This is a genomic window from Clostridium sp. 16K-1-R1 (assembly GCF_023921145.1).
Lineage (GTDB): Bacteria > Bacillota > Clostridia > Clostridiales > Clostridiaceae > Sarcina > Sarcina perfringens.
The window spans coordinates 3,191,199-3,247,529 of record NZ_CP046515.1 but is presented as its reverse complement, the minus strand read 5'-3'; the positions used below and the strand labels follow the sequence as shown (position 1 = coordinate 3,247,529).

Here is a 56,331-nt window from a genome sequence, read left to right as displayed (position 1 = left end):
ATATTCAACTTATATAACAATAGGATTAATAGTATTAGTTTTAATACAGTTCATACTATTAATAGTAGCTTTCAGAAGTTTAAGTAAAGTAGAAAATAAATTTAGAAAAATCATGAGAGGGGTTAATAATAAGAATTTAGAAGAACTTATTAACTCTTACTTAGATAAAGTTGAAGAAGTTAAAAAAGATTCTGAAGAAACATTAGAAACTAATAAAATATTAAAAGCTCAAGTTGAAAAATGTACTCAAAAGGTATCTGTTATAAGATATAAAGCTTTCGAAGATGTTGGAAGTGATTTAAGCTTTTCAGTTGCTTTATTAGATGGAGAAAATAATGGAGTTATTTTAACTGGAATATATGGTAGAGATTATAGTACAACATATGCAAAGCCAATAGATAAAGGAATATCTAGATATGATTTATCAGAAGAAGAACTACATGTTCTAAATGCTGCAATGAATAAATAGGTTTAAGAATAAAAATAGGTTATATTAAAACAACGATTTCTTGTTGATTTTAATATAACCTATTTTTGTGTTAAACAAAATGTTTCACGTGAAACATTTCAATAAATAGGGGGAGTATATAAAAAACTATATGAGTATTTATGGCGAATTTTATAAAATATTTTCTAAAGTTGAATCTAATATATTCTTTTTAAATCCTACGGATTTTAATATGCAATGATGAATTCCGTTAGATATAGCATTTGCAAGTAACATTACAGTGTATAATCTAGTATTTTGTAAAACCATAAATTCTAAGGAACCAGAAATATTTACTATTCCAAGTATGCTTAAGTCTCCTACTTCAGGCAAATCCTTATTTAATGCTATTCCAGGTTTAAGAGGTCTCTTTTCAATAAGTACGTGTCCTACATTATCAACAGCTCCTAAACAAGCATCAATGGCTATAATAAAAGGTTTTTTATGTTTTGATTTAATTATTTTTACTGTCTCTTTTAAGTTTCCAGCATGGACAGTTTCTTCTAATGTTCCATATATGAAAATATTATTTTTACTTAAAAATTTAATCTTCTCACCAATTAATGGGCCAAGAGCATCTCCTGTGGAGCGATCAGATCCAATGCATATAAAAACAATTGGTCTATTTTCTTTTATAACTGGAGAAAGTTCTCTGCAAAGATAATCTCTAATTTTAAAAGAAGCTTTAGGATCTAAAGAATTTATATAAAAACTTGTACACATTATACCAACCTCCTTACTTGAAATTATTACCAAAAACAAAAAATCTATACTATAAAACATTAACTTTTTTAAATATATTGAAAAAAATAATTAGAAAGATGCAAAATACTATTCCTAAAAGTCCATTTAATTCTAATCCTATAAAAATACAAATTAATATTAATAAAGGGTGTATTCCTAAAGTGGATGCCATTAATTTAGGTTCTAAAAATTGGCGTAATAAAAAAATAAATATATACAATATAAATAATGAAATAGCTGAAAAAATATTTCCTGAGTTATATGAAATAAAAATAAGAGGAAAATAAATTAAGGGCATACCTAGTACAGGGAGTAAGTCTAATAAGGCAGCAAGTACACTAAGTAATAGGGCATATTTAATATTTAAAAAGGAAAATCCTAAAAAGGTTAATACAAAAGAAATAAAAATTAAAAATAAATAAGAGAAACAGTATGTCAAAAACATTTTTTTTATTTCATATAAAATGGTTAAAATTCTATTGCTGTAATTAGAGTTAAGATAATTAGACAAAGTTTTACTAAAGTTAATAGTGTTTAATTCCTTTGATAAAAAATAAGTTGATAGTACAGTAAAAATAAGAAGCATAAAGGTATAAGGTAAATAACTTATTAATAAAAAAACTTTTTGAATTAATTCAGTTCCAAAAGAAAGAATAAGCACAGTGATTTCTTTAAATGAAGATATTAAAGTATTTTTTATTAAGTTTAAAACTGCATTATCAATAAAGTTTACTTCAATCCAATTTTGTAGTGATATAAAATAATTTTGAAATTCCTTAGAGTTAGTATTTATTATTTCTTGAATATAGTTTGTTAAGGATGAAGATTCATAAGCTAAAGATGTAATAAATAATGTAAATAAAATTATTATTATTAAGAAAAAAATAAATGTACTTATAAAGGAAGCAAGTCCAACATTTAATTTGAATTTTTTTATTAAAAATTGAGTGGGTGTCTTTAGTAGCAATGAAAATATGAATGCTAGTAGAAAGGGCAAAGTATATTTTAATGTATTAAAAAACGTAAAAAATATAAGTGTGTATAAAATAAAAAACACACTTATTTTTTCACTTTTGATTATTAAATTTTTCATAGGTCAGAAGTCTACCTCCTTGAAATTAATTCTTTTATAACCTCAACAAATCTATAGACTTCTTCTATTGTATTAAAGTACCCTAAGCTTATTCTTATGCTTCCAGCTGGATATGAACCAACTGTTTTGTGAGCAAGAGGAGTACAATGAATTCCAGTCCTACATGTTATGTTAAATTCACTATCTAACAAGAATCCTGTAAATTCAGGATCCATACCTTCTATATTGAAAGATATTGTTGAAGTTTTCTTTTTGGCATCCATAGGACCATAAATCTTAACTTCTGGAATTTCAGATAATAAATCCATAGCTTTTTGGCCTAATACTTCTTCTTTTGCTTTTATATTTTCAATACCTTCTTTTTCTATGAATTTTATTCCCTCTAGAAGCCCTATTATTCCTGGAGTGTTTAAAGTTCCATATTCAAATTTATCAGGTAATTCTTGAGGATGTTCTATTAGTGAGGAATTACTTCCTGTTCCGCCAGAAAAGATATTTTTACATATAGAATTTAATTTATCATCTATAATAAAACCACCTATTCCTTGAGGCCCTAAAAGAGACTTATGACCTGTAAAGGCTAATGCATTTAAATTAAGTTCAGTCATATCAATTGGAATAACCCCTGCTGTTTGAGCAGAATCTAAAATAAAAAAGATATCATTTTCTTTGCAAAGCTTCCCTATTTCTTTAATTGGTTGAATTGTTCCAACTAGGTTTGATGCATGAGATAAAATTATAAGCTTTGTGTTACTCTTTAATTTCTCTTTTATTTTTTCAACTGATACTAGACCTTCATTATTACATTGAACTATATCTAGTTCTACATTAGGAAGCTCCTCGCTAATTTTTACTAAAGGTCTTAAGACAGAATTATGTTCCATAGATGTAGTAATTATATGCCAATCAGATTTAATTATTCCTAAAAGTAACATATTTAATGATGTTGTAATATTATTGGTGAAAATAACATTTTCACTTTTAGGAAAATTAAAAAATTTAGCTATTTCATATCTACATTCATAGACAGCTCTACTACTTTGTAGAGCTGTAGATGAGGATCCTCTATTAGCACTTCCACCTTCAAAACTCATGTAATCAAACATTGCTTTTATTACAGAGTCAGGTTTAGGGAAAGTAGTTGCTGCATTATCAAAATATATTTTATTCATAAGCAAAAACCTCACATGAAAATTTTAAATATTCCGTATATAGTAAATCCTAATCCAAGTAAAATCATAAAATATTTTACACTTTTATCAGCCTTACCAGTAAGTTCTTTTTTTACTAGACTTCCACCTTTGGCAGCCATAAAATTTAATAATATAAACCAAGCTAAAGTTGTTATAAACATAGCACTTATGGCTACTAAAAAGAAATGTCTACCTGAAAGTTTCCATATACTCATTATTCCAGCACTTACAGCCATCCATACTGATAAAGTCATAGGGTTTACAAAGGTTATTAAAAAACCATTTATAAAACCATTACCAGTTTTATGACTATCTATAGTTTCAACACATTTTTCGTCTAAACTTTTTTGAGAAGATTTAAATATTAAATTAACTATTATAAGAACTAATCCTGAAATAATCCAAAAGGCACATTCTACATACCTATTTAAATTTAATAATTGGGCTACTCCGAAGTTTATTAATAATATGTACAAATAGTCAGCAGCTATTGCGCCTAATGAAACTTCAAAGCCTTTTTTAAATCCTTTATCTAGAGATTGTGTTGCAGCCTCTATTGCAGCTGGACCTAATGGTATAGAAACTAATAGGCCTGTTACAATTCCAGATAAAATAGCCTTTAAATAGAAAAAAGACATACTCAAACTCCTTTTACAGTTGTTTTTATAAATTTACATAATTATATTATAGTTCAAAATAGAAAAGCTTTCACCCTTATTTTGAAAGTGTTAACTTTTATGATATATACTTATAATATATACTAATAAAACGATATACTTTTTAGGAGGAAAAATAGTATGAAAGACTTTATCATGGTTTTTAATAATACACACGAGGCTATGGAAGGAGAAAGAATACTTAAAGAAAATGGAATATCATTTATAATAATGCCAACTCCAACTTACATAACAAAAAGTTGTGGAATAAGTTCAGCCTTTAATAAAGATCAATTAGAAAAGATAGAAACTTTAGAAATTAAATTTAAAAATATATATTCAATAACCAATAAAGGATTTGAAATATATAAATAATTATTTATTTCAAAATCATAAGGGGTGGTTTAATGTTATTAGATAGTTTGCTTGGAATTAATTTTGAATTTGATCACATTAAGCTTGGGAAAATAAAGATATCTTTATCTACTATTGATTTTCTATTAAAAAAATTTATAACAATATGTGTCATAGTTATTTTTATGATTTTGGTAATTAAAATAGGAAGTAAATTAATAGATAAAGCTGTACAAAAACAAATAGATACAAACTTTAAGTTCTCCTTAGACACAAGAAAGGCAAATACATTGGGAACTTTATTAAAAAGTATTTTGATGTATTCAGTATATTTTATAGGTATAACAACTATATTATCTATTATATTTGGAAATATATCTTGGGCCTTTGCCTCTGTAGGAGGAGTAGCCGTAGGTTTAGGAGCTCAAAGTTTTGTTAAAGATGTAATAAATGGGATATTTATCCTTTTCGATAACCAATACAATGTTGGGGATTATGTAACTATAGAAGGTGTAAGTGGAATTGTAGAGGTAATAGGTCTTAGGACAACTGAGCTTAGGGATCAAGATGGTTCTCTTCATATTATTCCAAATGGAATGATAAGAATAGTAACAAATAATTGTAGAGGTGATATGAGAGTTCAGATTGATATTGGAATTTCATATAGCGATGATATAAATAAAGTAATAAATACTATAAACTCAGTTTGTGATACATATAATAAAGAAAATAATGATATAACAGAACCATTAAAAGTTTGGGGAGTTACAGATCTAACAAGTTCTAGTGTTAATCTTAGAATTTGTGGAAAAGTAAAATCCATGAAACTTTGGGAAACAGAAGTAGAGTTAAGAAAGAGAATAAAAATGACTCTTGATAAAAAGAAATATATGAAAGAAATAATTACAGGTTAATTTATATAAATTTTATTTTAGAGGAGGTTATTTAATTTGATAAACAAATTTTATATTGGTGATATAGTTAAAATGAGGAAAGTACATCCTTGTGGAAGTGATGAGTGGGAAGTTATAAGAGTTGGAGCTGATATTAAAATAAAATGTTTAGGATGCTCAAGAATTGTAATGATTCCTAGATCTAAATTCCAAAAGGGAGTAAAAAAGATTATAAAATCAAATGCTCCAGAGGAAGAAATTAATGAATAAAATTTTTAAAAAATAAATTTATAAAAGTTATGTTTACATTAATAAAGAGGGTTGCAATAACCCTCTTTTAATGTTAGAATATTTAATTGTAATCCCTGCTATGCTAGAGCATAGCCGTAGTCCAGAGGGAGGAGGTGTAAATGATGAGAAAATATGAAACTATATTCGTAGCTCACCCATCATTAGACGAGGAAGCTGTTAAAGCTTTAATCGAAAAATTCAAGGGTGTTATAGAAAACGGAAATGGTACAGTTGACAACGTTGATTTCTGGGGTAAGAGAAAATTAGCTTACGAAATCGCTAAAGTTAACGAAGGTTACTATACTTTAATCAACTTCACTGCTAACCCAGAATTACCAAAAGAGTTAGACAGAGTATTCGGAATAACTGACGGAATAATCAGACACATCATCGTTAAAGAAGAGCAATAAGAGGTGGTCGTAAATGAATAAAGTAGTTTTAATTGGTAGACTTACTAAAGATCCAGAGCTTAGATTTGCAGCAGGAAGCGGTACAGCAGTTGCAAGATTTACACTAGCTGTAAATAGACAATTCAAAAAAGATGAAGCTGATTTTATCAGTTGCATAGCTTTTGGAAAAACTGGTGAGACCATAGCTCAATATATTACTAAAGGCAGACAATTGGCTGTTTCAGGAAATATAAGAACTGGAAGTTATGAAGCTCAAGATGGAACTAGAAGATATACTACTGACGTAGTTGTTGAAAGTTTTGACTTTATCGATTCAGGAAATGGCGGAGCAAGAGGAAACTCAGGCTTTGGTTCAGGAAATGATTTCGGTGGTTCTTTCGGTATGCCAGATAATTCATTTAGTGATTCATCATTCAATAGTAATGATGATATGACACCAATTGATGATGGAGACATTCCATTCTAATTCAGATTTTAGGTAAGGAGGGAAATAGTGATGAGTAACGTAAAAAGAGGCGGAAAATTCAGAAGAGCAAGAAAAAAAGTTTGCATATTCTGCGTTGATAAAGCTGAATCAATAGATTACAAAGATGTAGCTAAATTAAAGAAATACATCACAGAAAGAGGTAAAATATTACCAAGAAGAATTTCTGGAACTTGTGCTAAGCATCAAAGACAATTAACAGATGCTATCAAGAGATCAAGAAATATCGCATTATTACCATTCACAACTGAGTAATGGTTGCAAACCCCTGATATTTTCAGGGGTTTTTTTATTATATATTAAATTATTATAATCATTAAAGTTTTTAAATAGTCTTATTAAATGGTTTAAGAAAATTTTATTTGTGTGGTAAGTATATTAAAGTGTATACTTATTAAAATATGTACACTTTAATATAAATGCTACTATAATTTAGAGTTTTTAAGGATTCTCTGAATTAAGTCTCATTTATTGCATAAGACTAAAAAAATAAATAAAATAAAGGTATATAATAAAGGGTATAATTGGGAGGGAAATATGAAAAAAGATAACTTTAATATCATGGGAGATATAAAGATTATTGAAGAAATAAAGGCTCAAATTATCTGCATATTAGGAGAACTATTTACACTTTTAACAAAAGGAAGTAATGTAGCAAAGGATGCCATAGTAAACTGCATAGCATCTTTAATTATTTTATTATACATTTTAGCAGATAAGTTAGGTCATTCTGCAATAGAAGTAGATGAGACAATTAAAAAAAGTTTAAAGATTGGTATAGTTGAAGAAGATAATTTAGAAAAACAAGGAGGTAACTTAACTAAATTATTTAATCATTTAAAAGAAAGAAGATAATTTATTTGGAGGAACATATGGAAGAAAAGAATAAGAGTAAATCTATAGTTGAAGCTGGAATAATGTCAGCAATAACATTTGTACTTATGATGCTTACTAGCTTACCAGGAATAGGTACAATAATAAGCTTTGCTATTCCAATTCCTATAGCTTTATTGTATTTAAAGTATAATCTTAAAACCTCTATTTGTTCTATTGTTATTAGTGGAATTTTGATTGGATTTTTCATGGGGTCTATATATGGAATTCAATTAGCCATAACAAATGGAATTATAGGTTTGGTTTTAGGAACTTGTGTTAGAAAGAAATTTTCAGGAATAAAATCATTTATATATTTAATTGTAGCAAATACAATTGGTGTATTAATAGAAATAGCATTATTATTTTCAGCTTTTACAGGAATTACATTTAATCAATATATAAATGAATTAGTAAATGTTTTTAATGAAGCTGCTAAAATCAGTGAACAAATGATGGGAAGTTCACAGGCTAACACTCAAATGATAGAGCTTATGAAATCTATGGATGCAAGTTTTATAATTAATATGATACCTATGGTATTAGTTATGGTTATAATAATGAGAGCATTTTTAAGTTATACCGTTGGAAAGTACATTATTAATAAATTAGGATTTAAATTAAACAGCTTACCACCTTTTTCAAAGTGGTTTTTTAACCCAATATTAATTGCAGCAGTTGTATTAATAAATCTTTTTGTTATGCTTTTAGTAAGCAAGGGAGTAATAAGTAATAAGGGTATATACATGCTTACACTAAATTTATTATTTGCTATGCTTATAATTCAAGGATTAGCTGTAGTCTCAAATTTATTAAAGTATAGATATAGATTTAGCAATTTTTTAATAGTTTTTATTAGTATATTAATGATTACTTCAATACCACAATTATTTGGAATATTAGGATTGATTGATGTATTAATTGATATAAGAGGTGTAGATCCAAATAGTTTAGGAAGTTACATTAAGGAGAAACTAAAAAAGAAAGTGCAATAACTAATATTTATATTTAGTAAGGGGCTGTTAAAATGAAATCAATATTGGAAGATTATAATAAATTTTTAGCTTACTTTGCATTTGTAGTTTTAGCATGCTTAGTATTTTGGAAATTAAACTTTAAAATAGTATCTTTAGTAATAGCTTTTATATATATAATATATTTAATCTATAAAATATCTGACTTTTTAAGAGAAGAAAAGGATGAGGAAGAAAAGATAGATAAATTATATAAAAATATAGATGAGAAAGTTAAAGACAATATTTTTAATTTGATTTTCCCATTAACTATATTAAATTCTACTGGTGAAATAATATGGTATAATCATAAGTTTAGTAAGCTTATAAATAGTGAAGATTTACTAGAAACAAATTTAGTCTCTGTTATAAAAGGTGTTGCTTTAGATAAGATCATTAGAACAGGAAAAGAAAATTCTCAAAATATAAAAATAAAAAGTAATATCTATGAAGTTTATAGTGAGGGTTTAAAATTAGATGAATCAGATAAAAAGTATTTCTTGGTATTTTTTAATGATGTTACTTATTTAAAGAAGGCCACAAAAGAAAGTATAATGCTTTTAGAAGTTGATAATTTTAGTGAAGTTTTAAAAACAATAGATGATGACAAAAAACCGCTACTTATAGCAGAAATAGAAAGAACAATAAATAACTATGGGAATTCACTAAATGCCATGATAAAAAAGTATGATAATAGTAAATATATTTTATCAGTAGATGATGCTATTATTGGCAAGGAAATTTCTAAAAAGTTTGATATACTAGATACTATAAGAGAAATTAACTTAGGGAATGAAATAGAAGTAACCTTAAGCATAGGTGTTGGAAGAGGTGGAGAAACTCCTGCACAAAATCAAGATGATGCCACAAAGGCTAAGGAATTAGCTTTAGGTAGAGGTGGAGATCAAGCAGTTATTAAATCAGGTAAAAATATTGAGTTCTTTGGAGGAAATGCTAAGGAACTTGAAAAAAGAACAAGAGTTAGAGCTAGGGTTGTAGCCCATGTATTAAAAGAACTTGTTTATGAAAGTAGTACCGTTTATATAATGGGACATAAAAATCCTGATATGGATTGTTTTGGTGCTTCATTTGGTTTAGCTTCAGTAGTGAAGAAGTTAGGAAAAAATGTTAATATAGTATTAGAAAAAGATACTAATGCTATAGAATTTTTCTTAGATAGAGTTAAAGAAAAAGAAGAATATAGTAAACTATTTATATCTACTGAAGAAGCTAAAAAGAATATAGATGACAATACTTTATTAATAATAGTAGATGTTAATAGTGCAAACTATGTATTAGATAGAGAGTTAACAGAACTTATTGAAAGGGTGGTTGTAATAGACCATCATAGAAGAAGTCCTGAGGATATAAAGGGAGCACTATTAAATTATATTGAGGTATATGCTTCATCTACATCAGAACTTGTTACTGAAATGGTTCAGTATATGTTAGATAAACCTAAATTAAATAGAATTGAAGCAGAAGGTCTTTTAGCTGGAATTTATATAGACACTAAGAATTTCTCTTTTAAAACCGGTGTAAGAACCTTTGAAGCAGCTTCATTTTTAAGAAGATTAGGTGCAGACACAGTAGAGATTAAAAAAATATTTAGTAATAACTTAGAAAATTATATAGCAAAAGCAGAAATAATAAAATCTGCAAAGGTAGAAAATAAAATAGCAATAGCAGTTTGCCCAGAAAATATTACTGATACTGTTGTGGCAGCTCAGGCTGCTGATGAACTTTTAAATATTACTGGAATACAAGCTTCATTTGTATTAATAAAATTAGGTGAAGATGTTGCTATAAGTGCAAGATCTTTAGGGGATATTAATGTTCAAGTGATTCTTGAAGAACTTGGTGGCGGAGGTCATATGACTATGGCTGGCGCTAAGATTAAGGATGCCACTATTGACGAGGCTATAGAAAAAATAAAAGAAGCTATTGCAAAAAACTCAAGGGAAGGTGAATAAAATGAAAGTAATATTACTTCAAGACGTTAAAAAATTAGGTAAAAAAGGCGATGTTATAAATGCATCAGATGGATATGCTAGAAACTTTTTATTTCCAAAGAAATTAGCTCAAGAAGCTACTGATAATAATCTTCATATATTAAACAATAAAAAAGAGAACGAAAGAAGACAAAAGTTAGCTGAATTAGAAGCTGCTCAAGCTTTAGCTGCTGATTTAAAAGATAAAGTAATAAAAATAGATGGTAAGGCTGGAGATAATGGAAAATTATTCGGAGCTATAACTAGCAAAGATGTAGCAGGACTTATCAAAAAACAATTTAATGTAGAAGTTGATAAAAAGAAAATTGTTATGGATACAATAAAAATTGCAGGAACTTATAACATAGAAGTTAAACTATATCCAGAAGTTTCAACAAAAATGAAGGTTATGGTTGTTCCTGTTCAATAAGAGGAGGATTCTATTTTGAAATCAATTAAAGAATTAGAGGTTCTACAAGATGTTATGAATAGTGAACTTGGAGTAGAATCTCAAGTTGAAGCACTAAAAGATATAATAAATAATATATTAGACGAAGGTGCATTTAGAGCGAGAGTTATAAGATTTAAAGTACAAAATTATATAAATTCAACTGATCCTTATGAAAGACTTTATGGATTAAGTAAAATTGTTTCTGAAGGAAAGGGTTTAAGTGAAGTTCCAACTGAAGAAACTATAAATGAAGCTTTAGAAGATGTTTGTGCTATGATATCAGATGCTATTGCTAGAAGATATGTTCAAAATAAAATAGAAAAAGAAGTTGAACAATTCTTAATGGAAAAGCAAGAAAAGTATGTTGATGAACTTAGAGTAAACATAATGAAAAAGAAAAAAGGTCCAGAAAATGCTAAGACAGAGAAAAAGCTTGAGGAGCTTGAAGAGTTAGATGAAAGAGTTCCAAATAAGAATATAATGTCTTTATTAAGACCTGATTCATTTGATGAGGTAGTTGGTCAAGAGAGAGCTGTTAAGTCACTTCTTTCAAAACTAGCTTCACCATATCCTCAACATATAATACTTTATGGACCTCCAGGGGTTGGTAAAACAACAGCTGCTAGAATTGCTCTAGAAACAGCTAAGAAATTAAAATCAACTCCATTTGATGATAGATCAAAATTCATAGAGGTTAATGGTACAACTTTAAGATGGGATCCAAGAGAAATTACAAACCCACTTTTAGGTTCAGTACATGATCCAATATATCAAGGTAGCAAAAGAGACTTAGCTGAAATAGGAGTTCCAGAACCAAAACCAGGTTTAGTTACTGAAGCTCACGGTGGTATATTATTTATAGATGAAATTGGAGAATTAGATGAAATACTTCAAAATAAACTTTTAAAAGTTTTAGAAGATAAGAGAGTTGAATTCTCATCATCTTACTATGATCCAGACGATGAAAATACACCTAAATATATAAAATATCTTTTTGATAAAGGAGCTCCAGCAGATTTTGTTTTAATAGGAGCAACTACTAGAGAACCAGGAGAAATCAATCCTGCTTTACGTTCAAGATGTACAGAGGTTTATTTTGAACCACTATCATCAAGAGATATTGAAAAGATAGTATTAAATGCAGCTAAGAAGCTTAATGTTAAGCTTGAAGAAGGTTTAGAAAAGAAAATAGCTTCTTATACTATAGAAGGTAGAAGAGCTGTAAATATATTAGCAGATGCTTATGGTCATGCCATTTATGGCTTAGAGGGAGAAGTTCCAGAAGACTTAGAAATAACTTCAAAGGATTTAAATGAAGTTGTAAGCATAGGAAGATTTACTCCGTATGAAATACTAGAAAATTTAGAGGAAAAAGAAGTAGGTCATGTTTATGGACTTGGAGTTTCAGGATTCTTAGGCTCAACAATAGAGATTGAAGCCACTGCTTTTAAAGCTAAGAAAAAGGGTGCTGGAAAAATAAGATTCAATGATACTGCTGGTTCAATGGCTAAGGATTCTGTATTTAATGCTGCATCTGTAATAAAAAGGCTAACTGATAAGGATATAAATGACTATGATATACATGTTAACGTAATTGGTGGAGGAAAGATAGATGGACCATCTGCTGGAGCTGCCATTACCATATGTATAATGAGTGCTTTATTAGAAAAGCCAATAAGACAAGACTTAGCTATAACTGGAGAGATTTCTTTAAGAGGAAAGATTAAACCAGTTGGAGGTATATTTGAAAAAATATACGGGGCTAGAAGAAAGGGAATTAAGTTAGTAACTGTTCCTAAAGATAATGAAAATGAAATCCCTAAAGGATTAGAAGATATAGAAGTTAAAGCTATAAGTTCTATAGAAGAGCTTATGGAAATTGCTTTTAATTAAAAATAAAGAACCTAGATTTATTTCTAGGTTTTTTATTTTGTCTTTTAAATTTACCTAGTATAAATAAAACTATAGGTTTTTTACAAGATTTCATGTATTATATATATTGTGATAAAGCATTTTTTCTTGTTATTTTTCTATATATATTGATAAATTTTAATGTATTATATATAGTGGAGTAGTATTTTATTAATTAGTTTTTATAATTAAAAAATTAATTATGTATTATGTCACTAAATTATATTTTTTTGTATAAAGTAATTTATTTGGGATATATTGGATAATAACTGATGAAATTATAATAGAATATTTAATTATAAAAAGTTTAAGAAAAGTTTATAAGGTTTAAAATATCTTATAAACTTTTAATGATATTAGAAAATTATTTTAAGGGAAAGGAGGAAAATTAGGAATAATGGAAGCACCAGTAATGAAGAGTTTGCCACAAAGTATAGAAGCGGAACAATCTGTTTTAGGGGCAATGATAATAGATAGAACAACCATAGCTCAAGCCGCTGAGGTTTTAAACAAGGATTCATTTTATAGAGATGCTCATAAGGTAATATTTCAAAGTATAATAGAAATGTACCAAAGAGATCAAGCTGTAGACCAATTAACTCTTTTAGAGTATTTAAAATCTACTGATAGACTTGAAAAAGCCGGTGGTATAAGTTATGTAACAGAGATAAGTGCATCTGTACTTAGTACAGTTAACATAAAATCATACATAAAAATAGTTGATGAAAAAGCTATGCTTAGAAGACTTATAAAATCTTCTACAGAAATTATAGAGAATTGTTATAACAATCAAGAAGATGTTGAAAAAGTTATAGATTCAGCAGAGAAGAAAATATTTGATTTATCTGAAAAGAGATCATCAAATGATTTTGAACCTTTAAGTGTTGTTCTTGAAAGAGGTTTTGAGCAAATAGAGGCTATATTTAATAATGAAGGAGAACTTACAGGTGTTGGTTCTGGATTTAAAGACTTGGATGAGATGACCTCTGGATTCCAAAAGGGTGATATGGTGCTTATAGCAGCAAGACCATCTATGGGTAAAACAACCTTTGCTCTTAACATAGCAGAACATGCTGCCTTAAGAGAGGGAAAGAGTGTTGTTATATTCTCTTTGGAAATGTCAAAGGAACAGCTTGCATATAAGTTATTATGTTCAGAGGCTAATGTAGATATGTTAAGTCTTAGAACAGGTAAATTAACTCCTGAGGATTGGGACAATATAGCTAGAGCATCAGGCCCTTTAGCATCAGCTAAGATATACATAGATGATACTGCTGGGGTTTCTGTAATGGAAATGAGATCTAAGTGTAGAAGATTAAAAATGGAATATGGAATAGATCTTATACTTATAGACTACTTACAACTTATGAGTGGAAGTGGTGAAAGTAGACAACAAGAGGTTGCGGAGATTTCAAGAAATATAAAAGCTATAGCTAAGGAGATGGAATGTCCAGTTATAGCATTATCTCAGCTTTCTCGTGCTCCAGAGCAAAGAGCAGACCATAGACCTATGTTATCTGACCTTAGAGAATCTGGATCAATAGAGCAGGATGCTGACCTTGTTATGTTCTTATATAGAGATGAGTACTATAACAAGGAAACAGAAGATAAAAATGTTGGAGAATGTATAATAGCTAAGCAGAGAAACGGTCCAGTTGGAACAGTTAAGCTTGCATGGCTAGGTCAATACAGTAAATTTGCAGATTATGAAGCTATTCATAAGGATGTTTAATAAATTTAGGGTGTATCAGAATGCTGATATGCCCTTTAATTTTATTATTGGTAGCTACATATTAAAAGGTATATAATAATTAAAGTATTTATAATTAGATACTAAATAGTTAAAATGACTATTAAGAAATTAAGTTAATAAAATAATTACCATCTGTATTAAAAAGGAGAGGATAATATGAATAAAAAAATTGGATTCATAGGCTGCGGTAACATGGGAAGTGCTATGGTTTTAGGAATATTAAAGTCAGGTATTGTGTGCAAAGAAAATATTATTGCATCATGTTCAAGAGAATCAAGTGCAGAAAGAATAAAAAATGAATTAGGAATAAATACAACTCTTGATAACAAAGAAGTTTGTAATAACAGTGACATAATATTTCTTGCGGTAAAGCCATATATGTATGAAAAAGTTATAAAAGAAATAAGAGATTGTGTAGACTTAAATAAGACTATTGTTACTATAGCAGCAGGCATTAATTTAAGTGATGTTGAAAAATGGTTTAAGAAAGAAACAAAAATAGTTAAGACTATGCCAAATACTCCAGCTTTAGTAGGAGAAGCAATGAGCGCTATTTGTCCTAATGAATTAGTAAATGAAGAAGAATTAAAAGAAGTTATGGATATATTTAATGCTTTTGGAAAATCAGAGGTGTTAAGTGAGAAAGATTTCCATGGATTTATAGCACTTTGTGGATCATCACCAGCTTATGTTTATATGTTTATAGAAGCTATGGCAGATGCTGCTGTTAGAGAGGGAATAAGTAGAGATAAAGCCTATAAATTAGCTGCTCAATCAGTATTAGGATCAGCTAAGATGGTTTTAGAAACTGGAGAGCATCCAGCTAAGTTAAAAGACAATGTTTGCTCACCGGGAGGAACAACTATTGAAGCTGTTTTAGAGTTAGAAGAGACTGGATTTAGAAGCTCTGTAATGAGTGCCATGAAAAAATGTTCAAAAAAATCTAAAAAAATGTAATGTTTTTTATTGACAAAAAATAAAAAAACATATATACTTTAATCATGATAATCATTATCAATTAGAGATTGATTATTATTCATGAACTGGATAAAGACAAACAAACACAAACAAACATAATAAAACTCCTACAAGAACTCCTAGATTTTCTAGGAGTTTTTTTCGTTTAAAATAATAATTTAATTATAAAATTATTATAAAGATGTATTACTAGATTTTTAGAGTCATATAATAGTACAAACAATATTAAGGAGGATTTAAAATGCCAATAGTACATTTCAGAGTTGACGGAAGACTTATTCATGGACAAGTAGCCTTGGCTTGGTCTAAAATGACAAATCCAAATCATATCATAGTTGCCAATGATATGGTTGCTAGTGATCCAAATCAACAAGCAATACTAAAATTAGCTGCTCCAAAGCAAGTAAGAATATCAATGCAGCCAGTTGAGAAAGTTATTGCATACTTAAATAGAGGACTAGCTCCAAATGAGAGAGTTTTTCTATTAGTTAAGGATGTGGTAGATGCTAATAGGATTTATGAGGGTGGATTTAAATATATGGACCTTAATATAGGCAATATGACTCATAAACCAAATGCTAAAAAATTAAGTGAAAAACTATTTGTTACAGAAAAAGAGTTTGAAGCATTAAAAAGTTTGCTGGATAAAAATGTTAATTGCTACTTCCAAATGATTCCGACAGACTCAAAGCAAGATATTAGACCGTTAGTAGAGGCTTTTAAAAGTTAATTATTTTAAGGGGATTATACAATTTAATAATTAGGGGGATATGTTTATGCAAGAAATAGGAATTATACAAATTTTACTACTCTCTGTATGGGCTTTCCTAAGCATTAATGAGATGCTAGGTCCTTATCTAGGTTTATGGCATAGGCCGTTAATAGCTGGTTTTGGAGCAGGTCTTATCTTAGGAGATATTCAAACTGGTCTTTTTGTAGGGGCTACTTTAGAAATGATGTCTCTTGGAGTTCACTCATATGGTGGAGCTGTTGTTCCAGACTATACTACTGGTGCTATTTTAGGAGTTACTTTTGGTTATTTAACTGGAAGTTATGAAAGTGGTATTGCACTAGGAGTTCCAATAGCTTTATTAGGATCATACTTAGATGTATTAGCGAGATTATCTACTGGAATTTGTGCTCATAAAGCTGATTCACATGCTGCAAATGGAAACTTAAAAGGAATGTGGAGATGGCATTTATTTGGATCAATTCCATGGGGATTATCAAGAGCAATTCCTGTTTTCGTAGGTGCATTCTTTGGTTCAGAGGTTGCTACTGCATTTATAGAAAAGGTTCCTGTATGGTTAACTAATGGATTCGCTGCTGCAGGACGTGCAATGCCAGCATTAGGGGTTGCAATATTATTAAACTACCTACCAATAACTAAACAATGGTATTTTGCTATTATGGGATTCATATTAGTATGTTTCTTAAATTTACCAATGATCGCAGTTGGTTTAATAGGTCTTATAACTGCTGTTATTTACGTTGAGTTATATCATAAAAATGATGGAGCTAAAGTAAATAATGAGGAAGATTTTGAGCAGATAGGAGGCGAATTCTAATGGAATCTAAAATAACAAAAAAAGATTTATGGCAAGTCTTTTTAAACCATTTATTATTACAAATTTCTTGGTCATATGAAAGAATGCAGGCTTTAGGATTTGCAATTTCTATATCACCAATTTTAAAGAAGGTTTATAAAGATGACCCAGAGGGTATGAAAAAGGCTTTAACTAGACATATGGAATTCTTTAATACTTGTCCTAACTACGGTGCAACCGTTATCTTAGGTATAGTTGCTGCTTTAGAAGAACAAAAAGCTGATCCAGAGCTTATAAGAGGTATTAAAACTGGTATGATGGGGCCTTTAGCAGGTATCGGAGATAGTATGATGTTTGCAATCTTAGGACCATTATTAATATCTATACCAGCATCTATGGCTTTAACTGAAGATTTTACTGGTGCCTTAGTAGCTCTTATAATTACACAAATCATATTCATAAGCTGGAACTTATTTGTTAAGTGGAAACTTATAACTTTAGGTTATCAAAAGGGTGCAGATTTAGCTACAAGCTCAGCTGGCATGATGGATAAGGTTACTTTTGGAGCTGGAATCGTAGGATTAATAGTTGTTGGAGGTATGATTGGTTCAATAATCAATATTACAACTCCAATCCAAGCTAACTTTGGAGGATATGAATTTGTTCTTCAAACAACTTTAGATAGTTTATTCCCTAAACTACTTCCTGTTTTAGCTGTTTTAGGAGTATTCCACTTATTAAGAAATAAAAAGTGGAGCCCAGTCAAAATTGTTATATGTATGTTCATATTATTCACAACTTTAGGTGCTTTAGGAATAGTTGCATAATTTAAATAAGTATATTTTGTTTTGATTTAAGGTGGGCTGTATCAAAGGAGAGTAATAAAGCTTAAAAGAATATTATTAAAATTACTTATTAATATTGTTTATGAGTTTTATTAAAAAGTTATTTTGATACAGTCCATATATTAATAAATAGGTTTTTAGGAGGCAAAGAAGGATGATAGGTGTACTAGTAGCAACTCACGGTGAAATGGCAAAAGGGTTATTTGATGCAATAGATATGATTTGTGGAACCCAAGAGAAATTTAGCATAGTATCTTTAAAAAGAGGACAAGATGCAGAAAGTTTTGGTGAAGAGCTTGGAGAAAAAATAAATGAATTAAATAGTGGTGAGGGAGTGGTGGTTCTTGTAGATTTATTAGGAGCAACTCCAATGAATCAATCAGCCTTAAATTTATATAAATCAGATAAGGTAGAGGTAATAACAGGGGTAAACTTGCCTATGGTTGTTACTGCAACAATGGAGAGAGATTGTTTTAGTGATATAAAAGAATTAGTTGAAAAGATAAAAAATGATGGCAAAGATAGTGTTTGTAGTGTGAGAGAATTATTAAACATATAAGAAAGTGGGGAGACCAATGAAAACTTTTATGATTATTTTATTAGTTCTAGTAGCAGTATTTTTAGTTTGGTATATTGTTAGTTTTAAAGGTGTTAACAAAGATAAAGCTAGGATAATAGAGCAACAGATTAATTTAAAAGTAGGCTCAAATGTTGTTTTAAGTAGTGGTATACATGGAAAGGTTTCAAAGGTTAATAAAGAAACTGTAGAGATTATAATAGACAAAACAAAAAATATTACTATGACTGTAGAAAGGTATTGTGTCTCTAAGGTTTTATAAAATTGAAAATAATTATTTTTAAAGACTCACAGTTTGTATATACTGTGAGTTTATGCTTTATAGAGAAAAACATTGAAAAAAAATAGTAAATATGATAACACTATAAATAGTATTATTAGAATTTAGGGGTGGAAGAATGTTTAAGAGAAGCAGGGGCATAGCCCTGTATCATCAATTAGAAACAGAGCTAATTGATCTTATAAATAGCGGAGAACTTAAGGAAAATGATAAGTTACCATCTGAAAGAGAATTATGTGAGCAATATAATGTTAGTAGAACAACAGCTAGGCAAGCCATTGGAGAATTAGAAAGAAAAGAGTATGTATATAAGGTCCATGGAAAGGGAACTTTTATATCTCCTAAAGTGTATAAACAACAATTATTAAAATTTTATAGTTTTACTGAAGAAATGAAAAAGCTTGGGAAAAATCCATCTTCAAAAATATTATCCTTTGATTTAATAAGAGCTGACAATAAGATTTCTGAAAAATTAAAAGTGGAAGAAAACTCACTGGTATATAAGATAGTAAGACTAAGAATAGCAGATGAAGTTCCAATGATGGTAGAGTGTACTTATTTACCTGAATATAGATTTATTGATTTGAAAGAAAAGATGCTTAAAGAAAAGCCTATGTATGATATATTTAAAGAAGTCTATAATGTTAGTCTAACTAAGGCTAAGGAAAGTTTTAAACCAATATTAATTTCAAAGAGTGATTCAAAATTATTAAATGTGGAAGATGGTACAGCTGCAATGAGAATTGAAAGAGTTACCTTTGAAAATGAAAGAGTTATAGAGTATACAGTAAGTGTTTCAAGAGGAGATAAATTTGAATATACTGTAGTTTTAGAAGAAGATTAATAAAGTAAAGAGACATCAAAAAAATTGATGTCTCTTTTATATATAAAATTAAATAATTAAGCTTTACCATTACTACCACAAAGAAGAATCTTGTGTTCAACTATTTTCTTCATAGCCTCTTTACCTGGAGTCATATATTTTCTTGGGTCATTAGCCTTTGGATTAGCTATGAAATAATCTTTTACTGCATCTGAAAATGGAATCTTTAAGTCTGTAGCAACATTAACCTTGCATATTCCAAGTTCTATAGCTTTTTTAACTAATTCATCTGGAACATCAGATGCACCATGTAAAACTAAAGGTACAGATACCTTTTCTCTAATTTTAACTAATCTATCAAAGTCTAATTTAGGAGTTCCTTTATATAATCCATGAGCAGTTCCAATTGCTATAGCAAGTGAGTCTACACCTGTTCTTTCAACAAATTCTAAAGCTGCATCAGGGTCTGTATATGCTCCTTCATTTTCATCTACCACTAAGTCATCTTCAACTCCAACAAGTTTACCAAGTTCAGCTTCAACAGTAGCGTCATATCTATGAGCAAAGTCTACAACTTCTTTTACCATGTTTACATTGTCTTCAAAGGAAAGATGGGAAGCATCTATCATACAAGATTTAAATCCAGTTATTATATGACTTTTTATAAGCTTTGGATCTTCAAAGTGGTCAAGGTGAATTGCTATTGGAATATCATATTTTTGAGAGGCTACTTCAGCCATAGCTACTATATAATCTGGACCAGCATAATCAATAGTTCCAGGAGTACCTGCGATTATGACAGGAGAGTTAAGCTCAGCGGCAGTCTCAACAACTACTTGAAAAGTTTCTAGATTGTGTATGTTAAAAGCAGGAATAGCATATCCTCCTTTTTGAGCTCTTAAAAGCATATCTTTAGTAGATTTAATTTTATTCATAAAAAACACCTCTCATAAATTAATTATTATATTCGTGAATTATAACCCCTTGAACAACTCTATTAACTGTTCCATCAGGTCTTGGATTATCAGGAGAAATTCCAAGTCTTAAAGAGTTAAAGAAAGAAATCATTTGACCAAATATTATATAATTAAATGCTATAAATGTATCATCTAATTTAGATCCATTAGCTGTTATATATTTATGAGAAATTTCCTTAAGATTTTCTCTGTCAAAATAATTTAAAACAGCAACCTTTTGAGTACCTTCATCATTATAAACTTCTTTTATTAAGTCATAATCATAAAGAGCTGTATAATCATTTGTAGAGCATAAGAATATAACTAAAGTATTATTATTTATTATTGACTTAGGACCATGTCTAAAGCCTAAGATTGATTCACAAACAGTAACTTGTTTACCAGAAGTTAATTCTAAATTTTTAAGAGCCATTTCATGGCAAAGACCCTTTAAGGCGCCAGAACCTACATAAACAATTCTTTCTGCTCCTAAATCTGAAATTGCTTTTGCATCTTTCCATTGATTATCAAGAGAAGCTTGTCCTTTAGTAGCTAATTCTTCAACGATTTTTTTATTTTCTTCTAGATTAGCTATATCAAATAAAAGTAGAGTAGCTAATGTCATACAAGTAAAGGAACTTGTCATAGCAAAACTCTTATCATTTGATTTTTCTGGCATTAATAAAACTAAGTTTCCTTCTTTTTCTTGAGACTTCTTAGCAAGCTCACCCTCTTTATTACAAGTAACAACTATGTGTGCTAGATTTTTAACTTTCTTTTCAAATAAATCATAAGTTCCAACACTTTCTGGGCTATTACCAGAACGAGCATAAGAAACTAAGATGGTATTTGCATTTTCATCTATATATTCATCTGGATTTGAAACGAAGTCAGTAGTTGCTATAGCTTCAACTATTTTACCTAACTTTTTAGCTAAATAAAGATATATGGTATCTCCAACATAGGCAGATGTTCCTGCTCCAGTTAAGATTATTCTTACATTGTCTTTATTTAAATTTTTTTCTAAGAATTTATTTATAGCTTCTTTATTATTTTCTACTATGTTTAAAGTCTCTTTCCATAATTCTGGTTGTTGATATATTTCATTGGCTGTATAAGTGGCTTTTAAGCTGGATAATTCTTCTTGAGTAAATCCAAAAATTTTATTCATAAATCTCACCCCTATTATAATGTTGTCATTACCAGTTGGTAGAAATAAAAAAGCACCAAAGATAATGATGTTATTACAAGTTAATATTACAATATTATCATAATAAATGTCAATAATTTACTAGTAACTTTGAAGAAATACCAATATAAAATTAAAAAGCGTATATTAATATTGAATGCTAATTATTTAAAAATAAAATGAGCATATATAATTACATATGCTCATTAAAAAATAATTATTTATCTTTACCAAAAACTTTTTCTTTTAATTTAAGTCCTGTTTTAGTAATTGCTAAACCACCTAAGGCAGTTTCTCTTAGAGAAGCAGGTAAAGATTTTCCTACTCTATACATAGCTTCAACTGTATCATCAAAAGGTATCTTGCTATGTATGCCTGCCATAACTAAGTCGGCAGTTGTTAAGGCGCTAACTGCTCCTGCAAAATTTCTTTTAGCACAAGGTACTTCTACTAAGCCAGCTATTGGATCACAAACTAGACCAAGTATATTTTTAAATACTATTGCCCCAGCATCTAAAGCCATTTCTGGAGTTCCACCCATCATTTCTACAGTGGCAGCAGCTCCCATAGCAGCAGCAGACCCACATTCAGCTTGGCATCCACCTTTAGCACCGGCTAATGTTGCATTTTGCGCAATTATCATACCTACAGCAGAGGATGCTAATAAACCTTGAATAAGTTCTTCATCACTTAGATTTAATCTTTCTCCTACAGTCAATATTACAGCTGGTAATATTCCGCAAGAACCAGCTGTTGGGCATGCCACTATTCTTCCCATAGAAGCATTTACTTCTGAACAAGATAAGGCTCTTGCCATAGCGCCAACCATAACATTCCCAGTTAAAGTATCCCCTTTTTCTAAGTATTTTTTTAATTTATAAGCATCTCCGCCAATTAATCCACTTACAGAATAAACTTCTTTTTCTTGCCCTTCATTAGCTGCTTCTTTCATAACTTGAAGAACTTTTTCCATACCTTTTATTACATCTTCTCTAGTACAGTTTTTACTTTCCATTTCATATTGAATAGCGTATTCAGCTAAGGAGAAATTATTCTCTCTACATATTTCTAATAATTCAGCACCGCTTCTTGCAATCATCTAAATATCCTCCTTTACTGGGTTTATAACAACTAGTTTTTCAACAGCTTCAACTTTCTTAATTTCATCAATAATGTCCTTTGTAATAGGGCTATCCATTTCAAAGACCATTCTTGCAGCCTTTCCTCTTTCTGTTCTAAAGACTTTCATGAAAGCTATATTAATATTATGCTCATAAACTATGGCTGTTACTTTAGATACAGCTCCAGGAACATCTTTATGTGAGATTATTAGTGTTGGGTATTCACCAGTAAATTCAACAACGCTACCATTTACCTCAGTGATTTTAATACTTCCACCACCTATTGATGATCCTACTATTTCATGAAAAACACCATCAATATCTTCAATTATAAATTTAACTGTATTAGGATGTGCATCTCCTAAATCAACTTCTTTAAACTCTATTTCAATATTTTTTTCTTTTGCTATTTCTAAAGAATTTCTAAGGTGTGTATCAGAAGGTTCCATTCCAAGGATACCTGCTACTAAAGCTTTATCTGTACCATGACCTTTATAAGTTTTGCCAAAAGAACCGTGTAAAAGAAAAGTAACTTTTTTCATTGGTTTACCACAGATTGCTCTAGCTACTTTTCCAAGTCTAGCAGCCCCTGCAGTATGAGAGCTAGATGGTCCAATCATAATTGGTCCAAGGATATCGAAAACACCATATGTATTCATTTTTTATCCTCCTTTGTTATATTTAATAAAATAAGATTTTTAGTGTCTAATTAAGTAATTCTTTCGTTAAATATAGTATAACATTTTTAAAAATCAAGATTGAAATTTTATCTAAATTTAATGTTAATAATTTAATTAGTTTTAGAAGTAAAAATATTTAGTAAAAAATCAATTTATTGATAAGAATAAGTATAAGGAAAAGAGTAATATTAATGAGAATTTTGACGAAGAAATATTATTAAATTAAATATTATTTAATTGAATTAAATAAAATGAACTTTAGGACTAAAAATATGTTAAAATATTCGTTTTTATTGCCTTGACCTAAGAGTTTTACTCTGTTAATATGGTATAGGACAATGAAATTTATAGCAAAAATACCTATAAATACGAACGTTGTCTACTCGGAAAAAGTTAATCAACCGTTATGGTTTATAAAAAAAGAATGTTAATGTTCTTTTTATAAGGAGGAAATAAAAAATGTCAGCATTTGTTGTATTAGGAGCTCAATGGGGAGACGAAGGAAAAGGAAAGATGACAGATTACTTAGCAGAAGAGGCAGAAGTAGTTGTTAGATTCCAAGGAGGAAATAACGCTGGACATACAGTTGAAGTTGAAGACAAACAATACAAGTTACACTTAATACCTTCAGGAATATTACATGACGAGAAATTAAACGTAATAGGAAATGGTGTTGTAGTAGATCCTAAAGCACTATTTACAGAAATAGATTATTTAGAAGGCTTAGGAGTAAAAGTAACTCCAGAGAAATTAATAGTTAGTGATAGAGCACATCTTATAATGCCATACCACATAACTTTAGATAAGTTAAAAGAAAAAGCTAGAGGAAAAAATGATATAGGAACTACTTGCAAAGGAATAGGTCCTTGTTATACAGATAAATATGAAAGATCAGGAATAAGAGTTTGTGACCTTATGCACAAAGATTCTTTTGCTGAAAAATTAAGAATAAACATCGAAATGAAAAATGGATACATCAAATTATTAGGTGGAGAAGAGTTAAACTTCGATGAAATATACAATGAATATATGGCATTTGCTGAAAGATTAAGACCATATGTTAAAGATACTTCAGTTGAAATATACAACGCTATCCAAGCTGATAAAAATGTATTATTTGAAGGAGCTCAAGGAATGCTTCTTGATATAGACTATGGAACTTATCCATATGTTACATCATCAAACACAACTTCATGTGGAGTTGCTAGTGGAGCAGGTATAGGACCAAACATGGTAACTAATGCTGTTGGTATAGCTAAAGCTTATACTACAAGAGTTGGTAAAGGACCATTCCCAACAGAGCTTGAAAATGAAACTGGTGATTGGATAAGAGAAAAAGGTCATGAGTACGGAGTAACTACAGGAAGATCAAGAAGATGTGGTTGGTTAGACCTTGTTATCTTAAAAACTACTACAAGAGTTTGTGGATTAACTTCATTAGTAGTAACTAAAATAGATACATTAGCTGGATTAGATAAAATACAAATGTGTGTTGGATATGAATTAGATGGAAAAGTTATAGATTACTTCCCAGCTAGTTTAGAAGATTTAGCTAGATGTAAACCAGTATATGAAGAGTTCGAAGGATGGGGAGAAGAAGTTGCTGATGCAAGAAGCTACGAAGAGTTACCAGAGAACGCTAAAACTTACTTAAGAAGAATAGAAGAGTTCACAGGAACTAAAGTTTCTATAGTTGGTGTTGGACCAAAGAGAAACCAAACTATAAGAGTAAGAGAAGAACTTTAATAAGTAGTAAAGAATAATTACTTTAAAATAGCTTAAGATTATTTAATCTTAAGCTATTTTTTATTTTAGGGTATAATATTTTTAAATTAATTTAGAATAAAATTATGTAATTTAAGAGGAGAATTGTATGGGATATATAATGGATTTAAGAAAAGAACTTCCTAATCCACATAGACCACTTATAATGTGTTCAGCTGGAATAATAATAATTGATAAAAAGGGAAGGGTATTATTACAAAAAAGAACTGACAATAATAAATGGGGACTTCCTGGAGGAAGTTTAGAGCTTGGCGAAAGTTTTGAGGAAGCTGCTATTAGAGAGGCATACGAAGAAGTGGGGCTTAAGGTCAAGAGTTTAAGCTTATTTAATGTTTACTCTGGTAAAGAGTGTTACAATAAATATCCTAATGGGGATGAAATTTATAACGCATCTTCTATATTTATTTCAAATGATTATGAAGGAGAAGTAGTCTTAGATGGAGAAGAAAGTGCAGATGCTGTATTTTTTAAAAAGGTAGATATTCCTTCACTAGAAGAGGTTAATCCTCCAGATAGGATTGTGATAAAAGATATAATAGAAAAATTAAATATAGAAAAGTATATATAAGTTTTATTTTAAATATTATAATTCAGAGTGAAATACTTGTATTTGAAATTTATAGGGAGTATAATTAAGGATATAACTTTTAATTTAATTAAGAGAGGTGTAGTTTATTATGATAACTAAAGACATGACAATTGGAGAAGTAATAAGAAAAATGCCAACAGCTGCTGAGGTATTAATGAGCTTTGGTATGGGATGTGTTGGATGCCCATCAGCTCAAGCTGAAACTTTAGAAGAGGCTGCAATAGTTCATGGAATAAACTTAGACGATTTAATAGAAGCTATAAATAACATAGAATATTAATTTTAAGCTCTGTTTAAAATAAGAAGTGCTTTTTTAATAGGTGCTTCTTATTTTTATACTATTTACTTTAAAAGTTAATTATTAAGTTTAAATATAAGATTAATTTAAATACATTGTTTATAAATTATATATTTAAAAAATTTTTTTGAAAAAAATAAAAAATAACTATTGATAAATAATAATTATTATTATATAATAATGACATAAGGTTGATGAGGAAATACATCAACAAAAAAACACTTAAATAAAGACTTTTAAATTATGATATAAATTGAAATTAGATAAATTGTTTGTTTTGTAGGAGGAATAAGATTATGAAAAAATTTGTTTGTACAGTATGTGGATATGTTTATGAAGGAGAAAAAGCACCAGAAAAATGTCCAGTATGTGGAGTTGGAGCTGACAAGTTCATAGAGCAAGGAGAAGACCTAGCATTTGCAGATGAGCACAGAATCGGAGTTGCTAAAGGTGTAGATGAAAGAATAATCGAAGGATTACAAGCTAACTTTGTAGGAGAATGTACAGAAGTAGGAATGTACTTAGCTATGTCAAGACAAGCTGACAGAGAAGGATTCCCAGAAGTTGCTGAAGCTTATAAAAGAATAGCTTTCGAAGAAGCAGAACATGCTGCTAAATTCGCAGAAATGTTAGGAGAAGTTGTAGAAGCTGATACAAAAGCTAACTTACAAGCAAGAGTAAATGCAGAGCATGGAGCTTGCCAAGGTAAGAAAGATTTAGCTACTTTAGCTAAACAATTAAACTTAGATGCAATCCACGACACAGTTCACGAAATGTGTAAAGATGAAGCTAGACACGGAAAAGCTTTCGCTGGATTATTAAACAGATACTTTAAATAAGAATCCATCACAAATTGTTTGTATTGATATATTTATAAAGAAAACACCACTAAAACACCTAGTTTAGTGGTGTTTTTCTAGTTTGAAAGGTATTTTTTGATTTGATATACTTCCAAATGAGGAGTGATTAAAATGGGGAAAGCTTATGAAAAAGTTTATGAAGTTACTTATGGAGAAACAGATGGAAGAAAAGACTGTAGAATAACTTCAATGATGAACTTCTTTTCAGACTGTTGCTTAAGTCAAGAAGAAAAGAATTCAATGAACTATGCAGATAATAGCAGTGAAACTACTTGGGTATTTTTTGATTATGAAATAATAGTTAATAGATATCCAAGATATAGAGAGAAAATTAAGGTAAAAACTTATGTTGAATCTATAAGAAAGTTTTATTCTAACAGAGTATTTGAGGCTTATGATATGGATGGGGCCTTAGTAGCTAGGGCTGATGTATTAGCCTTCTTAATAAACAAAAAAACTAGAAGACCAGCTAGAATAAGCGATGAAGAATATGAGATTCATGGATTAAGTAAGGAGTCTTCAAAATTATTAAGAAAAAAATTAAACTTTGAGAAATTTGATAAAGAAGATTTAGAGATGAATTTTCACATAAGATATTTAGATATAGATCTAAATATGCATGTAAGTAATATTAAGTATGTAGAGTGGATTTTAGAAACAGTACCAGTTGATATTGTTCTAAATTACAAAATGAAAAAAATAAAAATAAAATTTGAAAAAGAAATTACATATGGTCATAATGTAATTATAAAGTCAAAAATAATTAAGGGTGAAGATGAAGTAAAGGTTCTTCATAAAGTAGAAAATGAAGAGGGAGAAAGCATTACTTTAGCAGAAACTTATTGGTATTAAAATTTTTCTAGGAGAATTAATTATGAGCGAAAATAAATTTATGAAAAAATATGATGTACTATATTATGATTCAGATGTTAATAAAAACATAAGAATGGTTCCACTTATGAAAATCTTTGGTGATGTATCTGCAATCCATGAGGAAGAGTTAGCTTATGAAGGAATTAAGTATTTAAAAGATCATGAATTAAGTTGGATTATTTATAGTTATTCAATAGATATAAAAAAGCCAATACCATATAAAAGTTCAATAAATGTGGAAACTTATCTAGAAGGAATAAAGAAATTTTATGCTTGTAGAGTATATAAAGTTTATAATGAAAAAAATGAACTTGTGGCTGAAGGAAAGATTATTTTCTTATTAATAGATTTAGAAAAGCGTAGAGCTGTTAGAATACCTAAAGAGTATTGTGAGTTAATAAACATGAGTGATACTGGAGAGGTAGAGTTAAAATCAACTAAAGTTGAAAAATTAATTAGAGAAGATTTAGAATCAAATATTTCTGTAAGAAGAAGTGATATAGATTTTAATAAGCATGTTAATAACACTAAATACTTAGAATGGACTATGGAAGCTACACCAGAGTGTATTTTAGATGAATATAGCCTTATATCAGCTAAAATAAAGTATGAGAAGGAAGTTAGACTTGGAGATGATGTAAATATTGTTTGCCAATGGGATGAGATTGAAGAAGGTTATAAGTGCCTTTACAAGATTGTAAACAATAGGTTAGGAGAAGTTTCAGCTTCAATAGAAACAATTTGGAAAAAAGAGTTTTAAAAGTAATAAAACCCTCGGTATGGCTAGGAGTTTTTAGCCTAGTTATACCAAGGGTTTTGTATTAAATAAAAATAAATTTTATTTAATTAAAAAATATATTATTCATAGAAAATATATTACTGAAGGGTACAAGAAAGTGCAGCAGTAAATCCAGAACTCCAAGCCCATTGAAGATTAAATCCACCACAATCTCCATCTACATCTAATAATTCACCACAAAAATAAAGGTTATCTACTAACTTTGACTGAAGAGTTTCAGAATCAACTTCCTTTGTATTTATTCCACCAGTAGTTACCTGAGCTGCTTGGAAGCCATTTGTTCCAATACATTTAAATTCCCAAGATTTCATAAGGTTTATTAAGGCTTTTTTCTCTTTCCAAGTAAGTTCATAACATGGTTTATGTAAATTATCTATACCTGCTTCTCTTAATAATATAGGTATCATTTTTTTGTTAACAACACCTATAAGTGAGTTTATAACTTCTCTACAAGAAAAAACAGCAAAATGTCCTTCTAAGAAATCTTCTAATTCCTTTAATGATTTATCAGGCATCATATCAACTAAGATTTTAACCTCTTTACCTTTAAAGCATCCTAAGGAAGCTTCTCTAGATATTTGTAATATTGGAGGGCCAGATATGCCGTAGTCTGTAAAAAGAATCTCTCCAAATTCTTTTCTAATACTTTTTCCATCACATAAAACTTCAGCATAACCATTAAACTTTATTCCTGATAAAGCTTTAAGTTTATTGTGAGATAGTTTTAATTGTACTATAGCTGGATTAGGTTCAATAATAGAGTGGCCTAAACTTTTAGCAAGAGTATATCCAGAGCCATCAGAACCAGTTTTAGGAGCAGATTTTCCTCCACAAGCCATTATTAACTTTTTACACTTAATCACAGGTGAATCCTCATTTCCTGTGGATAAAGTAAATTTACCCTTAGATTTGTGGATAGATTTTACTTTGTAAGAATTATAAACAGGAATTTCACGTTCTTCTAAGGCCATTTTTAAAATATCTACAACAGAAGAGGCCTGTAAAGATTGAGGATAATTTTTCCCTTTTTCAAGTTCTATTATTGGTAATCCTAGATTAAGAAAAAAGGCTTTTGTATCTTCTACAGAAAATTTATTTAAAGATTTAATAAAAAATCCATCATTTGCACTATGAAAGTTTTCAAATGGAAAACTTATTAATGAATTTGTTATATTACATCTACCGTTTCCTGTAGTAAGAATTTTTTTACCTATTCTGTCTGTTCCTTCAACTATGGCAACATCTAATCCAAAATTCTTTGCTGTAATTGCAGCTGTCATACCAGAAGCTCCGCCTCCTATAATAACTACATCATGGTATATCATAAGTTTAATTTCTCCCTTCTAAATTTGTATATATTAATAATCAAAATAATTTTCTAAAATTCTTATATGTTTAATCATAACATTTCTAAGTTTGAATTGTATCATATTTGACTAGTAATAGATACTTAAAGAGAAGAAATTATAAGGTTATATTATTTTATTTAAGGAGTAATACTAAATAATGAGGTGAATATTATGAAATTTAGGATTACCAATGAAAATATAGAGGGGTATAATACAGAATTAAAGATTAGAAGAATGAATTATGATCAAGTAGTGGTAAATTATCAAAATAATTCTGGAATAAAAACATTTAAAATTAATGAGGGAGAATTAGTTTCAGAAGGAGAAGTTGATGATATAATTAAAAAATACAATGACTTATTAAAAATAAAAATAAACAGAGGAACATCAGCTTTATTTTATAAAGGTATAATAGATTCAATTGAAGAATCTATTGAGGAAGTAAAATCCTTAAAAGTTTTAAATGATTTTACTAAATCAACAAGTAAAAGAGGAATTTGGGATAAAGAGATACTTATATACCTAAACGAAAGCTATCCAATAAAAATTGAAGCAAGTGGAAGAAATTTTAGGGAAGATAGTTATAAGTTCAATATTAAGGTTCTAGAAGAAGCAGAATTCATTGAAATGTGCCATTTTAATATAGGAAAATTAAAGAATCAAATAGGTTGGAGAGAAAGGCAGTTAAATGTCTATAAAAAAATAGTTGAAAAAATAGAAAAAGAGAGTAATTTTGAGTAAAATGGCGAATTGTAATTATAATTTTATTAAATAGCTATAAATGGCCTAAAATAACTAAAAAAAGTGTTGACATAACTTTAGTTTTTGGGTATTATATTCCTTGTCAGGTCGCCAAGTGCGAAAGACGAAAAACAAAATAAACAAATTTAGTTTAAAGCTAAAACTGGTCAAAAATGATGTGGTTTTAAGAGTTAATGTGGCCCCTTGGTCAAGCGGTTAAGACACCACCCTTTCACGGTGGTAACAGGGGTTCGATTCCCCTAGGGGTCACCAACATGGTCGCATAGCTCAGCTGGGAGAGCACCTGCCTTACAAGCAGGGGGTCACAGGTTCGATCCCTGTTGCGACCACCATAAAACTTTTAATGGCTCAGTAGCTCAGTTGGTTAGAGTGCCGGCCTGTCACGCCGGAGGTCGAGGGTTCGAGCCCCTTCTGAGTCGCCACATTTTTGGCCCCTTGGTCAAGCGGTTAAGACACCACCCTTTCACGGTGGTAACAGGGGTTCGATTCCCCTAGGGGTCACCATATTACGGTCGCATAGCTCAGCTGGGAGAGCACCTGCCTTACAAGCAGGGGGTCACAGGTTCGATCCCTGTTGCGACCACCATAAAAGTTTTTAATGGCTCAGTAGCTCAGTTGGTTAGAGTGCCGGCCTGTCACGCCGGAGGTCGAGGGTTCGAGCCCCTTCTGAGTCGCCAGTTTTGGCCCCTTGGTCAAGCGGTTAAGACACCACCCTTTCACGGTGGTAACAGGGGTTCGATTCCCCTAGGGGTCACCATATATACGGTCGCATAGCTCAGCTGGGAGAGCACCTGCCTTACAAGCAGGGGGTCACAGGTTCGATCCCTGTTGCGACCACCAAAACTTTTAATGGCTCAGTAGCTCAGTTGGTTAGAGTGCCGGCCTGTCACGCCGGAGGTCGAGGGTTCGAGCCCCTTCTGAGTCGCCACATGCTGGTGTGGCTCAATTGGCAGAGCAGCTGACTTGTAATCAGCAGGTTATCGGTTCAAGTCCGATCATCAGCTCCAAAGAACTTCAGTTAAACTGAAGTTTTTTTTTATTCTTTTAGAGAGTAATTCGCCATTTAATTTATTTATGCAAAAAAGTACACCTTATCTTTTAAGTAAGATAAGGTGTATTTTTTCTTTTTTGAAGATTTTTCTTTATTCTTATGTCATCTCCGTAAGTTTTAAATAGAAGAAAGTTTCCTAGCAATCTAGAAGTTATTCTTTCTGCATAAGCTTGCTTCAATTCAGGAAGATTTAAATTTGTAGATATAATCATCTTTTTATTTAATAATATTTTTTTGTTTAGAAGGGTAAATAACTCAGTTGTAGAGAAATCAGTTATTTGTTCTGCGCCTAAGTCATCTATAACAAGTAAGTCACAATTTATAAGCAAATCTTCTAATTCATGATCATTATTAAATCGTATTTCTCTAAGATTTCTAATAAGTTCATCTGATGTTCTATAAACTACAAGAAATCCATTATCTAATAATTCTTTAGCTATGCAATAAGTTAAAAATGTTTTTCCAGTTCCAGGACTACCATAGAAAAGTATATTTTCATTATGCTTATCAAATTTAGGGATATATCCATTAACCATTTTATCAATGATTATTTGCATATTTTCTCTTGGAGAATATTTTTCATTACCATTATTTAAAGGAGAAAAAACATTTATATCAAATTTTGAAAAATTATTTAGCTTTAAAGCATCAGCCATATGAGAATTTTCATAGTATATGTCTACAAGTTTTTTCTTATAACAAATACATTTTTTAGTGCCTATATATCCTGTATCTTTGCAAGATTGACAGGTATAATGCATATCTAAATAATCTTTTGGATATCCACTCATAGCAAGTAGTTGATCTTTTTCATCTCTAAGATTTTCAATTTCTTTTTTTAATTTTTCAAAACTTTCTTTTTCATGTTTTCTTAAAGCAAGCATTGAAAGTTTTAAAGAAAGCTTATTTATTTCTCTTTCATACTCAAAAACTTGAGGTAGCTTTTCTTTTAACTCTTTTTGTCTATTAGCTAGATTTGATTTTTCTTTTTGACGGATTTTTTCATACATATCCATCAATTGACTTTTATAACCTTTAATCATTCAATATCCCATCCTAACAATTGTTTTTCTAAGGAATCATAGTCATAATCTCTTTGGGTAAAGTTTGCTTCTCTAGCTGGTTTCTTTTGAATTGGAGCTGAATTATTTTTGTTAAATGGTTTTTTTATACTAGATGTCTTTTTAATATCTTTTTTTGCCACATCATCAAGCGTTTTTATACCATCTTTAAACCATTTACCTAAGATACCATCTATATATTTAAAATCAGCTCTGTTTAAACGTTCAAAGCATATATCACAAGCCTTAAGTATTAACTCAACAGAGAAGTTATAAGTTAAAAGCCACTTTTCCATCATAGTTTCCTGTGGCTTCATTATTTCGGTATTTTGAATTCCTAAATACTTAAGAATTTTTCTTATTTTAACCCATTTGTCTTCTGTTTTAGTTATATAAGCTTGAGCTTCCTCTATTGATTTTATTCCGGCATTATGCCATCCAAGAGCCACTGTCTCTATGTATCTAACATCTTTTTTACCCTTAGATACACAGTACTCTATTAGTATTAATATAAGCTCTGAGGAAAAATTAAGCTCTGTTTGCCAAGAAAGATAAGTTGTCATTTCCTTTGTGGATAAAGGACGACATATAAGCTTTTCTATATCTTTGAGCATATCCTTAGTGTTATTTTCATCAAGGGCTGATAATAAATCAACAGAGTTTTGACTTGATGAATGATTACCTTCTGATAAGTCTAAAAATTCTATTTTAAAGTTATTCATTTTATCTATAGGAACTAGTTTTATAACACCTTCGTCATGCCAATAATTAAGAGCATTCATTATATCTGATTCTAAAAGATTTAAGTTTGTTGCTAAAATTGAAGAGTTAACTCCAGGTTCTCCAGTGAAATTATATTTTAGCAATAATAAATAAACCTTAATAAATTCTCCACGAGCTTTAGGCATATATTCTTCTAGGAATACATTACTAACAGGAGTAAACTTAGTGGCTGAGTTTTTTAACATAAAAGTACTCAAAAAATAACCACCTTTCTAGATTTATAAATAGTCTAAATTTTAAAATGTATATAAATAAAAAATAGACTATGTTTAATTATATCAAAGTGTCTTTTCTATAACAATAAAGGAGGCTTCTATAAATTGCAAAAAATATTTTATTTACATGAATAATTTTTTGTTAAGTGGGAACATTAATTTACGTGTTTAAATTTATACTAAAATTTTTATTAAAAGGAGAATTATGAATATGAGTATTTCAGAGGGTGAGGGGAGAAACTTTATTAAAGTTTTTCTAATTACCTTAATTATTTTATTTTGTACAGTTAAAACTAATGTTTTTGCTAACTCTTTATATCAAAGATGGGGAAGTGAAAAACTTATTTTTGTAAATATGCCTTGTATGGCTAATGTTTATGTGGAGGCTTATGAATTATCTCTAAATAACAAAGGTATAGGGTATATAGGAAATCCTGATACAGTTGAAACTGTTTTAAATAAAATAAAACAAACATACATAGATAAGGCTTCTGAAAAGGGAGTTTTAGTTAAAGAAGTAAATTTTGATACAAAAATAGATTTAAAAAAGAAAATGATTCAATCTAAAGATTTAAGTTCAGTAGAGGATATAACTTCAAAGATAATGCTTGCTAATGATATTTTAGAAGAGTCATTACTAGATGTAACTATTGAAGCTGAAATTGATGAAGTGGCATCAATAGAGCCAGCAGTTGAAGTTATAAAACTAGAAGACAAGTATTTAGGAGAAAATACTATTAAAGAAGGAAAATGGGGAGAGAAAAAGGTTAAAAAGAAAGTAACATTTGTAAATGGAAAAGAATCAGAAAGTGAAATAATATCTGAATCAGTTTTGAAAGAAGCTGAGAGTACAAAAATATATAAGGGAATAAAAAATCCAATTAACTCTAATATGGCATTTTTAACTCATCCAACTAGAGGAGGAGTTATAACATCTGTCTTTGGAGAAAAGAGTAGAGGAGGCCATAGAGGGGTTGATATAGCGGTTCCTAGTGGAACACCAATAGGAGCTGCTTTTGATGGTGTAGTAAGTTTTGTTGGATATGACGACATATATGGCAATATGGTTAAGATAAAACACGATGATAATACAGAAACTCTCTACGCTCATGCTAGTTATATATTAACTGAGCTTGGAAAAGAAGTGAAAAAAGGTGAGACTATTGCCAAAGTTGGTAGTACTGGAAGAAGTACGGGGCCTCACCTGCATTTAGAACTTATATATAAGGGTAATCCTATTAATCCTGTAGATTATATAAGTTAGTTTTAAATATTTTCAAGTAAAAAAGATAAATCTATGACTCCTTCTCCAACAGAATCAGAAGGTAGTTCATATTTATTATTAGAAGCTATTTTTAATAAAGAACATAAATCTTTGTAATTTAGTTCTGGCTTGGCCTCTAAAAGTAGTGCACATACTCCAGATATGTAGGCACAGGCTAAGGAGGTTCCTTGAAAGACTGTGTAACTACTATCTAATTTATGAGGATATAGTTTTATTCCATTTCTTTCAGAAATATATTTTTTATCTGAGTTTAAGCACATTATATTAGCACAGGCTGCACAAAAATCTGGTTTTTTCACATTAGAATTTCCAGATGAAGAAAATTTAAAAGTTGTTGTTGGTGTCTTTGTAGAATCTATACCACCAACTGTTATACACCAAGGAGATAATGCTAAGCCTTGAATAGTGTTATCTCCTTCTATACTTCCAGAAGGGACAACAGGAATAATATTTTTACTAACTGCTAACTTAAAAAGTTCGTTAAAGTAATCTGATATTTTAATATTATGGCTAGTAAGTTCAAAAGGTAAACATAAAACTCTTATAGGATTATTCTCTTGATTTATAAGAGTTTCAATGGCGAAAAGTATATCTGAAACATAGCCCTTTCCATTAGCATCAAAGGCCTTTATACAAGATATTTTGGTGTTTTCTGCAATTCCTCTAAAAACAAGCTTTGATGAATATCCACTTCCACATATAATCCCACTTAAAGCAGTTCCATGTCCATTATCATCATAAGGATAAGAATAGTTGTTTAATAAATCTAAAAACATATCTATTTTGTTTGTAGGATTTGTTAGATCTTGATGAGGATAGACTCCACTATCAATTAAACCAATAGATACATTCTTGCCAGTAAAATTAAAAGATTTATTGGTGGCAATTCTATTAGCAGTACCTATACTAAGCCCACAAAGTATAGCATGGTCATCAAAAGAAATAAATTCTACCTCAGGATATTCAATTAACCTATTAATAGCTTTTGGTGTAAGAATAGCGCAAATCAAATTTAATGACTTAATTTCTCTTATAACAATACCTCTAAGCTTAGGTATTTTCTTTGTTATATCTTCCATAAATTTTTTGCATTTTATAAGAACTCTATAATTCGTATAATAAGAGCGATTTATATAAATTTTTAGATTGCTATCCAATTTTTGTTTTATTGAAAACATAATAAATACTCCCATATTATTTATTATTTTATAATATATGAATGGGAGTATGATTTTGACAATGTATTAACTTTTCCATTTAAAAATGATAATTCCAACTATCATTAATATTATTCCTAAATAATTATGGGCAGCAAATCTGATTTTTTCACTATCAAAAAGGGCAAAAGCATCTATTATTCCTGCTGTTAAGAGTTGGGATATTAAGATTATTGATATACCAAAGGTTGGTCCTAAGGTTCCTACAGCAGCCATAACAGTATAGGTTATAACAACACCAATTGCTCCTCCTAGTAGATATATTTTGTTTACAGAACGAAGTTCAGAGTAATTACCATTTCTTAGCATAAGCATAATAAGCAGTGCTAAAACAAAAGCAGAACCTTGAACTATGGTATTTGTTTCCCAAACACCTATCTTTTCTGAAACTCTTGTGTTAAAAACTCCTTGGATACTCATTGCTGCTCCAGAAATAATTGCTAAAATAATACCAAGCATAATAAATCACCTCAAGCTTAGTATTTCCACAAATAAAAAAATAACTCTCTAAATTTTAGAGAGCTATCTTACAACAATCATTTTTGAAAAAAATTTCTTCTATTTGATTTATTGAAAAACCTAAGCTTATTCCTAAGCTTATAAAATCTTCAAATAATGTTTTATAGTGATCAATAGATGGAGATATTATTAAGTCATTTACATCTATAAGTAAAGTTAAAAATTGATCGCTTAAACAATAATCATTTGGTTTAACTATTAATTTCTTTAAGCAAGTATAATTTTTATTTAAGCCTATAGTAAGGATTTGTTTTAAACAATCGATATATTTTTCTAAAACTAATTGTTTTGAAACTCTAGATTTATTGCTATCATTCCAATAAATAAAGCATTTTGTTTCATCAGCTAATTCGCTTATTTTAACTTGAAGCGCTAAGTACATTCTAGTTGCAACTTTATAGTCATTTAAATTACTATCGATAACAAGTTCCTTGTTAAACTTATCTTGTTGAATAAAAAAATTATCTAACTCCATGAGTATATCCCCCTATCTTCTTAAGCAAAAAATGCTTACTAGTTAATTTTACAGAATCTTTTCACAATTGAAAAGGAGCGAAAACGAATACAAATCTAAAAAGTTACGAAATGTTAATTTACAATTATTTTAACCTAAGTTAATTGAATATATGTCATATAAATATTAATATAAATAGACACAATATAAATTATTTAGTAATTTCTTAGATCGTATGATTTTACAGGGATTTCTCTTTTGTTATTTTGAAATCTCCAAAGTTCTATTTTAGAAATTTTTAATATGTTCTTTTGAGAAGATTCTCTTAAGTTAAAAACAGTAGGTTGCGTATTATTCTTTTTATGATTTTCTTTAAAGTTAGGGTTGTTTATAGGTATGTATAGAGGAGAGTCAACACGCTCCCTAACATTAAAACCATGTAACTTTAACATATCATTGAATAATCTATGAATTTTTTTAATATAACCTTTGTTTTCGATTTGTAAGTTTAGAGCTTTATTAGTACTTTCATTAAACTCAGCACTACCAGTTAACTCTATCTTAAATTTCTTATAAGGTTTAATTAATTTAAGGACCACTTCATCTAGTTTATCTAGATTGGGGTTATCAATTGTTTCAAGAGGAATGTGTAAACTTATATGATTTCTTGGTAATTTGTATTTTCTTAATAAACCTCTTTGAATTGATTCAAGGGATTTACAAGACTCCTCATCAAACAATGCTACTAAATAATATTTCATAACAAAACCTCTCTTGAATATTAGTTTGTTCCAAATAAATACAAACTTTGTTATAAATTATAACATATAGAATTTTTAAAAAAAATAATAAGAGAGAAATTTCAGAATAAAAAGTATTTTTAGACAATATAAATTGGGTAAATTTTAAAAGTAAACAATAAAAAAAATCTTTAAATATTAGCTTATTATGATATAATGAAAATTATGAGTAATACTTTAAATTTCACGGTTTAGCCAGTTTAAATATGGTTAATCGAAATAAAAATTTTAACTAAACAAGAATAAAAAAGAAGAAAATGGTAATTGTATACATATAAAAAATTAGCAAGGGTGAATTGTATGAATAGATTAATTATAAATGGCGGTAAAGCTTTAAAGGGATCTATAGAAATAAACGGAGCTAAAAATGCTGCCGTAGCTATATTACCGGCAGCTATACTAGCTAGCAAAGGTGAATGTATTATTGATAATGTACCAGATATAGCTGATGTACATTGCTTAGAGAGAATAATTAGATCATTAGGATGTAATGTTGAAAAATTGGATAATAACACATTAAAGATAAATGCTGAAGAAATAAAAACTGTAGAAGCTTGTGGAAATGATGTAAGAAAAATGAGAGCTTCTTATTATTTCATAGGAGCACTTTTAGCACGTTTTAAAGAGGCTAAAGTTGAACTTCCAGGAGGTTGTCCAATAGGAGTTAGACCTATTGACCAACATATAAAAGGATTTGAAGCACTAGGAGCTAAGGTTTCAATAGAGCATGGTGCTGTAAATATAATGGCAGAAAAATTAATAGGAACAAATATATTCTTTGACGTAGTAAGTGTTGGAGCTACTATAAACCTTATGATAGCGGCAACTTTAGCAGAAGGAACTACAGTGTTAGAAAATGCTGCAAGAGAGCCACACGTAGTAGACGTAGCAAACTTTTTAAATGCTATGGGAGCTAATGTTAAAGGGGCAGGGACGGATGTCATAAGAATCAAAGGTGTTAAGGAATTAAAAGGCTGTAATTATAGTGTTGTACCTGATCAAATAGAAGCAGGAACATTTATGATAGCAGCGGCAGCTACAAGAGGAGACGTAACAATTCAAAATGTTATACCAAAGCACTTAGAATCAATTTCAGCTAAGCTTTTAGAAATGGGAGCTAAAGTAGAAGAGGGAGACGATAGTGTTAGAGTTTATGTTGATGGAGATTTAAAAGGAGTAAATTTAAAAACTGCTCCATATCCAGGATTCCCAACAGACGTTCAACAACCAATGTGTACTCTACTATCTACAGCTAAAGGTAGAAGTATAATAGTTGAAACTATATGGGAAAATAGACATAAGCATGTAGATGAACTTAAAAAAATGGGAGCTACTATAAAAGTTGAAGGAAGATCAGCTATTATAGATGGTGTAGATAGACTTACAGGGGCTGTTGTTAAGGCTACTGACTTAAGAGCAGGAGCTGCAATGGTTATCGCAGGTTTAATTTCTGATGGAGTTACAGAAATAACAAGTATTGAACACATAGATAGAGGATACCCTCATATAGAAGAAAAGTTCAGAATGCTTGGTGCTGATATAGTCAGAAAATAAGAACAATAAATGGGGGAAATATATGATTTTTTGTTCACTATATAGTGGAAGCAGTGGTAATAGCATATTAGTAGGTTCAGAAAAAACTAAAATACTAATTGATGCAGGATTATCAGGCAAAAAAATAATAGATGGTTTACAAGAAGTAGGTCAAAATCCAAATGAGATTGATGGTATTTTCATAACCCATGAGCATAGTGACCATATAAAAGGAGCAGGTATATTATCAAGAAAATTTAATATACCTATATATGCAAATGAGCTTACTTGGAAAGCCATGGAGAAATCCCTAGGAAAAATAAAAGAAGAAAATATAAAAATTATGCCTAAGAGAAGCACCATGAGTTTAAATGATTTAGATATAACATCTTTTAATACTCCACACGATTCTGTGGCTTCAACAGGTTATACTATAAAGCACAAAGGAAAAAGTGCAAGTATTGCGACTGATATTGGAACATTTACAGAGGAAATATTAAGAAATATTAGAGAATCTGAAGTTATTTTATTAGAATCAAATCATGATGTACAGATGGTTAAGTTTGGACCATACCCTTATGAACTAAAAAGAAGGGTACTTAGTGAGGTTGGACATTTATCTAATGAAGATTGCGGAAAAGCTATCGTTGATATAATGAAGCATGATAAGCATAGAAAAATAATATTAGGTCATTTAAGCAATACTAATAATGTGCCAGAATTAGCTGAACAAGCTGTTATTAATGTATTAAATGCACATAAAATTAACATAGGGAAAGATTTAGAGCTTAAGTTAGCAGATAGACATAAACCAAGTAGTTATATAAGTTTTTAAGTAAGGGGAATTTATATGAAAAAAGGGATGATTTTATTAATTCTATCATCTTTTTTGTTAGTTGGATGTGACAGCATAAAAATGGATAAGTTAGCAGCTAACAATAATGAGAGGGTAAAAACAATAGCTAATGATTTAATAGGAGATATTGATTTATCTTTATACTTTGATGGAACTAAGGATGAACAGAATCCTAAAATAGAGCAACAAGAAATACTTGTTGATGGTGATGAAATTTTAGGGCAGTATTTAATACAAGCTCTTATTCAAGGGCCATCTCAAAAGGGAAGTTTAGCTCCTATATTACCTAAGGATACTAAATTATTATCTTTTGATATAAAAGATGATATTGCAATCATAAATTTAAGCAAGGAAGCTATTGTAAATATGAGTGCAACTAAAGAACAGGCAACCTTAGAAGGTATAATAGCTACAATAACCCAAATACCAAGTATTAATAAGATTAATATACTTGTTGATAATCAAATGGTTGATTCATTAGGTGGTAATTTTGACATTAGTAAACCTTTCGGAAAAGAAGATATACCTAATTTAAAGATAAATAATTAGGGAATTTGTAAAAATGTAAACAAATAATTTCATATGTATTAAAAATATATATTTTATATGTTTATTAATTAGTAAAATATTGAAATATATTGTCTAAATTATTATAATTTTGATATAAAGTTGATTAAAAAGGAGAAGGAAGTATGAGTTTATATAAGCAATGGACAGACATGGTTGTAGAATATGTTAAGGTTAAGGGAGAAGCTGCATTCTGGAAAGAATATAGTGATGTAGAAACTAAAATATACAAAGATTTATTAGCTAATCACAAAGAAGTTAAGAAAGCTACAATTGCAGATTTAGCTAAAGAATACGGTACAACAGAAGAGTTTGTAATGGGATTCGTAGATGGAATAAACGATAGTTTAAAAACTCCATATGACTTAGAAAAAGTTGAAAGCAATACAGAATTATCATTTGATATAGACTTTGAAAATTTATACTACAATATGTTAGATGCAAAAGCAGATTACTTATTTAACTTACCTCAATGGGATGCTATATTCTCAGGAGAAAAGAGAAGAGAAATCCAATTCAGATACAGAGATTCAAAAACTGTAAGAAATGAAGAAGTTAAAGTTGGAAGAAATGAACCATGTCCATGTGGAAGTGGAAAGAAATATAAAAAGTGTTGTGGAAAATAATTAATTTTTTGAATAGGTAGACTTAGTCTACCTATTTTTTATGTGCTTTTTTAAGATTTTAATATGATATAATTTAAGTATTAATTATTTTGGGGGAGTTTATATTATGGATAAGAATGTTATGTGGTTAAGAGAATGTAGAATTAATAAAGTTATAAAAGCTTTAGAAGAAAATAATATGAATGGCTATTTAGTAAATTCAAAAGAAGAACTTATAAGTAAGATAGAAGAATTAACTAATAGTGGAGATATAGTAGCGTGCGGAGGCTCTATGTCCTTATTTGAAGCTGGAGTTATAGATCATCTTAGAAGTGGAAGATATGAATTTTTAGATAGATATAAAGAGGGGTTAAAACCTGAAGATATAAAAAAGATATACAGAGGTGCCTTTTCATCAGATGTATATTTCACAAGTACAAATGCAATTACTGAAGAGGGTGAAATATATAATGTTGATGGTAATGGAAACAGAGTAGCAGCAATGCTTTATGGACCAGATAAGGTCATAATTGTAGCAGGATATAATAAAATTGTTGAAAATTTAAGTGAAGCTATACAAAGAAATAGAAGGATTTCAGCTCCTGCTAATGCAAAAAGACTAAATAAGAAAACACCTTGTGCTAAGGTGGGAAATTGCATGGATTGTAAGAGTCCAGAAAAGATATGTAGAGAGTATACTTTGATTAGAAGTCAAAGTAATTCAAATAGAATACATGTAATATTCTTAAATGAAGAATTAGGATATTAAAATTTACAAGTAAGGACATGTAAAAATGTTCTTACTTTTTTTATAAATCTGAATTTGATAAAGAATGATAATTTGTAAATAATTATTATTAAATGTATTGCTTTGCAATTATTAAATTTTGAAAATTAATAAAGTCTTTTTATTAAGAAATTAATATTACTAAATTGTAAGTAGAATACAATGGTATTATAATATGAACATGGTTCAAATAAAAAGGAGATGAAAGTAATGTCAAAAGAATTAATTATAGCAATAATATTTATGAATTTAGCACTATTATTTTATAGTATAGGTGTTTGGTCTGAAAAGATTCAAAAAACTTTAAAACCATGGCACTTAGCATTTTTCTACTTAGGTCTAATTTGTGATACTACAGGAACTGGAGCTATGGAAAAAATAGCTGGGGGAATAAACTTTAGTTTCCACACAATAACAGGTGGAGCAGCATTAATATTAATGTTAGTACATGCTATCTGGGCAACTGTAGTTTTAGTAAAGAAAGATAAAAATATGATAGCTAAATTCCACAAGTTTAGTATAATTGTTTGGATAATTTGGTTAATACCATTCTTTACAGGAGCTGCAATGCATATGCTATAAAAAGTTTAAAAGACTATGTAAGAATATATCTTGCATAGTCTTTTTTATATATAAAAATTAATATTTTAGTTTTAAAATATTATGGTATTTAAAATTTATTAAGACCATGTACTAAAAATTAATAACTCATTTATATATCTCACTAATTATGAATTATTAATAAGAGGTATAAGGTGTTTTATAGGATTACTAAGAGCTTTACTTTATGGTAATATTATTGGTAGTTAAAACTAGGAGGTCGAAAGATGAATATAACAGTTATTTCAGTAGGGAAACTAAAGGAGAAGTATTTAAAGCAAGCTATAGATGAGTATTCAAAGAGATTAAGTAGATATTGCAAATTAGAAATAATAGAACTTCCTGATGAGAAAACACCAGATAATGCTTCAGAAAAAGAGGAGCTTCAAATAAAAGAAAAAGAAGGTAAGTTAATACTTTCAAAAATAAAGGATAATATGCATGTAATTGCTATGGATTTAAAAGGTAATGAAATAACTTCTGAGAAATTTTCAAAGTATATAGAGAATTGTGGAGTTATGGGAAATTCAAATATTACCTTTGTAATTGGAGGAAGCCTTGGTTTATCACAAGAAGTAATAAAAAGAGCTGATTACAAATTATGCTTTTCAAAAATGACATTTCCCCATCAATTATTTAGAGTAATGTTATTAGAACAAGTTTATAGAGCATTTAGAATTATGAAGAATGAACCGTACCATAAATAACGGAGGTTTTTACTAATTTTGGATGGTTAAAATATATTATAATTTCATGGAAAAGAAAAAGTATTTAAAATACTTTTTCTTTTTTATATTTAGTAAGTCATGAATAATATTGTGAACTTTGATTTAAAGTAAGTATATGATTCTGAATTAGGATTAAATTATTATATAGAAAATATAACTTAAAAAATAAAAAAATTTCACTAAAAATGCAGCAAATTTTGGAAGTGTGTGATATAATTTTTAAGAGGTGATTAATATTATGATTTTTAGAAAAGGAGAACTGTTTTGCGGTCCAGGAGGGTTAGCTTTAGGAGCTAAAAATGCAACTGTTAGCAATGGAAAAGAAAAATTTATAGTTGAACATGCTTGGGCAAATGACATTGATTATGCTGCTTGTAGAACCTTTGCTAAAAATATATGCAATTCAGATGAAGAAGCTATCATTACAAATGAAGATGAAATAAATAAGGAGAAAACTATTATATGTAAAGATATAAGAAAATTAGATATAAGTAAATTACCTCCTATTGATGCATTTACATTTGGATTTCCTTGTAATGATTTTAGTATTGTAGGTGAACAAAAAGGATTTAAAGGTGAGTATGGACCTTTATATACATATGGAGTTAAAGTTTTAAATGAACACAAACCTAAATGGTTTTTAGCTGAAAATGTTGGAGGACTTCAAAGTGCAAATGAAGGATTAGCTTTTAAAAAAATAATTGAAGATTTAGCAAGTGTAGGAGCTGATGAATTTGGTGGATATGAAATAGTACCACATTTATATAAATTTGAAGAATATGGAGTTCCACAAGCAAGACATAGAGTTATTATAGTAGGAATAAGAAAAGATTTAGGATTACATTATAAAGTTCCAGCACCTATAACAAAAGAAAAAAGTAAATATAAAAGTTCAAAGTGGGCATTTGAGGTAGGTTGCTATAATGAGGGAAATGTAATCAATGCTGAATATAATAATGAAAGAACTAAACATCCAGAATTAACAATTAAAAGACTAGAGGCTATTCCAGCAGGACAAAATGCTTGGTATGAAGGAATACCAGAAGAATTAAGATTAAATGTAAAAGGGGCTAAATTAAGCAATATATATAAAAGATTAGACCCGAATATACCTGCATATACAGTAACTGGAAGTGGTGGTGGTGGAACACATATGTATCATTATGATGAGCCACGAGCATTAACTAATAGAGAAAGAGCAAGGTTACAATCATTCCCAGATGATTATAATTTTCAAGGGAAAAAAGAGGAAGTAAGAAAACAAATAGGAATGGCAGTACCACCAATCGGTGCAAAAATAATTATTGAAGCTATTCTTAAGACATTCGCAGGTATAGAGTATCCATATATAGAACCTAAGTGGGATATTGATGAAATAAGAGACATTACTTAATGAATGTCTCTTATTATAATTTATCTGATATTTGATTAAATGAAGTATAAGTATTGTTATCGATTAGTTTTAAAAATAGTCTTATTCTATTTTCAACAACAATATCATTTTCTATACAGTAATCTAAAAATGCCAATAGAGTTTTAACATTAATCATAATACCATGTATATTTCCATTGGAGGACTTATTAGAGATTTTTGATAAATTTGATAAACCTCCTATATTACTACAAGTAACATAACCAAAAAATTTTAAAGCACATCCATCATAATTCACATAATTAGGAATGTATTCTGATATCATATGAGATGCTAATGTAGATGATAGTGTGAATTTTTCTTTATAATTTTTAGCGTCTATTATACCACAGAAGTTATTATTATATTTTAATAATATATCTATTTCAGTTCTTTTACCAGATACTTTTGGATGCATTATTACATTAAATCCTATTTGTTCAAATATTCTACCTATTTTATTTTCAAATTCTAAATTATCTGACTCATTCAATACTTCTTTTATGAACTTTTTATCTAAGTTTTTCATAATAGAATTGGAGGTAAGATATTCAGATATCTTTTGAGATTCAGCAATAGTAAAAGATGATGAAGAAAGTATCTCTATAATTTTTTCATTAGATAGAGTAGATGGATTTGGATATTTATTTAATAACTTTTCTGCTTTTTTAATTTTTTTATATGAATTTGTAGCTGGTTTTATATTTCCATATCTACTAGCTTTATAAGAATTAATGTCTAATCCATTAACTTCAGCCATTCTTTCTAATGAAAATAAATATCTATTGTTGAAAGGATAACGCATATCATAATAATTTAAGTCTGACAAAACTATTTGAATGTTATTCAATGATATTGATATTTTTGAATCAGAGCCTCTATCATATTGGACTAATCCAGTGTATTCGGCTATAAGCATAAATGTGTGTGCTACATCGGAATGAGCAGTATAAAAATCTCTAGCACCTTTATCTGAACGTTCTCTATGGTCATATTTACTTGAAATTAAAGCTTTATAGTTGTTTTTTTCTTCATTAGAAAATGTTCTAAATTTAATTATTTCATTTATTATATAATTTAAATCTGAGTCATGTTTAGCCGTCATAACAATAAAGGTTATTTCTTCTTTAGTTAAATAGTATGATAGTTGAGAGCTAGTACATAGTCTTATTAAAAACCTTACTGGTAATATTGAAAAATCCGAATCAAATTTAGGTCTAAATCCTTTTTCAAGAAAATAAGAGTTAGGAATTTGTAATGTTAAAATTTGTTTTTTTATATTTTCATATACATTATTTCCATTTAATATTTCAATTGCTACTTTTGTAGGAACTAAAAATCCATTATTATTAGTGTAGCAATAAGCAAAAGTTTTTAGTAATGCAGCCCAAGTTCTTCCGCCAGAACCATCATTACTAATTGAATTTCTTTTAACACCAATATCTATCAAGGCTTGTTCATAATTTTTATGAAGTTGCCTATTTCCAGACCATTTTATAGTAAAATTATTAGTAGCCTGTGCCAATGCCTTTAATGCTTCTTCATGAAAGGAAGGGTCTCTTTCAGGTCTAGTTATAAACCATATTTTACGTAAATTATTATTACTCATATTTAATACCTCTTAAAATTAAAAGTTAATACTTAAATTATAGCTTATTATAAGATAACTAATCAAATTATAGAAAAATATGGTTAACTGAATTTTAACTATAATATAAATATATATTATAATGTAGTATATATGGAGGGTTTATTTATGGATAAAGATAGGATTAAAATAACAAAATTTCTTCAATGGAATGATAGAAATGGATATTACACAGATGAAGAATGTGATTTAGAAGAAGAACCAAGAATGACATATGAAGAGGCGGTTAAATATTTCTTTGGTGTGTTAAATGATGATTTTTACTATAACATAGTAGATAATATTTTTGAGTTAACATATGAAGAAGCAATTAAGTATGCTAAAGATAATGGATTTTACAATAATACATATGAAAAGTTAATGCTATTAGTAGAGAATGAAAATCCAACAGAAGAATTTTATAGAGGTTTAATTTAACAGGCTATTACCTATATTTAGATATGGGTAATAGTCTTTTTTACTTTAGAAAGGAGAAAGAGTTAATGAAGAAAATTTATTTAAAAAAGCAATTAGAAGAGTTAAGTGATTACCTTGTAGAAGTAATTAGAAGTATTTCTGAAATAATAGAGATACTTAATGAAAACTATGGAGAAAACAGAAATGTGGATAAAGATTTAGGAGGATATGTTTTAGTAGTTGAAAGTGTAGAAGATGTTAAAGAACTTAAAAATGGAATGCTGAAAGAAATATTACCAGAATATACAGATGAGATTATATGTAGTGAAGGAGTTAATTATACTTCTTCACTATTTTTGCTTTCAAGTGATTTTTCAGTAGTAGTCATAGCTGATGAAGAACTTTCTAAGTTCATACTAGATTAAGGAGGGGATAGTGTGGCTAAAAAGGTTGAAGATGAAATAATAAAAAGCACTAGATACTGTAATCTTCTAAAACAAGCTAGTCTAAAAGATGAGGATTACACATACTGCATAGAGAAGATTTTTGTTAAGTCTATGAAGCGGTATGAAATAAGATTCGCTGTGTACAAAGATATAGTAAGAGGTGATGATATCTATGTTCCAAGAAGTTTAGATGTAACTGAATTAGAATTAATGGAGTTAATAAAGAAGTCAATTAAAGAGAAAGTATTTTCAGATGATTTCATAGAAATGCTAAAGCAAGAACTAAAATAGCTACTTAATTACAAGAAAAGTAATTAGGTAGCTTTATTTATTTTAAGGAGGATTAAGATGTTTAAGGAAGAGAGCAGATATATAACGAGAGGAGCTAATGAAAAGTTAGATTTAAGATTACAACTTATACTTTGGAGCATGATTGATAAATTGAATGAGAAAGGTAAGGAATTAGACTACTTACAAGTTTTTAAGATAAGAAAATGTGAAGAAGGAATTGTAATTGAACATAGTCAAGAAGTTCCAGAGTATAAAGAAAAGTATGTTATAGATTTAGAAAATATAGAGGTTAATGGAAACATAAAAGTTTTCGTTATAGATGATTATAAATACTCAACTATGATGTTAGCAGAAGAATATTAGGAGGTAATAAGATGAAAGAACTAAGTAAAGAAAAGTCTTTTGAGTATAGTTCTAAGGAACTACTTGGAGTAATGCGTTTTGATTTCTATGATGGAGGGCTTGCTAATCAATGGAATCCTAGAGATTTAATAATCGAGTTAAATGATAAAAAGGAAATAGATTTAAAGAAGTTGCAGAAAGAATTAAACTACATTCAGTTTGATTTAATAAAGAGTTTTGATACTGTAGTAAGTTTTTGTAATGGTAGAGGATATGATAATGAAACATTAGTCTACATAGATTTAGAAGTTGCTAAGTATGTAATCAAATTAGTTCCTGTAAGAGATAGTTACTCATATATTTATACATATTTAAAGGAGGTGAGATAGATGGATATTATAACTGTAATAAAAGTAGTTGGTACTATATTAACAGTTGTTGCTACTTCAATAGAAGCAGTAAATAATAAGTAAAAATATAAGATAAGTTAAAAAAGCTATATAATGATAGAGAGAAATTGAGCAAAAAGCAACAAAAACACATCAGAAAACAGAGATTTTTTAGATAGTGAAGAAAAGTAGCCATTAGATTAAAAAAGCTCAAAAAAGGGCTAAACAAGTTGTTTTTAAATTGAATAAGTAGGCAACCAAAAGTTTTAGGTCACTAATTTACTTAAAAATAAAAAAATTAAAAAGATAAAACATATAAATAATGGAACTTGGAAAGAGGGAACTCGGAACTCTAAAGGAGTGACGGGGGGATAGGGGGGCTAAAGCCTTAATAAAAAATAAATAAAAATAAAAAAATATAATCAGAATAGAGAGAAAAAAAGAATAAAAATAAATAATAAATATATACAATTAATAATAATAATTAAATTATATATAATACCAATAAATAAAATTAAAAGAGTTAATGTTTCTATATTTTAGGAGCATTAACTTTTTTTATATTAAATTTAAAATTAATTTTTAGTAAGTTTTCAATGATTTTTTCAATGAATTATTCGCATGAATAATCATTTTAAAGTAGCTATTATTTTTTATGGGAGGTGAAGTTAATATATGGATATTCAAAAAGAGCATTTTAATGGAGTGTATTCTACTATTTTTGAACATATGGGTGAAAAAGTTACAAGAGAAATACATAGTGTATTTGGAGGTCAACAATTTAATTTTCCTAAGAAATTATACTCTAAAGAATATGTAATTAAATATTTGCAAGAGAATTACAATGGTAAAAATGTAAGAAAATTAGCTAAAGAATTAGATTATTCAGAGAGATGGGTTCAATCAATAATAAATAGAAATAATATTAAAATTAGATAAAAATATTGGAATTATGGAGGTAATTTGATGAATATTTTTGATGCCGGAGGATTAACAGCGTTAATTGCACTTATATTTACATTAATATTAGGAACTGGGTTTTTTATTATAATTAATAATATTTTTGAGATATGGTATTTAGGATTTGGAGCAATGGTTGGTGAGTGGCTTCTATGTTGTGCTGTAGGTGCTTTCATAGTTAATTGGATGAGTGGATTAATTGGAGGAATATTTACAGTATTATGGATTTTGATAAAACTAGCTATAGTTATAGCAGTTTTATTTCTAATAGGTTCTTTTATTTATTCTAAAATTAAAGGGAAGAAATAATTTAATAAAGGGGGAGCTAAGTATATGAATAAGAAAAATAAGTCTATAATAATAGGATTAGTTGTTCTTATACTGTTATTTATAGGAGGAATTATAGGCAAAAGAATTAATGAAGAAAATGCAGTAATAAAGAAAGCAGAAGTAGCTATTAATAATGGTGATTATGATAATGCAAGGGATATATTATATACTGTTGTTGATGGAAATAATAAAAAAATAGATAAATTATGGAATGTGGTTGTTAGTTACCAAAAGGCTCAAAGTTCAGGAGTAGATTCTGGATTGAAATATCTTAATGAAATTGATAGCAGTTATAAAAAATATGATAGATTAAAAGATGATGTAGACAATCTAAAAAAAGAATTGTTAAATGTTAAAAAAATAAGAAAAGAATTTTTAGTAAAAATAGAAGAGGTTAAAAGCTTAATTGAAAAAGGAGAATATGAACAAGCAGAAGAATTAAGTAAAGAAACATCAGAATGGCAATATATAGAACAAGCAGATATAAATACTATGTATGACTTACATGTAAAAGCTAGTGAATTATTATCTAATCAAAGAAAAGATAATTATGCTAAAGAAGAGGCTGAAAGAAAAGAAAAAGAAGCCTTAGAAAAAGAGAAACAAAATAAGTTGAAGATTGAAACAGATGAGAATAACTTTTTAAAAACAGTAGCACAAGAAATGTTAGATAAAATGAATGCTGATAATGGAAATACACGTAATTTCTATGAGCTATCATCAGATTTAAATATAGATGAAACTGGTAAAAAGTATTTTGATGTTGTAGCTAAAGATAAGGATTGGATAAAGTTTGATGATAATACAATATTAGCGAAATATAGATTGTATTCTAATGGAGAGTTAGTAGAAATACAACAATAAAAAAGAGGGTTGAACCTCTTTTTTTTTATTTAGAGTAAATAAAAACACTTGTTTACATGGGAGGTATTACTTTTAGGTAGATATTATTTAATTTAATATTTAAAATATAAGTAAAAATAATTTATACTTATGGAGAATTTTAATGAAAAGAAAAATAGATAAGAATTTAGAATTAGTAAGAGATTATATAGAAAATGAATTAAACAACAATGATGTTATAGAAGAAAGAAAAAAGGAGTTAAGAGTTGTTAATGATTATTACTTCTCTGAATTAACTGGGGAAAAAATATGTGAAAAATATGATATAAGTAGAAGAACATTATACAAGTATAGAGATAGATTTAATAAGATGTTAAGTAATAATTATAGTTATGGGATTTTAAAAAATGGGAATAATAAACTTTATGATTTTCAAAGAAATATGTTAAAAAATACATTAAGTAAATCACCATTTATTAAAGGGTTTAAATATTTAGAATGGAATGAAAATATATTAAGAGAATATATAGAGAAAGAATTCAATTTATCCTATACTAATCAACAATATAAAAAATTTCTTAAAAATATAAATATAGATTATAAAAAACAACTTGATAGTATATGTTTAAACTATGATGACATCATATATGTAGATTTGTTTAATATAAAAACTGAAAATATATCGTATGAAAAAGAGATTATAGCTAAAAGTAAAATATTTCAGATTAAGAAATTATGTTATGATTTTTTAGAGTATTTACAAAAACAGGAAGAGTTGAAAAATAAAATAGAAGAAGAAAAAATTTTAAATTTTATACATAGGAAAGTGAAAGATATAAATAGTAATAGTGATATTATTATAGAAATTTTTAGTGATTATATTTCTTCTAAAGATGAAAAGGTAAAAGAATTAAGAGATAAGATAGAGGAGATTAATAAAAAAAGTTATAGGCTTATTACAAGTAAAAATAAATTAGAAAAGAAATTAGGGTTATACTTAATTACAGGAGTTGGTCAAAATAATAATATTTTATTAGAAAGTTACTCTGGTAGAAATTTTGAGGATAATATATTTAATAAGTTCATAAAAAAATTAAGTAATAATAAGAGTATCATATTAATAGTTAAGGAAGATATTCTTGGAAAATACAAATTAGAGGAATTGATTAGAGATAAAAAAAATATTGATTTGATTTACATTAAGAATAGAGGCAATAGTGAATGTATAAAGAAAATTAAAAATTTATTAGAAAACGAATTTAAAGATAGAACTATAGTATCGAAGAAAAGTTATACTAATGAGATTAAAGAAATAATTAATATGAGTAAAGACTATTAGGAGTGATATGGCTTCTAATAGTCTTTAATTGTATACCGGAAAAAAGTGTTATTTAAAATAGTGAAATTAAATGAAAATTGATGAAATAGTAAGGAATTTAAAGTAAATTTAGGAAAATGGTATTTTATAATATAATCCATTTTCTAGGAAAGTCTTAAGCAATACAAGATTTAAAAAATAATATCGTTATTAATTTGATATATAATGAACTTGTAAACAACATAAGAAATTCATTACCTTACTTAATAAAGATAAGTGAGGAGAAAATGTATGTTAGAAGATGAAAAAATCATAGAATGTGAAGAAATGGGGATAGAGTTTTCAAAGAAAACTGGAAAGGTAAAATCCTTTAATCCTAATAAATTTGCCACTTTTACAGCTAAAAAATTACAAATTATCTATAATAAGGGTTTGTTTTATGTATATAACGATGGTATATGGAATAAGATTTCTGATATGTATTTATTTCAGAAATTAAAAGAGAAGCTAGAAACTTATTCAGATGATATATGGTCTTTGAAAAATGAAAAGGAATACATAGGAGCATTGAAGAGGTCAGTATTTTTTGAAGAGGAACTTAACTCTAACAAAAGATATATAAATCTTAGAAATGGTATGTTTGATTTAAACACATATAGCCTAATGGAACATAGACCTGAGTTTTACAGTAGTATTAGAATACCTGTTGATTACAATGAAGAAGCTGAATGTCCTAATTTCATTAGATTTCTTAATCAATGTTTTAATGGTGATGAAGAAGCTATAAATCTTGCACAAGAGTGGGTTGGATACATTTTAACAGCAGAAACAAGAGCACAAAAAGCACTAATCTTGTACGGCTTAGGAAAAAATGGTAAAGGTGTTTTCATTGATATCATTAGTGAACTTATTGGTCAAGAAAATATTTCAAGTATACCAATGAATGAACTTAGTAGACCATTTTCTAGAGTATGTATATATGGAAAGTTAGCTAACATTAGCAACGAGAATGAGTTTAATGGGGCTTCTCTTAATACTCAATATTTTAAGGCTATAGTTGGTGAAGACATAATAACTGCTGAACAGAAAAATAAACCTGTAATTCAGTTTAAGCCTACTGCTAGAATGGTATTTTCAACAAATAATCTACCTCATACAAATGATGGAGGTTATGCGTTTATGAGAAGATTATGTATGCTTCATTTCAAAAATGTAGTTAAAGAAGAAGATAGAGATTTCTATTTAAGAGAAAAACTAAAAGAAGAACTTAATGGAATATTTAATTGGGCTTTAGTAGGTCTAAGGAGATTAAAAGAAAATAATTTTAGATTTTCTGAATGCAATAGTTCCAATAAATTACTTAAACAGTATGAAATGGAACTTAATCCGATGATACTATTCTTTGAGCAATGCGTTGAAAAAGAACATAGTGACCATAGAGAAGATAATAGAATAATCTACAATACATACAAAAGCTGGGCTAGAGCTAATGGAATGGAAGGACAAGCTAAAATAAGTGTTCAAAAGTTCTGGAGGAAATTTGATGCTTATGCTAAGTCATTAGGATATGAATGTGAAAGTAAGAAATCAAATTCATTTAGATACCATACTGGAGTAAAAATAGTTGGATGTTTTAGGATTTCATTAGATGATTCTAGAATATTTGGACAACTAGGTGGCTAATTGGTGGCTAAGATAAAATGCTGAAATTTAGATGTACCAACAACTAGGGCTAAAGGACTAAGAAAATTCATGAAACATCAAAAAGAAGATGTTTCATGAATAATAAACTGAAAGGAGGTGGTAACATATGCGTCCATACGTCCTAGACCACATAAATCAATAGAATAGACTTGAGACTAAGAGACTGAGAAAAGGACTGAGTGAGTCCTAAAAGTGAGGTAATGAATAAATCAAATAATAAGTAAAAGGAGATTAAAAAATGGCAGTAGTAAAAAGAAGAACAAAACCAATAGACATCTTTAAAAAGATGAGCGAGGAAGATGAAAGAAAAGAAATACAAAACCAAGAAATAGTAGAAGAAACAATAGAAGAAACAATAGAAAAAATTGAGGAAGTAATCCAAGAACAACAGTACAATTTAGAAAACTTTAAGGCTTCTAAGTCTAAACAGAAAAGTGTAATAAGAAGTAATCAAGGAGTAGTTACTATAATAAACACTGAAAAAAATGGTAAAAGGATTGTTTTTCCAAAGGATGTCATGGAGGAGTTAGGGAATCCACCTAAAATATTAATTTCATGCTCAGATAATGCAATTGCTGTAGGAGAAAAATTACCAGACAATCAAAACTTTTTAAGTATAAAATACTCTAAAACAAAAGGGACTATATATTCTGCTGGTACAGTAAATGAGCTAACTGAAATGTATCAATTAGATTTTAGAAACAAAACTTCAATTACATTTTTAGAAGTTAAATATACTACATACGAAAATCATAAAGTAGCGATAATAACTATAGATTAAGTGGGAGGTAATAATATATGGATGAATTAACAATAGACGATATAGTTGAAGCAATAACAGAGATAATAAGCCTATACATAATAGCTTCAAAAATAGATGAGTTAAAAGAAAATTAGAAAATCTACTAAGCATTGAACTTATATAGTTCGGTGCTTAGTGAAATTAAATGATTTAGGAGGAGTACATAATGGAGAGCAATAGAAAAATAGAGAAGATAAGATTAGAAGATTCAATAATTCAAATATGTGAGAATAGGACAAGCATAAAAGAACAAGAAGAAATAATGAATAGTGAATGGTTCATAAATTGGATTAAAGAAAATAACCAATAAAAAATAATCAATAAGTAAGCAGAAAATAGAAAAATAAAAGGAGAGATAAATATGGCAATCATAAAGAAAGATGGAGTAAGTGTAAAAATAGAAGAAGGATATAAGAAATGTAAAATAGTAAGCTGTGAATTTAATGACAAAAAGATTGTTAAGGGTAAAGTTTTTGAGCAAGGATATATAACTTTTGAAATAGAGAATGGAACATCAATAAAACAATACATGCTTATAGCCCCTTGGACTACATACTTATTTTATAAATTAATTAAAGCTATTAAAGGAAGTGATTTTAATGTATATGATGAGTATGAAAAATTTAATATGAATGAATTAATAGGTGCTGAAGTTGTAATAGAATTAAAAATCGAAATTAAAAATGGTGGAGAATATATGAATGTTACTAATGTTTATAATATCGAAGATGGTGAAATTATTATAGAACATGACAGAAAGTTAAAAGAAGAGAGATATTCAGAAATGGAAAAAAATAATATGATTAGCATGGAGTACATAACTAACAAGGTAGAATCTCTTTAAGCAAAATAGAGCTTTAAAAATTAATAAAGGTTTAGAAGTTATCTAATATATTGGGTAACTTCTAAATAATCTAATTATTAAATGATATAAAAATAAAAGTTAAGTATATATTATAAATTTGATTAGATATTAGGAGGAGTTCTATGGGATTTAAGAAATTGGTTAATGATATAAAAGTTGAGAAAAGAAGGAAATTAATTGCCATATATTGCCGGGTAAGTACTGAAGAACAATCTGAGAACGGTTACAGTATAGATGAACAAGAAAGATTACTAGAAGAATGGTGTAAGAAGATGGGATATGTAATCTATAAATGCTATTCTGATAGAGGAATAAGTGGAAAAAACATAAAAGATAGACCAGCATTAAAAGAACTTTTAAGTGATGCTAAAGCAGGAAAGTTCGATATGGTTATATCTTGGAAGATAAACCGTGTAAGTAGAAAGTTAGAAGATGTTTTAAAGATTGTAAATCTATTAGAGAAAAACAATATAACATTCAAATCTTATTCAGAACCTTTTGAAACAGATACACCAGCAGGAAGAATGCAATTTCAAATGATGGCTTTAATAGGAGAGTTTGAAAGGGGGACTATTGCACAGAATGTTAAGATGGGGATGATTGCAAAGGCAAAATCT

66 protein-coding genes and 10 tRNA genes (2 of these 76 running past the window's edge) are annotated in these 56,331 nt (G+C 28.7%); 60 read left to right on the top strand and 16 right to left on the bottom strand.

What is annotated here, in order from left to right; translation table 11 throughout:
- Positions 1–469, top strand: the 3' portion of a protein-coding gene (locus tag GOM42_RS14770; RefSeq protein WP_003451034.1) for a DUF4446 family protein. 29 nt of this gene lie to the left of the window's left edge; the window shows 469 of its 498 coding nt (coding positions 30–498); its start codon lies off the left edge, out of view; it ends in the stop codon at positions 467–469.
- Between the two features lie 150 nt (positions 470–619).
- Here the strand turns inward: GOM42_RS14770 and yyaC are convergent, their stop codons facing one another.
- The 4 genes from yyaC to GOM42_RS14750 are packed head-to-tail and all read right to left on the bottom strand — an operon-like array spanning position 620 to position 4,155.
- The gene (gene yyaC, locus GOM42_RS14765) at positions 620–1,210 is read right to left on the bottom strand and encodes a spore protease YyaC (protein ID WP_003459982.1); all 591 of its coding nucleotides are present in this window, start codon (positions 1,208–1,210) and stop codon (positions 620–622) included.
- A 49-nt stretch (positions 1,211–1,259) separates the two neighbouring features.
- The gene (gene ytvI / locus GOM42_RS14760) at positions 1,260–2,324 is read right to left on the bottom strand and encodes a sporulation integral membrane protein YtvI (protein WP_025648332.1); all 1,065 of its coding nucleotides are present in this window, start codon (positions 2,322–2,324) and stop codon (positions 1,260–1,262) included.
- Between the two features lie 11 nt (positions 2,325–2,335).
- Positions 2,336–3,496 (bottom strand): aminotransferase class V-fold PLP-dependent enzyme, encoded by a 1,161-nt coding sequence (locus tag GOM42_RS14755; protein WP_110077470.1) that lies wholly within the window; start codon positions 3,494–3,496, stop codon positions 2,336–2,338.
- 11 nt (positions 3,497–3,507) lie between these two features.
- Positions 3,508–4,155: a LysE family transporter gene (locus GOM42_RS14750; protein WP_003459974.1), complete on the bottom strand. Its 648-nt coding sequence runs from the start codon at positions 4,153–4,155 to the stop codon at positions 3,508–3,510.
- A gap of 159 nt (positions 4,156–4,314) precedes the next feature.
- Between GOM42_RS14750 and GOM42_RS14745 the strand changes: the two genes are divergently transcribed.
- From GOM42_RS14745 to GOM42_RS14655, 19 genes are all read left to right on the top strand, one after another.
- Positions 4,315–4,548, top strand: a complete 234-nt coding sequence (locus tag GOM42_RS14745) for a DUF3343 domain-containing protein (RefSeq protein WP_003460020.1) — start codon at positions 4,315–4,317, stop codon at positions 4,546–4,548.
- A gap of 32 nt (positions 4,549–4,580) precedes the next feature.
- Positions 4,581–5,441, top strand: a complete 861-nt coding sequence (locus tag GOM42_RS14740) for a mechanosensitive ion channel family protein (protein ID WP_003466073.1) — start codon at positions 4,581–4,583, stop codon at positions 5,439–5,441.
- Positions 5,442–5,477: 36 nt separating this feature from the next.
- Positions 5,478–5,690, top strand: coding sequence for a DUF951 domain-containing protein (locus GOM42_RS14735; RefSeq protein ID WP_003459977.1), 213 nt, complete (start codon positions 5,478–5,480; stop codon positions 5,688–5,690).
- Positions 5,691–5,833: 143 nt separating this feature from the next.
- Positions 5,834–6,121: a 30S ribosomal protein S6 gene (rpsF, locus tag GOM42_RS14730; RefSeq protein WP_003479405.1), complete on the top strand. Its 288-nt coding sequence runs from the start codon at positions 5,834–5,836 to the stop codon at positions 6,119–6,121.
- A gap of 13 nt (positions 6,122–6,134) precedes the next feature.
- Positions 6,135–6,587, top strand: coding sequence for a single-stranded DNA-binding protein (ssb, locus tag GOM42_RS14725; protein WP_003451037.1), 453 nt, complete (start codon positions 6,135–6,137; stop codon positions 6,585–6,587).
- A 30-nt stretch (positions 6,588–6,617) separates the two neighbouring features.
- Positions 6,618–6,860 carry a 30S ribosomal protein S18 gene (gene rpsR / locus GOM42_RS14720; protein WP_003451020.1) on the top strand — a complete coding sequence of 81 codons (243 nt, stop codon included), beginning with the start codon at positions 6,618–6,620 and terminating at the stop codon, positions 6,858–6,860.
- 282 nt (positions 6,861–7,142) lie between these two features.
- Positions 7,143–7,460: a MazG-like family protein gene (locus GOM42_RS14715; protein ID WP_003450993.1), complete on the top strand. Its 318-nt coding sequence runs from the start codon at positions 7,143–7,145 to the stop codon at positions 7,458–7,460.
- Positions 7,461–7,477: 17 nt separating this feature from the next.
- The gene (locus tag GOM42_RS14710) at positions 7,478–8,473 is read left to right on the top strand and encodes a YybS family protein (RefSeq protein WP_087327998.1); all 996 of its coding nucleotides are present in this window, start codon (positions 7,478–7,480) and stop codon (positions 8,471–8,473) included.
- A 32-nt stretch (positions 8,474–8,505) separates the two neighbouring features.
- A complete protein-coding gene (locus GOM42_RS14705; protein WP_057230282.1) occupies positions 8,506–10,464 on the top strand; it encodes a DHH family phosphoesterase in 1,959 nt (652 codons plus the stop codon).
- 1 nt (position 10,465) lies between these two features.
- Positions 10,466–10,912, top strand: coding sequence for a 50S ribosomal protein L9 (gene rplI / locus GOM42_RS14700; protein WP_003451030.1), 447 nt, complete (start codon positions 10,466–10,468; stop codon positions 10,910–10,912).
- 15 nt (positions 10,913–10,927) lie between these two features.
- A complete protein-coding gene (gene lonC, locus GOM42_RS14695) occupies positions 10,928–12,826 on the top strand; it encodes a Lon family ATP-dependent protease (protein WP_003459992.1) in 1,899 nt (632 codons plus the stop codon).
- 415 nt (positions 12,827–13,241) lie between these two features.
- On the top strand, positions 13,242–14,576 hold the full coding sequence (locus GOM42_RS14690; RefSeq protein WP_003451036.1) for a replicative DNA helicase: 1,335 nt from the start codon (positions 13,242–13,244) through the stop codon (positions 14,574–14,576).
- A 177-nt stretch (positions 14,577–14,753) separates the two neighbouring features.
- Positions 14,754–15,554 (top strand): pyrroline-5-carboxylate reductase, encoded by an 801-nt coding sequence (gene proC / locus GOM42_RS14685; RefSeq protein ID WP_003479402.1) that lies wholly within the window; start codon positions 14,754–14,756, stop codon positions 15,552–15,554.
- A gap of 262 nt (positions 15,555–15,816) precedes the next feature.
- Positions 15,817–16,305, top strand: a complete 489-nt coding sequence (locus tag GOM42_RS14680) for a PTS sugar transporter subunit IIB (protein WP_110077471.1) — start codon at positions 15,817–15,819, stop codon at positions 16,303–16,305.
- A 46-nt stretch (positions 16,306–16,351) separates the two neighbouring features.
- Entirely contained in the window at positions 16,352–17,143 is a 792-nt protein-coding gene (locus GOM42_RS14675; protein WP_003451051.1) for a PTS sugar transporter subunit IIC, read from the top strand.
- Positions 17,143–17,949 carry a PTS system mannose/fructose/sorbose family transporter subunit IID gene (locus tag GOM42_RS14670; protein WP_003460011.1) on the top strand — a complete coding sequence of 269 codons (807 nt, stop codon included), beginning with the start codon at positions 17,143–17,145 and terminating at the stop codon, positions 17,947–17,949. Before GOM42_RS14675 ends, GOM42_RS14670 begins: the two co-directional genes overlap by 1 nt.
- A gap of 172 nt (positions 17,950–18,121) precedes the next feature.
- A complete protein-coding gene (locus GOM42_RS14665; protein WP_003451031.1) occupies positions 18,122–18,526 on the top strand; it encodes a PTS sugar transporter subunit IIA in 405 nt (134 codons plus the stop codon).
- A gap of 16 nt (positions 18,527–18,542) precedes the next feature.
- On the top strand, positions 18,543–18,806 hold the full coding sequence (locus tag GOM42_RS14660) for a preprotein translocase subunit YajC (RefSeq protein ID WP_011010999.1): 264 nt from the start codon (positions 18,543–18,545) through the stop codon (positions 18,804–18,806).
- Between the two features lie 136 nt (positions 18,807–18,942).
- A complete protein-coding gene (locus tag GOM42_RS14655) occupies positions 18,943–19,668 on the top strand; it encodes a GntR family transcriptional regulator (RefSeq protein WP_110077472.1) in 726 nt (241 codons plus the stop codon).
- Between the two features lie 56 nt (positions 19,669–19,724).
- On the opposite strand, the gene GOM42_RS14650 is transcribed toward GOM42_RS14655, so the two are convergent.
- From GOM42_RS14650 to sdaAB, 4 genes are all read right to left on the bottom strand, one after another.
- A complete protein-coding gene (locus tag GOM42_RS14650) occupies positions 19,725–20,582 on the bottom strand; it encodes a tagatose bisphosphate family class II aldolase (RefSeq protein ID WP_011010998.1) in 858 nt (285 codons plus the stop codon).
- 19 nt (positions 20,583–20,601) lie between these two features.
- Complete coding sequence (locus tag GOM42_RS14645) at positions 20,602–21,774, bottom strand: SIS domain-containing protein (RefSeq protein WP_110077473.1); 1,173 nt, start codon at positions 21,772–21,774, stop codon at positions 20,602–20,604.
- A gap of 235 nt (positions 21,775–22,009) precedes the next feature.
- On the bottom strand, positions 22,010–22,891 hold the full coding sequence (sdaAA, locus tag GOM42_RS14640; RefSeq protein ID WP_110077474.1) for an L-serine ammonia-lyase, iron-sulfur-dependent, subunit alpha: 882 nt from the start codon (positions 22,889–22,891) through the stop codon (positions 22,010–22,012).
- On the bottom strand, positions 22,892–23,572 hold the full coding sequence (gene sdaAB, locus GOM42_RS14635; protein WP_003459996.1) for an L-serine ammonia-lyase, iron-sulfur-dependent subunit beta: 681 nt from the start codon (positions 23,570–23,572) through the stop codon (positions 22,892–22,894).
- Between the two features lie 480 nt (positions 23,573–24,052).
- Here sdaAB and GOM42_RS14630 point away from each other — a divergent pair, with 480 nt between their 5' ends.
- From GOM42_RS14630 to GOM42_RS14605, 6 genes are all read left to right on the top strand, one after another.
- Positions 24,053–25,339, top strand: a complete 1,287-nt coding sequence (locus GOM42_RS14630) for an adenylosuccinate synthase (protein ID WP_003450991.1) — start codon at positions 24,053–24,055, stop codon at positions 25,337–25,339.
- Positions 25,340–25,466: 127 nt separating this feature from the next.
- Entirely contained in the window at positions 25,467–25,946 is a 480-nt protein-coding gene (locus GOM42_RS14625; RefSeq protein WP_110077476.1) for an NUDIX hydrolase, read from the top strand.
- A 109-nt stretch (positions 25,947–26,055) separates the two neighbouring features.
- On the top strand, positions 26,056–26,247 hold the full coding sequence (locus GOM42_RS14620) for a DUF1858 domain-containing protein (RefSeq protein ID WP_003451010.1): 192 nt from the start codon (positions 26,056–26,058) through the stop codon (positions 26,245–26,247).
- 314 nt (positions 26,248–26,561) lie between these two features.
- A complete protein-coding gene (locus tag GOM42_RS14615; RefSeq protein WP_011591188.1) occupies positions 26,562–27,104 on the top strand; it encodes an NADH peroxidase in 543 nt (180 codons plus the stop codon).
- A gap of 132 nt (positions 27,105–27,236) precedes the next feature.
- Positions 27,237–27,977: an acyl-ACP thioesterase domain-containing protein gene (locus GOM42_RS14610; RefSeq protein ID WP_011591187.1), complete on the top strand. Its 741-nt coding sequence runs from the start codon at positions 27,237–27,239 to the stop codon at positions 27,975–27,977.
- 22 nt (positions 27,978–27,999) lie between these two features.
- Positions 28,000–28,758, top strand: a complete 759-nt coding sequence (locus tag GOM42_RS14605) for an acyl-ACP thioesterase domain-containing protein (RefSeq protein WP_003456854.1) — start codon at positions 28,000–28,002, stop codon at positions 28,756–28,758.
- A 116-nt stretch (positions 28,759–28,874) separates the two neighbouring features.
- On the opposite strand, the gene GOM42_RS14600 is transcribed toward GOM42_RS14605, so the two are convergent.
- Complete coding sequence (locus GOM42_RS14600; RefSeq protein WP_003456905.1) at positions 28,875–30,122, bottom strand: NAD(P)/FAD-dependent oxidoreductase; 1,248 nt, start codon at positions 30,120–30,122, stop codon at positions 28,875–28,877.
- Between the two features lie 195 nt (positions 30,123–30,317).
- On the opposite strand from GOM42_RS14600, the gene GOM42_RS14595 reads away from it, so the two are divergent.
- From GOM42_RS14595 to GOM42_RS14545, 11 genes are all read left to right on the top strand, one after another.
- Positions 30,318–30,887 (top strand): hypothetical protein, encoded by a 570-nt coding sequence (locus GOM42_RS14595; RefSeq protein WP_011591186.1) that lies wholly within the window; start codon positions 30,318–30,320, stop codon positions 30,885–30,887.
- A 198-nt stretch (positions 30,888–31,085) separates the two neighbouring features.
- Positions 31,086–31,160, top strand: a tRNA-Glu gene (locus tag GOM42_RS14590).
- 4 nt (positions 31,161–31,164) lie between these two features.
- Positions 31,165–31,240: transfer RNA gene (locus tag GOM42_RS14585), tRNA-Val, on the top strand.
- Between the two features lie 13 nt (positions 31,241–31,253).
- Positions 31,254–31,330, top strand: a tRNA-Asp gene (locus GOM42_RS14580).
- 7 nt (positions 31,331–31,337) lie between these two features.
- A tRNA-Glu gene (locus GOM42_RS14575) sits at positions 31,338–31,412 on the top strand.
- Between the two features lie 6 nt (positions 31,413–31,418).
- Positions 31,419–31,494: transfer RNA gene (locus GOM42_RS14570), tRNA-Val, on the top strand.
- 14 nt (positions 31,495–31,508) lie between these two features.
- Positions 31,509–31,585: transfer RNA gene (locus GOM42_RS14565), tRNA-Asp, on the top strand.
- A 5-nt stretch (positions 31,586–31,590) separates the two neighbouring features.
- Positions 31,591–31,665, top strand: a tRNA-Glu gene (locus GOM42_RS14560).
- Between the two features lie 7 nt (positions 31,666–31,672).
- A tRNA-Val gene (locus tag GOM42_RS14555) sits at positions 31,673–31,748 on the top strand.
- An 11-nt stretch (positions 31,749–31,759) separates the two neighbouring features.
- Positions 31,760–31,836, top strand: a tRNA-Asp gene (locus tag GOM42_RS14550).
- A gap of 3 nt (positions 31,837–31,839) precedes the next feature.
- Positions 31,840–31,915 (top strand) — tRNA-Thr (locus GOM42_RS14545).
- Between the two features lie 91 nt (positions 31,916–32,006).
- On the opposite strand, the gene GOM42_RS14540 is transcribed toward GOM42_RS14545, so the two are convergent.
- The gene (locus tag GOM42_RS14540; RefSeq protein ID WP_003456704.1) at positions 32,007–33,002 is read right to left on the bottom strand and encodes an ATP-binding protein; all 996 of its coding nucleotides are present in this window, start codon (positions 33,000–33,002) and stop codon (positions 32,007–32,009) included.
- On the bottom strand, positions 32,999–34,000 hold the full coding sequence (locus GOM42_RS14535) for a DnaD domain protein (protein WP_003456897.1): 1,002 nt from the start codon (positions 33,998–34,000) through the stop codon (positions 32,999–33,001). The genes GOM42_RS14540 and GOM42_RS14535 overlap by 4 nt, the downstream gene beginning before the upstream one ends.
- A 229-nt stretch (positions 34,001–34,229) precedes the next feature.
- On the opposite strand from GOM42_RS14535, the gene GOM42_RS14530 reads away from it, so the two are divergent.
- Positions 34,230–35,282 carry a M23 family metallopeptidase gene (locus tag GOM42_RS14530; RefSeq protein ID WP_011591185.1) on the top strand — a complete coding sequence of 351 codons (1,053 nt, stop codon included), beginning with the start codon at positions 34,230–34,232 and terminating at the stop codon, positions 35,280–35,282.
- Positions 35,283–35,284: 2 nt separating this feature from the next.
- Here GOM42_RS14530 and GOM42_RS14525 read toward each other — a convergent pair whose 3' ends face one another.
- The 4 genes from GOM42_RS14525 to GOM42_RS14510 form a co-directional block, all read right to left on the bottom strand.
- The gene (locus tag GOM42_RS14525; RefSeq protein ID WP_004456928.1) at positions 35,285–36,481 is read right to left on the bottom strand and encodes a S8 family serine peptidase; all 1,197 of its coding nucleotides are present in this window, start codon (positions 36,479–36,481) and stop codon (positions 35,285–35,287) included.
- A gap of 66 nt (positions 36,482–36,547) precedes the next feature.
- Complete coding sequence (locus GOM42_RS14520; RefSeq protein ID WP_003456757.1) at positions 36,548–36,979, bottom strand: DMT family transporter; 432 nt, start codon at positions 36,977–36,979, stop codon at positions 36,548–36,550.
- A gap of 55 nt (positions 36,980–37,034) precedes the next feature.
- The gene (locus tag GOM42_RS14515; protein WP_003456877.1) at positions 37,035–37,514 is read right to left on the bottom strand and encodes a dUTP diphosphatase; all 480 of its coding nucleotides are present in this window, start codon (positions 37,512–37,514) and stop codon (positions 37,035–37,037) included.
- A 194-nt stretch (positions 37,515–37,708) separates the two neighbouring features.
- Positions 37,709–38,254 (bottom strand): 2'-5' RNA ligase family protein, encoded by a 546-nt coding sequence (locus GOM42_RS14510; protein ID WP_003456860.1) that lies wholly within the window; start codon positions 38,252–38,254, stop codon positions 37,709–37,711.
- Between the two features lie 339 nt (positions 38,255–38,593).
- Between GOM42_RS14510 and GOM42_RS14505 the strand changes: the two genes are divergently transcribed.
- The 8 genes from GOM42_RS14505 (at position 38,594) to GOM42_RS14470 (ending at position 45,362) form a co-directional block, all read left to right on the top strand.
- Entirely contained in the window at positions 38,594–39,847 is a 1,254-nt protein-coding gene (locus GOM42_RS14505; protein WP_003456772.1) for a UDP-N-acetylglucosamine 1-carboxyvinyltransferase, read from the top strand.
- Between the two features lie 22 nt (positions 39,848–39,869).
- On the top strand, positions 39,870–40,661 hold the full coding sequence (locus GOM42_RS14500; protein ID WP_003456755.1) for an MBL fold metallo-hydrolase: 792 nt from the start codon (positions 39,870–39,872) through the stop codon (positions 40,659–40,661).
- Positions 40,662–40,676: 15 nt separating this feature from the next.
- Complete coding sequence (locus GOM42_RS14495) at positions 40,677–41,231, top strand: GerMN domain-containing protein (protein WP_003456832.1); 555 nt, start codon at positions 40,677–40,679, stop codon at positions 41,229–41,231.
- Between the two features lie 143 nt (positions 41,232–41,374).
- Positions 41,375–41,875, top strand: a complete 501-nt coding sequence (locus GOM42_RS14490) for an SEC-C metal-binding domain-containing protein (protein ID WP_003456869.1) — start codon at positions 41,375–41,377, stop codon at positions 41,873–41,875.
- A 106-nt stretch (positions 41,876–41,981) separates the two neighbouring features.
- Complete coding sequence (locus GOM42_RS14485; RefSeq protein ID WP_003456852.1) at positions 41,982–42,623, top strand: lactate utilization protein; 642 nt, start codon at positions 41,982–41,984, stop codon at positions 42,621–42,623.
- A gap of 228 nt (positions 42,624–42,851) precedes the next feature.
- Positions 42,852–43,223 carry an HsmA family protein gene (locus tag GOM42_RS14480; RefSeq protein WP_003456677.1) on the top strand — a complete coding sequence of 124 codons (372 nt, stop codon included), beginning with the start codon at positions 42,852–42,854 and terminating at the stop codon, positions 43,221–43,223.
- Positions 43,224–43,468: 245 nt separating this feature from the next.
- Positions 43,469–43,948, top strand: a complete 480-nt coding sequence (rlmH, locus tag GOM42_RS14475; protein ID WP_003456814.1) for a 23S rRNA (pseudouridine(1915)-N(3))-methyltransferase RlmH — start codon at positions 43,469–43,471, stop codon at positions 43,946–43,948.
- A 259-nt stretch (positions 43,949–44,207) separates the two neighbouring features.
- Entirely contained in the window at positions 44,208–45,362 is a 1,155-nt protein-coding gene (locus GOM42_RS14470) for a DNA cytosine methyltransferase (protein ID WP_198614190.1), read from the top strand.
- A gap of 13 nt (positions 45,363–45,375) precedes the next feature.
- Here the strand turns inward: GOM42_RS14470 and GOM42_RS14465 are convergent, their stop codons facing one another.
- Entirely contained in the window at positions 45,376–46,989 is a 1,614-nt protein-coding gene (locus GOM42_RS14465) for a hypothetical protein (RefSeq protein ID WP_198614189.1), read from the bottom strand.
- 132 nt (positions 46,990–47,121) lie between these two features.
- Between GOM42_RS14465 and GOM42_RS14460 the strand changes: the two genes are divergently transcribed.
- From GOM42_RS14460 to GOM42_RS14395, 14 genes are all read left to right on the top strand, one after another.
- On the top strand, positions 47,122–47,445 hold the full coding sequence (locus GOM42_RS14460) for a hypothetical protein (RefSeq protein WP_198614188.1): 324 nt from the start codon (positions 47,122–47,124) through the stop codon (positions 47,443–47,445).
- A gap of 65 nt (positions 47,446–47,510) precedes the next feature.
- On the top strand, positions 47,511–47,849 hold the full coding sequence (locus GOM42_RS14455) for a hypothetical protein (RefSeq protein ID WP_164812311.1): 339 nt from the start codon (positions 47,511–47,513) through the stop codon (positions 47,847–47,849).
- Between the two features lie 12 nt (positions 47,850–47,861).
- Complete coding sequence (locus GOM42_RS14450; protein WP_164812310.1) at positions 47,862–48,161, top strand: hypothetical protein; 300 nt, start codon at positions 47,862–47,864, stop codon at positions 48,159–48,161.
- A gap of 57 nt (positions 48,162–48,218) precedes the next feature.
- Entirely contained in the window at positions 48,219–48,524 is a 306-nt protein-coding gene (locus GOM42_RS14445) for a DUF960 family protein (protein ID WP_110077529.1), read from the top strand.
- Between the two features lie 11 nt (positions 48,525–48,535).
- Positions 48,536–48,892 (top strand): hypothetical protein, encoded by a 357-nt coding sequence (locus tag GOM42_RS14440; protein WP_061429365.1) that lies wholly within the window; start codon positions 48,536–48,538, stop codon positions 48,890–48,892.
- Positions 48,893–49,567: 675 nt separating this feature from the next.
- On the top strand, positions 49,568–49,831 hold the full coding sequence (locus GOM42_RS14435) for a Mor transcription activator family protein (RefSeq protein WP_061429357.1): 264 nt from the start codon (positions 49,568–49,570) through the stop codon (positions 49,829–49,831).
- Between the two features lie 27 nt (positions 49,832–49,858).
- On the top strand, positions 49,859–50,161 hold the full coding sequence (locus GOM42_RS14430; RefSeq protein WP_075809822.1) for a hypothetical protein: 303 nt from the start codon (positions 49,859–49,861) through the stop codon (positions 50,159–50,161).
- 24 nt (positions 50,162–50,185) lie between these two features.
- On the top strand, positions 50,186–51,046 hold the full coding sequence (locus GOM42_RS14425; RefSeq protein WP_198614187.1) for a hypothetical protein: 861 nt from the start codon (positions 50,186–50,188) through the stop codon (positions 51,044–51,046).
- 142 nt (positions 51,047–51,188) lie between these two features.
- Complete coding sequence (locus GOM42_RS14420; protein WP_198614186.1) at positions 51,189–52,364, top strand: hypothetical protein; 1,176 nt, start codon at positions 51,189–51,191, stop codon at positions 52,362–52,364.
- A 270-nt stretch (positions 52,365–52,634) separates the two neighbouring features.
- The gene (locus GOM42_RS14415) at positions 52,635–54,026 is read left to right on the top strand and encodes a phage/plasmid primase, P4 family (protein ID WP_208337868.1); all 1,392 of its coding nucleotides are present in this window, start codon (positions 52,635–52,637) and stop codon (positions 54,024–54,026) included.
- A 259-nt stretch (positions 54,027–54,285) separates the two neighbouring features.
- Positions 54,286–54,828 carry a hypothetical protein gene (locus tag GOM42_RS14410; protein ID WP_075857454.1) on the top strand — a complete coding sequence of 181 codons (543 nt, stop codon included), beginning with the start codon at positions 54,286–54,288 and terminating at the stop codon, positions 54,826–54,828.
- 187 nt (positions 54,829–55,015) lie between these two features.
- Positions 55,016–55,159, top strand: a complete 144-nt coding sequence (locus GOM42_RS14405) for a hypothetical protein (RefSeq protein WP_004455699.1) — start codon at positions 55,016–55,018, stop codon at positions 55,157–55,159.
- A gap of 51 nt (positions 55,160–55,210) precedes the next feature.
- Complete coding sequence (locus GOM42_RS14400; protein ID WP_055227696.1) at positions 55,211–55,693, top strand: hypothetical protein; 483 nt, start codon at positions 55,211–55,213, stop codon at positions 55,691–55,693.
- Between the two features lie 143 nt (positions 55,694–55,836).
- A protein-coding gene (locus GOM42_RS14395; RefSeq protein ID WP_198614184.1) for a recombinase family protein crosses the window boundary here: on the top strand, positions 55,837–56,331 show its 5' end (the start). Its footprint extends 1,203 nt past the window's final position; 495 of the gene's 1,698 nt are visible here — the first part of the coding sequence; the start codon lies at positions 55,837–55,839; its stop codon lies beyond the right edge, outside the window.

Excerpts from the sequence above, each read along its gene's own strand:
- GOM42_RS14620 (WP_003451010.1), top strand. The coding sequence starts at position 26,056 with ATGATAACTAAAGACATGACAATTGGAGAAGTAATAAGAAAAATGCCA.
- GOM42_RS14675 (WP_003451051.1), top strand. The coding sequence starts at position 16,352 with ATGCAAGAAATAGGAATTATACAAATTTTACTACTCTCTGTATGGGCT.
- GOM42_RS14415 (WP_208337868.1), top strand. The coding sequence starts at position 52,635 with ATGTTAGAAGATGAAAAAATCATAGAATGTGAAGAAATGGGGATAGAG.
- GOM42_RS14480 (WP_003456677.1), top strand. The coding sequence starts at position 42,852 with ATGTCAAAAGAATTAATTATAGCAATAATATTTATGAATTTAGCACTA.
- GOM42_RS14495 (WP_003456832.1), top strand. The coding sequence starts at position 40,677 with ATGAAAAAAGGGATGATTTTATTAATTCTATCATCTTTTTTGTTAGTT.
- GOM42_RS14515 (WP_003456877.1), bottom strand. The coding sequence starts at position 37,514 with ATGGAGTTAGATAATTTTTTTATTCAACAAGATAAGTTTAACAAGGAA.
- proC (WP_003479402.1), top strand. The coding sequence starts at position 14,754 with ATGAATAAAAAAATTGGATTCATAGGCTGCGGTAACATGGGAAGTGCT.
- GOM42_RS14425 (WP_198614187.1), top strand. The coding sequence starts at position 50,186 with ATGAATAAGAAAAATAAGTCTATAATAATAGGATTAGTTGTTCTTATA.
- GOM42_RS14600 (WP_003456905.1), bottom strand. The coding sequence starts at position 30,122 with ATGATATACCATGATGTAGTTATTATAGGAGGCGGAGCTTCTGGTATG.
- GOM42_RS14665 (WP_003451031.1), top strand. The coding sequence starts at position 18,122 with ATGATAGGTGTACTAGTAGCAACTCACGGTGAAATGGCAAAAGGGTTA.
- GOM42_RS14500 (WP_003456755.1), top strand. The coding sequence starts at position 39,870 with ATGATTTTTTGTTCACTATATAGTGGAAGCAGTGGTAATAGCATATTA.
- GOM42_RS14655 (WP_110077472.1), top strand. The coding sequence starts at position 18,943 with ATGTTTAAGAGAAGCAGGGGCATAGCCCTGTATCATCAATTAGAAACA.
- GOM42_RS14690 (WP_003451036.1), top strand. The coding sequence starts at position 13,242 with ATGGAAGCACCAGTAATGAAGAGTTTGCCACAAAGTATAGAAGCGGAA.
- GOM42_RS14460 (WP_198614188.1), top strand. The coding sequence starts at position 47,122 with ATGGAGGGTTTATTTATGGATAAAGATAGGATTAAAATAACAAAATTT.
- GOM42_RS14430 (WP_075809822.1), top strand. The coding sequence starts at position 49,859 with ATGAATATTTTTGATGCCGGAGGATTAACAGCGTTAATTGCACTTATA.
- GOM42_RS14750 (WP_003459974.1), bottom strand. The coding sequence starts at position 4,155 with ATGTCTTTTTTCTATTTAAAGGCTATTTTATCTGGAATTGTAACAGGC.
- GOM42_RS14540 (WP_003456704.1), bottom strand. The coding sequence starts at position 33,002 with ATGATTAAAGGTTATAAAAGTCAATTGATGGATATGTATGAAAAAATC.
- GOM42_RS14710 (WP_087327998.1), top strand. The coding sequence starts at position 7,478 with ATGGAAGAAAAGAATAAGAGTAAATCTATAGTTGAAGCTGGAATAATG.
- sdaAA (WP_110077474.1), bottom strand. The coding sequence starts at position 22,891 with ATGATTGCAAGAAGCGGTGCTGAATTATTAGAAATATGTAGAGAGAAT.
- GOM42_RS14615 (WP_011591188.1), top strand. The coding sequence starts at position 26,562 with ATGAAAAAATTTGTTTGTACAGTATGTGGATATGTTTATGAAGGAGAA.
- GOM42_RS14605 (WP_003456854.1), top strand. The coding sequence starts at position 28,000 with ATGAGCGAAAATAAATTTATGAAAAAATATGATGTACTATATTATGAT.
- rpsF (WP_003479405.1), top strand. The coding sequence starts at position 5,834 with ATGAGAAAATATGAAACTATATTCGTAGCTCACCCATCATTAGACGAG.
- GOM42_RS14410 (WP_075857454.1), top strand. The coding sequence starts at position 54,286 with ATGGCAGTAGTAAAAAGAAGAACAAAACCAATAGACATCTTTAAAAAG.
- ssb (WP_003451037.1), top strand. The coding sequence starts at position 6,135 with ATGAATAAAGTAGTTTTAATTGGTAGACTTACTAAAGATCCAGAGCTT.
- GOM42_RS14645 (WP_110077473.1), bottom strand. The coding sequence starts at position 21,774 with ATGAATAAAATTTTTGGATTTACTCAAGAAGAATTATCCAGCTTAAAA.
- GOM42_RS14435 (WP_061429357.1), top strand. The coding sequence starts at position 49,568 with ATGGATATTCAAAAAGAGCATTTTAATGGAGTGTATTCTACTATTTTT.
- GOM42_RS14525 (WP_004456928.1), bottom strand. The coding sequence starts at position 36,481 with ATGTTTTCAATAAAACAAAAATTGGATAGCAATCTAAAAATTTATATA.
- GOM42_RS14510 (WP_003456860.1), bottom strand. The coding sequence starts at position 38,254 with ATGAAATATTATTTAGTAGCATTGTTTGATGAGGAGTCTTGTAAATCC.
- GOM42_RS14530 (WP_011591185.1), top strand. The coding sequence starts at position 34,230 with ATGAGTATTTCAGAGGGTGAGGGGAGAAACTTTATTAAAGTTTTTCTA.
- GOM42_RS14455 (WP_164812311.1), top strand. The coding sequence starts at position 47,511 with ATGAAGAAAATTTATTTAAAAAAGCAATTAGAAGAGTTAAGTGATTAC.
- GOM42_RS14650 (WP_011010998.1), bottom strand. The coding sequence starts at position 20,582 with ATGAATAAAATTAAATCTACTAAAGATATGCTTTTAAGAGCTCAAAAA.
- yyaC (WP_003459982.1), bottom strand. The coding sequence starts at position 1,210 with ATGTGTACAAGTTTTTATATAAATTCTTTAGATCCTAAAGCTTCTTTT.
- GOM42_RS14705 (WP_057230282.1), top strand. The coding sequence starts at position 8,506 with ATGAAATCAATATTGGAAGATTATAATAAATTTTTAGCTTACTTTGCA.
- GOM42_RS14470 (WP_198614190.1), top strand. The coding sequence starts at position 44,208 with ATGATTTTTAGAAAAGGAGAACTGTTTTGCGGTCCAGGAGGGTTAGCT.
- GOM42_RS14715 (WP_003450993.1), top strand. The coding sequence starts at position 7,143 with ATGAAAAAAGATAACTTTAATATCATGGGAGATATAAAGATTATTGAA.
- GOM42_RS14680 (WP_110077471.1), top strand. The coding sequence starts at position 15,817 with ATGCCAATAGTACATTTCAGAGTTGACGGAAGACTTATTCATGGACAA.
- GOM42_RS14505 (WP_003456772.1), top strand. The coding sequence starts at position 38,594 with ATGAATAGATTAATTATAAATGGCGGTAAAGCTTTAAAGGGATCTATA.
- GOM42_RS14625 (WP_110077476.1), top strand. The coding sequence starts at position 25,467 with ATGGGATATATAATGGATTTAAGAAAAGAACTTCCTAATCCACATAGA.
- GOM42_RS14445 (WP_110077529.1), top strand. The coding sequence starts at position 48,219 with ATGTTTAAGGAAGAGAGCAGATATATAACGAGAGGAGCTAATGAAAAG.
- rlmH (WP_003456814.1), top strand. The coding sequence starts at position 43,469 with ATGAATATAACAGTTATTTCAGTAGGGAAACTAAAGGAGAAGTATTTA.
- sdaAB (WP_003459996.1), bottom strand. The coding sequence starts at position 23,572 with ATGAATACATATGGTGTTTTCGATATCCTTGGACCAATTATGATTGGA.
- rplI (WP_003451030.1), top strand. The coding sequence starts at position 10,466 with ATGAAAGTAATATTACTTCAAGACGTTAAAAAATTAGGTAAAAAAGGC.
- GOM42_RS14485 (WP_003456852.1), top strand. The coding sequence starts at position 41,982 with ATGGATAAGAATGTTATGTGGTTAAGAGAATGTAGAATTAATAAAGTT.
- GOM42_RS14740 (WP_003466073.1), top strand. The coding sequence starts at position 4,581 with ATGTTATTAGATAGTTTGCTTGGAATTAATTTTGAATTTGATCACATT.
- GOM42_RS14520 (WP_003456757.1), bottom strand. The coding sequence starts at position 36,979 with ATGCTTGGTATTATTTTAGCAATTATTTCTGGAGCAGCAATGAGTATC.
- GOM42_RS14405 (WP_004455699.1), top strand. The coding sequence starts at position 55,016 with ATGGAGAGCAATAGAAAAATAGAGAAGATAAGATTAGAAGATTCAATA.
- ytvI (WP_025648332.1), bottom strand. The coding sequence starts at position 2,324 with ATGAAAAATTTAATAATCAAAAGTGAAAAAATAAGTGTGTTTTTTATT.
- GOM42_RS14420 (WP_198614186.1), top strand. The coding sequence starts at position 51,189 with ATGAAAAGAAAAATAGATAAGAATTTAGAATTAGTAAGAGATTATATA.
- GOM42_RS14660 (WP_011010999.1), top strand. The coding sequence starts at position 18,543 with ATGAAAACTTTTATGATTATTTTATTAGTTCTAGTAGCAGTATTTTTA.
- GOM42_RS14610 (WP_011591187.1), top strand. The coding sequence starts at position 27,237 with ATGGGGAAAGCTTATGAAAAAGTTTATGAAGTTACTTATGGAGAAACA.
- GOM42_RS14745 (WP_003460020.1), top strand. The coding sequence starts at position 4,315 with ATGAAAGACTTTATCATGGTTTTTAATAATACACACGAGGCTATGGAA.
- GOM42_RS14465 (WP_198614189.1), bottom strand. The coding sequence starts at position 46,989 with ATGAGTAATAATAATTTACGTAAAATATGGTTTATAACTAGACCTGAA.
- GOM42_RS14630 (WP_003450991.1), top strand. The coding sequence starts at position 24,053 with ATGTCAGCATTTGTTGTATTAGGAGCTCAATGGGGAGACGAAGGAAAA.
- GOM42_RS14670 (WP_003460011.1), top strand. The coding sequence starts at position 17,143 with ATGGAATCTAAAATAACAAAAAAAGATTTATGGCAAGTCTTTTTAAAC.
- GOM42_RS14490 (WP_003456869.1), top strand. The coding sequence starts at position 41,375 with ATGAGTTTATATAAGCAATGGACAGACATGGTTGTAGAATATGTTAAG.
- GOM42_RS14440 (WP_061429365.1), top strand. The coding sequence starts at position 48,536 with ATGAAAGAACTAAGTAAAGAAAAGTCTTTTGAGTATAGTTCTAAGGAA.
- rpsR (WP_003451020.1), top strand. The coding sequence starts at position 6,618 with ATGAGTAACGTAAAAAGAGGCGGAAAATTCAGAAGAGCAAGAAAAAAA.
- GOM42_RS14755 (WP_110077470.1), bottom strand. The coding sequence starts at position 3,496 with ATGAATAAAATATATTTTGATAATGCAGCAACTACTTTCCCTAAACCT.
- GOM42_RS14400 (WP_055227696.1), top strand. The coding sequence starts at position 55,211 with ATGGCAATCATAAAGAAAGATGGAGTAAGTGTAAAAATAGAAGAAGGA.
- GOM42_RS14595 (WP_011591186.1), top strand. The coding sequence starts at position 30,318 with ATGAAATTTAGGATTACCAATGAAAATATAGAGGGGTATAATACAGAA.